The organism is Paenibacillus amylolyticus (assembly GCF_001570725.1).
Lineage (GTDB): Bacteria > Bacillota > Bacilli > Paenibacillales > Paenibacillaceae > Paenibacillus > Paenibacillus amylolyticus_A.
The window spans coordinates 57,672-115,342 of the sequence record NZ_BCNV01000008.1; the positions used below are offsets into that span (position 1 = coordinate 57,672).

The 57,671-nt window shown below is 47.5% G+C and carries 54 protein-coding genes and 1 riboswitch (1 of these 55 only partly in view); of the genes, 9 read left to right on the forward strand and 45 right to left on the reverse strand.

Annotation, left to right across the window (positions count from 1 at the left end; genetic code table 11):
• The first annotated feature begins 78 nt into the window (after window positions 1-78).
• Window positions 79-855, forward strand: coding sequence for a hypothetical protein (locus tag PAHA3_RS31020; RefSeq protein ID WP_062837622.1), 777 nt, complete (start codon window positions 79-81; stop codon window positions 853-855).
• Between the two features lie 366 nt (window positions 856-1,221).
• On the opposite strand, the gene thiC is transcribed toward PAHA3_RS31020, so the two are convergent.
• Window positions 1,222-3,006 (reverse strand): phosphomethylpyrimidine synthase ThiC, encoded by a 1,785-nt coding sequence (gene thiC, locus PAHA3_RS26240; protein WP_082763019.1) that lies wholly within the window; start codon window positions 3,004-3,006, stop codon window positions 1,222-1,224.
• A gap of 421 nt (window positions 3,007-3,427) precedes the next feature.
• Window positions 3,428-3,541, reverse strand: a riboswitch (TPP riboswitch).
• A 149-nt stretch (window positions 3,542-3,690) separates the two neighbouring features.
• On the reverse strand, window positions 3,691-4,434 hold the full coding sequence (locus tag PAHA3_RS26245; protein ID WP_062837623.1) for an IclR family transcriptional regulator: 744 nt from the start codon (window positions 4,432-4,434) through the stop codon (window positions 3,691-3,693).
• Window positions 4,435-4,793: 359 nt separating this feature from the next.
• Between PAHA3_RS26245 and PAHA3_RS26250 the strand changes: the two genes are divergently transcribed.
• Together PAHA3_RS26250 and PAHA3_RS26255 are read left to right on the forward strand one after the other, a co-directional pair.
• Window positions 4,794-5,819, forward strand: coding sequence for an alpha/beta hydrolase (locus PAHA3_RS26250; protein ID WP_062837624.1), 1,026 nt, complete (start codon window positions 4,794-4,796; stop codon window positions 5,817-5,819).
• Window positions 5,820-6,023: 204 nt separating this feature from the next.
• Window positions 6,024-7,304, forward strand: a complete 1,281-nt coding sequence (locus tag PAHA3_RS26255; protein WP_062837625.1) for a Fe-Mn family superoxide dismutase — start codon at window positions 6,024-6,026, stop codon at window positions 7,302-7,304.
• A gap of 88 nt (window positions 7,305-7,392) precedes the next feature.
• Here PAHA3_RS26255 and PAHA3_RS26260 read toward each other — a convergent pair whose 3' ends face one another.
• The 9 genes from PAHA3_RS26260 to PAHA3_RS26300 form a co-directional block, all read right to left on the reverse strand.
• Window positions 7,393-11,007: an S-layer homology domain-containing protein gene (locus PAHA3_RS26260; RefSeq protein ID WP_062837626.1), complete on the reverse strand. Its 3,615-nt coding sequence runs from the start codon at window positions 11,005-11,007 to the stop codon at window positions 7,393-7,395.
• Window positions 11,008-11,213: 206 nt separating this feature from the next.
• Window positions 11,214-11,438: a hypothetical protein gene (locus PAHA3_RS26265; protein WP_036614132.1), complete on the reverse strand. Its 225-nt coding sequence runs from the start codon at window positions 11,436-11,438 to the stop codon at window positions 11,214-11,216.
• A 70-nt stretch (window positions 11,439-11,508) separates the two neighbouring features.
• A complete protein-coding gene (locus PAHA3_RS26270) occupies window positions 11,509-12,363 on the reverse strand; it encodes a lipoate--protein ligase family protein (protein WP_082763015.1) in 855 nt (284 codons plus the stop codon).
• 193 nt (window positions 12,364-12,556) lie between these two features.
• Window positions 12,557-13,150 carry a GTP cyclohydrolase I FolE gene (folE, locus tag PAHA3_RS26275; protein ID WP_062837627.1) on the reverse strand — a complete coding sequence of 198 codons (594 nt, stop codon included), beginning with the start codon at window positions 13,148-13,150 and terminating at the stop codon, window positions 12,557-12,559.
• A gap of 57 nt (window positions 13,151-13,207) precedes the next feature.
• Entirely contained in the window at window positions 13,208-13,471 is a 264-nt protein-coding gene (locus PAHA3_RS26280) for a YneF family protein (RefSeq protein ID WP_062837628.1), read from the reverse strand.
• A gap of 165 nt (window positions 13,472-13,636) precedes the next feature.
• Window positions 13,637-14,668 (reverse strand): HD-GYP domain-containing protein, encoded by a 1,032-nt coding sequence (locus tag PAHA3_RS26285; RefSeq protein WP_062837629.1) that lies wholly within the window; start codon window positions 14,666-14,668, stop codon window positions 13,637-13,639.
• Between the two features lie 15 nt (window positions 14,669-14,683).
• Window positions 14,684-16,567, reverse strand: a complete 1,884-nt coding sequence (gene queG, locus PAHA3_RS26290; RefSeq protein ID WP_062837630.1) for a tRNA epoxyqueuosine(34) reductase QueG — start codon at window positions 16,565-16,567, stop codon at window positions 14,684-14,686.
• A gap of 170 nt (window positions 16,568-16,737) precedes the next feature.
• Window positions 16,738-17,322, reverse strand: coding sequence for a signal peptidase I (gene lepB / locus PAHA3_RS26295; protein WP_062837672.1), 585 nt, complete (start codon window positions 17,320-17,322; stop codon window positions 16,738-16,740).
• A gap of 314 nt (window positions 17,323-17,636) precedes the next feature.
• Window positions 17,637-18,062 carry a GNAT family N-acetyltransferase gene (locus PAHA3_RS26300; protein WP_017690782.1) on the reverse strand — a complete coding sequence of 142 codons (426 nt, stop codon included), beginning with the start codon at window positions 18,060-18,062 and terminating at the stop codon, window positions 17,637-17,639.
• A 416-nt stretch (window positions 18,063-18,478) separates the two neighbouring features.
• On the opposite strand from PAHA3_RS26300, the gene PAHA3_RS26305 reads away from it, so the two are divergent.
• Window positions 18,479-19,090 (forward strand): superoxide dismutase, encoded by a 612-nt coding sequence (locus PAHA3_RS26305; RefSeq protein ID WP_036614138.1) that lies wholly within the window; start codon window positions 18,479-18,481, stop codon window positions 19,088-19,090.
• 260 nt (window positions 19,091-19,350) lie between these two features.
• On the opposite strand, the gene mutY is transcribed toward PAHA3_RS26305, so the two are convergent.
• Both mutY and acpS read right to left on the reverse strand, forming a co-directional pair.
• On the reverse strand, window positions 19,351-20,727 hold the full coding sequence (mutY, locus tag PAHA3_RS26310) for an A/G-specific adenine glycosylase (protein ID WP_062837631.1): 1,377 nt from the start codon (window positions 20,725-20,727) through the stop codon (window positions 19,351-19,353).
• Between the two features lie 29 nt (window positions 20,728-20,756).
• Window positions 20,757-21,155, reverse strand: a complete 399-nt coding sequence (gene acpS / locus PAHA3_RS26315) for a holo-ACP synthase (protein ID WP_062837632.1) — start codon at window positions 21,153-21,155, stop codon at window positions 20,757-20,759.
• A 185-nt stretch (window positions 21,156-21,340) separates the two neighbouring features.
• On the opposite strand from acpS, the gene PAHA3_RS26320 reads away from it, so the two are divergent.
• Entirely contained in the window at window positions 21,341-22,156 is an 816-nt protein-coding gene (locus PAHA3_RS26320) for an alpha/beta hydrolase family protein (RefSeq protein ID WP_062837633.1), read from the forward strand.
• A 124-nt stretch (window positions 22,157-22,280) separates the two neighbouring features.
• Here the strand turns inward: PAHA3_RS26320 and nadE are convergent, their stop codons facing one another.
• From nadE to PAHA3_RS26335, 3 genes are all read right to left on the reverse strand, one after another.
• Complete coding sequence (gene nadE / locus PAHA3_RS26325; protein WP_062837634.1) at window positions 22,281-23,090, reverse strand: ammonia-dependent NAD(+) synthetase; 810 nt, start codon at window positions 23,088-23,090, stop codon at window positions 22,281-22,283.
• 138 nt (window positions 23,091-23,228) lie between these two features.
• Window positions 23,229-23,663: a BrxA/BrxB family bacilliredoxin gene (locus PAHA3_RS26330; RefSeq protein WP_062837635.1), complete on the reverse strand. Its 435-nt coding sequence runs from the start codon at window positions 23,661-23,663 to the stop codon at window positions 23,229-23,231.
• Between the two features lie 221 nt (window positions 23,664-23,884).
• Window positions 23,885-25,579 carry a two-component system sensor histidine kinase NtrB gene (locus PAHA3_RS26335; protein ID WP_167350953.1) on the reverse strand — a complete coding sequence of 565 codons (1,695 nt, stop codon included), beginning with the start codon at window positions 25,577-25,579 and terminating at the stop codon, window positions 23,885-23,887.
• Window positions 25,580-25,774: 195 nt separating this feature from the next.
• Here PAHA3_RS26335 and PAHA3_RS26340 point away from each other — a divergent pair, with 195 nt between their 5' ends.
• A complete protein-coding gene (locus PAHA3_RS26340) occupies window positions 25,775-27,043 on the forward strand; it encodes an NAD(P)/FAD-dependent oxidoreductase (RefSeq protein WP_062837636.1) in 1,269 nt (422 codons plus the stop codon).
• A gap of 146 nt (window positions 27,044-27,189) precedes the next feature.
• Here the strand turns inward: PAHA3_RS26340 and PAHA3_RS26345 are convergent, their stop codons facing one another.
• From PAHA3_RS26345 to PAHA3_RS26380, 8 genes are all read right to left on the reverse strand, one after another.
• Window positions 27,190-27,573 carry a hypothetical protein gene (locus PAHA3_RS26345; RefSeq protein ID WP_062837637.1) on the reverse strand — a complete coding sequence of 128 codons (384 nt, stop codon included), beginning with the start codon at window positions 27,571-27,573 and terminating at the stop codon, window positions 27,190-27,192.
• Between the two features lie 275 nt (window positions 27,574-27,848).
• Window positions 27,849-29,096 (reverse strand): ABC transporter permease, encoded by a 1,248-nt coding sequence (locus tag PAHA3_RS26350; RefSeq protein ID WP_062837638.1) that lies wholly within the window; start codon window positions 29,094-29,096, stop codon window positions 27,849-27,851.
• Between the two features lie 21 nt (window positions 29,097-29,117).
• Entirely contained in the window at window positions 29,118-29,849 is a 732-nt protein-coding gene (locus PAHA3_RS26355; protein WP_062837639.1) for an ABC transporter ATP-binding protein, read from the reverse strand.
• Window positions 29,850-30,008: 159 nt separating this feature from the next.
• Complete coding sequence (locus tag PAHA3_RS26360) at window positions 30,009-30,416, reverse strand: type II toxin-antitoxin system death-on-curing family toxin (RefSeq protein ID WP_062837640.1); 408 nt, start codon at window positions 30,414-30,416, stop codon at window positions 30,009-30,011.
• The gene (locus tag PAHA3_RS26365; protein ID WP_062837641.1) at window positions 30,413-30,676 is read right to left on the reverse strand and encodes an AbrB/MazE/SpoVT family DNA-binding domain-containing protein; all 264 of its coding nucleotides are present in this window, start codon (window positions 30,674-30,676) and stop codon (window positions 30,413-30,415) included. The genes PAHA3_RS26360 and PAHA3_RS26365 overlap by 4 nt, the downstream gene beginning before the upstream one ends.
• Window positions 30,677-30,828: 152 nt before the next feature.
• Window positions 30,829-32,259 carry a hypothetical protein gene (locus tag PAHA3_RS26370; protein WP_062837642.1) on the reverse strand — a complete coding sequence of 477 codons (1,431 nt, stop codon included), beginning with the start codon at window positions 32,257-32,259 and terminating at the stop codon, window positions 30,829-30,831.
• A gap of 49 nt (window positions 32,260-32,308) precedes the next feature.
• A complete protein-coding gene (locus PAHA3_RS26375) occupies window positions 32,309-33,637 on the reverse strand; it encodes a hypothetical protein (protein ID WP_062837643.1) in 1,329 nt (442 codons plus the stop codon).
• Between the two features lie 207 nt (window positions 33,638-33,844).
• Window positions 33,845-35,176 carry an MFS transporter gene (locus tag PAHA3_RS26380; RefSeq protein WP_062837644.1) on the reverse strand — a complete coding sequence of 444 codons (1,332 nt, stop codon included), beginning with the start codon at window positions 35,174-35,176 and terminating at the stop codon, window positions 33,845-33,847.
• A 348-nt stretch (window positions 35,177-35,524) separates the two neighbouring features.
• Here PAHA3_RS26380 and PAHA3_RS26385 point away from each other — a divergent pair, with 348 nt between their 5' ends.
• Window positions 35,525-35,986, forward strand: coding sequence for a MarR family winged helix-turn-helix transcriptional regulator (locus PAHA3_RS26385; protein ID WP_062837645.1), 462 nt, complete (start codon window positions 35,525-35,527; stop codon window positions 35,984-35,986).
• Window positions 35,987-36,068: 82 nt separating this feature from the next.
• Here the strand turns inward: PAHA3_RS26385 and PAHA3_RS26390 are convergent, their stop codons facing one another.
• The 3 genes from PAHA3_RS26390 to PAHA3_RS26400 form a co-directional block, all read right to left on the reverse strand.
• Window positions 36,069-37,574: an MDR family MFS transporter gene (locus PAHA3_RS26390; RefSeq protein WP_082763020.1), complete on the reverse strand. Its 1,506-nt coding sequence runs from the start codon at window positions 37,572-37,574 to the stop codon at window positions 36,069-36,071.
• Window positions 37,575-37,696: 122 nt separating this feature from the next.
• A complete protein-coding gene (locus PAHA3_RS26395) occupies window positions 37,697-38,239 on the reverse strand; it encodes a GNAT family N-acetyltransferase (RefSeq protein WP_235599573.1) in 543 nt (180 codons plus the stop codon).
• A gap of 229 nt (window positions 38,240-38,468) precedes the next feature.
• Window positions 38,469-38,765 carry a hypothetical protein gene (locus tag PAHA3_RS26400; protein ID WP_036614170.1) on the reverse strand — a complete coding sequence of 99 codons (297 nt, stop codon included), beginning with the start codon at window positions 38,763-38,765 and terminating at the stop codon, window positions 38,469-38,471.
• Between the two features lie 185 nt (window positions 38,766-38,950).
• Here PAHA3_RS26400 and PAHA3_RS26405 point away from each other — a divergent pair, with 185 nt between their 5' ends.
• Window positions 38,951-39,430, forward strand: a complete 480-nt coding sequence (locus PAHA3_RS26405; protein WP_062837648.1) for a GAF domain-containing protein — start codon at window positions 38,951-38,953, stop codon at window positions 39,428-39,430.
• A 110-nt stretch (window positions 39,431-39,540) separates the two neighbouring features.
• Here the strand turns inward: PAHA3_RS26405 and PAHA3_RS26410 are convergent, their stop codons facing one another.
• The 7 genes from PAHA3_RS26410 to PAHA3_RS26440 form a co-directional block, all read right to left on the reverse strand.
• Entirely contained in the window at window positions 39,541-40,353 is an 813-nt protein-coding gene (locus PAHA3_RS26410; RefSeq protein ID WP_062837649.1) for a MerR family transcriptional regulator, read from the reverse strand.
• 370 nt (window positions 40,354-40,723) lie between these two features.
• On the reverse strand, window positions 40,724-42,148 hold the full coding sequence (locus PAHA3_RS26415) for an aldehyde dehydrogenase family protein (RefSeq protein ID WP_062837650.1): 1,425 nt from the start codon (window positions 42,146-42,148) through the stop codon (window positions 40,724-40,726).
• A 246-nt stretch (window positions 42,149-42,394) separates the two neighbouring features.
• Window positions 42,395-42,817 carry a universal stress protein gene (locus PAHA3_RS26420; protein ID WP_082763017.1) on the reverse strand — a complete coding sequence of 141 codons (423 nt, stop codon included), beginning with the start codon at window positions 42,815-42,817 and terminating at the stop codon, window positions 42,395-42,397.
• 18 nt (window positions 42,818-42,835) lie between these two features.
• Window positions 42,836-44,056 (reverse strand): MFS transporter, encoded by a 1,221-nt coding sequence (locus PAHA3_RS26425; protein WP_062837652.1) that lies wholly within the window; start codon window positions 44,054-44,056, stop codon window positions 42,836-42,838.
• Between the two features lie 230 nt (window positions 44,057-44,286).
• Window positions 44,287-44,739 carry a MerR family transcriptional regulator gene (locus PAHA3_RS26430; protein WP_062837653.1) on the reverse strand — a complete coding sequence of 151 codons (453 nt, stop codon included), beginning with the start codon at window positions 44,737-44,739 and terminating at the stop codon, window positions 44,287-44,289.
• 198 nt (window positions 44,740-44,937) lie between these two features.
• On the reverse strand, window positions 44,938-45,294 hold the full coding sequence (locus tag PAHA3_RS26435; protein WP_062837654.1) for an SdpI family protein: 357 nt from the start codon (window positions 45,292-45,294) through the stop codon (window positions 44,938-44,940).
• Window positions 45,295-45,560: 266 nt separating this feature from the next.
• The gene (locus tag PAHA3_RS26440; protein ID WP_062837655.1) at window positions 45,561-47,909 is read right to left on the reverse strand and encodes a heavy metal translocating P-type ATPase; all 2,349 of its coding nucleotides are present in this window, start codon (window positions 47,907-47,909) and stop codon (window positions 45,561-45,563) included.
• Between the two features lie 227 nt (window positions 47,910-48,136).
• Here PAHA3_RS26440 and PAHA3_RS26445 point away from each other — a divergent pair, with 227 nt between their 5' ends.
• Entirely contained in the window at window positions 48,137-48,508 is a 372-nt protein-coding gene (locus tag PAHA3_RS26445; RefSeq protein ID WP_036614212.1) for an ArsR/SmtB family transcription factor, read from the forward strand.
• Between the two features lie 153 nt (window positions 48,509-48,661).
• On the opposite strand, the gene PAHA3_RS26450 is transcribed toward PAHA3_RS26445, so the two are convergent.
• The 11 genes from PAHA3_RS26450 to PAHA3_RS26500 all read right to left on the reverse strand — a co-directional run.
• Window positions 48,662-49,822 carry an AI-2E family transporter gene (locus tag PAHA3_RS26450; protein ID WP_062837656.1) on the reverse strand — a complete coding sequence of 387 codons (1,161 nt, stop codon included), beginning with the start codon at window positions 49,820-49,822 and terminating at the stop codon, window positions 48,662-48,664.
• 315 nt (window positions 49,823-50,137) lie between these two features.
• Entirely contained in the window at window positions 50,138-51,172 is a 1,035-nt protein-coding gene (locus tag PAHA3_RS26455; protein ID WP_153028316.1) for an LLM class flavin-dependent oxidoreductase, read from the reverse strand.
• 156 nt (window positions 51,173-51,328) lie between these two features.
• Entirely contained in the window at window positions 51,329-51,640 is a 312-nt protein-coding gene (locus PAHA3_RS26460; protein WP_062837657.1) for an ArsR/SmtB family transcription factor, read from the reverse strand.
• A gap of 113 nt (window positions 51,641-51,753) precedes the next feature.
• Window positions 51,754-52,335: an NAD(P)H-dependent oxidoreductase gene (locus PAHA3_RS26465; protein ID WP_062837658.1), complete on the reverse strand. Its 582-nt coding sequence runs from the start codon at window positions 52,333-52,335 to the stop codon at window positions 51,754-51,756.
• Window positions 52,336-52,501: 166 nt separating this feature from the next.
• Entirely contained in the window at window positions 52,502-52,924 is a 423-nt protein-coding gene (locus PAHA3_RS26470) for a MarR family winged helix-turn-helix transcriptional regulator (RefSeq protein ID WP_062837659.1), read from the reverse strand.
• A gap of 182 nt (window positions 52,925-53,106) precedes the next feature.
• Complete coding sequence (locus PAHA3_RS26475; RefSeq protein ID WP_062837660.1) at window positions 53,107-53,784, reverse strand: NAD(P)H-dependent oxidoreductase; 678 nt, start codon at window positions 53,782-53,784, stop codon at window positions 53,107-53,109.
• A gap of 233 nt (window positions 53,785-54,017) precedes the next feature.
• Window positions 54,018-54,536 (reverse strand): dimethylsulfonioproprionate lyase family protein, encoded by a 519-nt coding sequence (locus PAHA3_RS26480; protein ID WP_167350954.1) that lies wholly within the window; start codon window positions 54,534-54,536, stop codon window positions 54,018-54,020.
• 224 nt (window positions 54,537-54,760) lie between these two features.
• Complete coding sequence (locus PAHA3_RS26485) at window positions 54,761-55,219, reverse strand: DUF523 domain-containing protein (RefSeq protein WP_062837662.1); 459 nt, start codon at window positions 55,217-55,219, stop codon at window positions 54,761-54,763.
• A gap of 59 nt (window positions 55,220-55,278) precedes the next feature.
• Window positions 55,279-56,556, reverse strand: coding sequence for a hypothetical protein (locus tag PAHA3_RS26490; protein WP_062837663.1), 1,278 nt, complete (start codon window positions 56,554-56,556; stop codon window positions 55,279-55,281).
• Complete coding sequence (locus tag PAHA3_RS26495; protein ID WP_062837664.1) at window positions 56,553-57,119, reverse strand: RNA polymerase sigma factor; 567 nt, start codon at window positions 57,117-57,119, stop codon at window positions 56,553-56,555. The genes PAHA3_RS26490 and PAHA3_RS26495 overlap by 4 nt, the downstream gene beginning before the upstream one ends.
• Window positions 57,120-57,352: 233 nt before the next feature.
• Window positions 57,353-57,671, reverse strand: partial view of a class I SAM-dependent methyltransferase gene (locus PAHA3_RS26500; RefSeq protein ID WP_062837665.1) — the 3' end only. It continues 416 nt past the right edge of the window; the window shows 319 of its 735 coding nt (coding positions 417-735); the start codon falls outside the window, past its right edge — the gene reads right to left on this strand; the stop codon is at window positions 57,353-57,355.

Below are 57,671 nucleotides of genomic sequence, written 5' to 3' on the forward strand. Positions count from 1 at the left end.
AGGTGTACAAACCTAGGGTTATATGATAAATTTAGATTGTTATAATTTAACAAATTACTCAGAGGGTGAGGTTTTACATTGAAATTATTGCGTTTATCGAAGTTACTGTTGGTTTGCTGTCTATGCCTATTACTTATTCCTACCAGTGCTTTCGCTTCTGCAGAGAATAAAACTGTGAAATTGGATATAACTTTATTAAAGCAGGGTATTCCTTATGAAGTAATAGAATCCTGGAGCCCTGAGTTTAAGAAAAGTCTTTCGAAAGAAGATGGATCAATTGAAGTAGTGACTCATGAAAAAGCCTCAGCACCTGAATTCAACGGAGAGGTTGGACCACTCGGAAATATCAAGGATGATCAATTTGACTATTATATAACCATAGTTCGAACTGATAATGTTAATAATCGTGAGCGGTTTATGGTTGCATTAACAGGAAAGTGGAAATCAATGCCTTTTTGGCGCTTATCTGATGCTTATGGCGCTTCTTTTGATAAAGAAATTTGGAGAACAGTTCCAGGTTCTGGGTATTATGAAGATAAAGTCAAGTATAGCGGAAACTCTACGTTTACAACTTTAGGAAGTGGACGTAATTTCTCATATACTGGTGAGAATGGTGTTGGATTCAATGCTGATCTCAAAGGGGGCATTATTATAACAGAACAGGTTGCCTCTGCCGTCTTTACAATAGAACATAAAAAGCAAGGAAATCAAAGTGGTCTATCTCAAATACAATCCAATTACTACCACATTAAAGGTACGGGCAGTGTAGGATTGAGTTTTGGAGCTCTAGAGGTTAGCTTCTCAGGCTCTGCTGATAATGATTCCAGAGGTACACTTAAAAATTTTAATTATTAATGAAGTCTTTGTTAAATATGTTTATGTAATATAAGGTAGAATAAATAAAGTTAAATTCAAAAAAGAGAACGATATAAAAATCGTTCTCTTTTACACATTTCACTCAACAAGAGAGGTGAATAAATTAATGCGATTTTTATATATTCTTATCTTGTTCCTAGTCGGTATGGGTTCTTCCGCACTTCTACATGCTAGTAATCTTAAACTTTCTGATGGCGTGCTGTTTGTCATCGCAGGCATCCTATTTCAGATTTGGCGTAAGTTGGATTGAATCCAAAAGTTACGGTGAAGCGGGTTTGGCCTTGTCCAAACATTAATCAATATTTATAATTTAAAGCTTCAAAAAACCTTCATCACCTGGCTCCCTTAGGAACGTGTTCGATACTCCTCTGCCTTTTCCTGCATGCCCGCTGCTACAGCCTCATGATCAGACAATCCTTTGTCCGCTGCAAAGGCACGAATGTCCTGCGTAATGCGCATGCTACAAAACTTCGGTCCGCACATGGAGCAGAAATGAGCTTCTTTGGCCCCTTCTGCCGGCAGCGTCTCATCATGGTAGGATAATGCCCGTTCCGGGTCCAGAGACAGATTGAATTGGTCCCTCCAGCGGAACTCGAAGCGCGCCTTGGACAATGCATCATCTCGGCGTTGAGCACGTGGATGGCCTTTCGCCAGATCGGCGGCATGAGCAGCGATCTTGTAGGCGATAACCCCTTCGCGCACATCATCCTTGTTGGGTAGGCCCAGATGTTCTTTAGGCGTAACATAACAGAGCATGGACGTGCCGAACCAGCCAATCATGGCCGCGCCAATGGCGGATGTGATGTGGTCGTAACCCGGGGCAATATCGGTCGTCAGCGGCCCAAGTGTGTAGAACGGTGCTTCTTTGCAGATCTCCATCTGCAAGTCCACATTCTCCTTGATCTTATGCATCGGCACATGCCCCGGACCTTCGATCATCACCTGCACATCATGCTTCCACGCGATCTGCGTCAGCTCCCCGAGCGTAGCCAGTTCCGCCATCTGCGCTTCATCGTTGGCATCGTAGATACTGCCTGGACGAAGTCCATCTCCCAGTGAGAACGCCACATCATATCTTTTCATAATCTCGCAGATTTCTTCAAAATGGGTGTACAAAAAATTCTCCTGATGATGCGCAAGGCACCATGCTGCCATAATGGACCCGCCTCGAGACACAATGCCTGTCATCCGCTTGGCGGTCATGGGGATATAACGCAGCAGTACACCTGCATGAATCGTAAAATAGTCCACGCCCTGCTCTGCCTGCTCAATGAGCGTGTCACGGTACAACTCCCAGGTCAGCGCTTCCGCTTCGCCATTCACCTTCTCCAGCGCCTGATAGAGCGGCACCGTGCCAATCGGCACTGGTGAATTGCGGATGATCCATTCCCGGGTCGTATGAATGTCTTTGCCTGTGGACAGATCCATCACGGTATCCGATCCCCAACGTACCGCCCAAGTCATCTTCTCCACCTCTTCCTCGATGGAAGAGGATACGGCAGAATTACCAATGTTGGCATTGATCTTCACGTGAAAATGACGACCGATCAACATCGGCTCACTCTCCGGGTGATTGATGTTGGATGGCAGAATGGCCCGTCCACTCGCCAGCTCCTGCCGTACAAATTCCGGTTCCACGCCCTCACGAATGGCGGCGAATTCCATCTCTGCCGTAACGACTCCCTGCCTCGCATAGTGCATCTGAGTCACACAGCGTCCTGGCTGTGCCCGTAGCGGTTTTCCGCGCAATCCAGGGTACTCTTCGGCTCCAGCTCTCTTTCCTCCGGGCTTCAGTCCGTTATCCTCCGGTTTAACCGTGCGTCCCTGATAAGCTTCTACATCGCCACGCTCTGTGATCCAACGGGTGCGCAGGGCTGGCAGACCTGTGCGGATATCCGCGTGAAATGCGGGATCAGTCATGGGGCCGCTCGTATCGTAGACACGCAGCGGTTCGTTATGCTCCACCCCTTGGGGAGTATTCGTGTCATGAAGGGCTATCTCACGCTCCGGAACAGCAATGTCCGGCCGTGAGCCCTGAATGTAGACTTTGCGGCTACCCGGAAAGGGCTGAACCCGTCCGGCCGTCCCTGTTTCCTTTTCCACCTGCTGATCGTTATGTTCCTGTTCCATCGCTTGATGTTCCGTTTGATTTCCTGTACTCATGTTCCCTTGTCTCCTCCTTAGTGTTCATTCGCTTGGTTTGGTTGGTATCATCATTAGCTTGGTTACGTACCTGTCCCAAATCATGCGCAATGCAGAGAAGAAAGAGCGATCCTACGCCAGACCAGAGGAGACATCATTCATGTACAGTTAACAACAGAACGGAGGTTACCACAGATCATGGATCTATGGTGACCTCTCTCTTCAGCCTGATCTACTTTCGCAGGTTACTGAAAAAGAAGTCCGCGGGGTGCACACGATATCGCCCGTTCACTGTATATAAAAAAGCCGGTCCCCGAAGGAACCGACTTTTAATGTCCATCACCAATAATGCACCTTCATGCAGCTCCTCAACGGAGACTACAAGGGTCACATCATGTGGTGTTTGTGGTCATATCGCCGATTACTTCCCTACGCTGGAATGATCCAGATCAGGTGCAAAGGGTCCGGAATCTCATGCGATTCCGTCTCAGTCCGGACAATTCGGACTCCCCCAGTAACGTTAACAAGTTACGGCATACACACGCCGCAATTCATATTCAATGAAGCTGGCCCCGATGGGCCGTCCATAACAGATTAGCGCAACCGGAACATAAAAACAACCTTTATATTCCAAAAGATCAAACTCCATTGGAGACGAACCTTACATCAACATCAGGATAACATGAGCCCCATCTGCGTAGCCGATTCCTTTAATACAGGTGCATATTCATGCAAAGTCTCCTGTGAAAGTCGACTGACAGGTCCCGATACCGAGAGGGCAGCAGCAATATTGCCTCTGCGATCCATAATCGGTACCGATACCGCGGCAGCCCCCGGCTCACGTTCCTCATAACTTGTGGCATATCCGTTATCCCGGATGTCTCCCATCTGCGCCAAATACACCGCCGGATCAATAAACACCGGCCATTCCGGTCCATTCATCAGTTCTTCACGATCCTCGTCCGTGGCAAAAGCCATCAGGACTTTGCTGGAAGCCCCCACAGACAACGGGAGTCTAACGCCAACAGGAGCGACACGGCGGATCGCCTGATCACTTTGCACCGCCTGAATCCGAATCCGTTCACTGCCATCACGCAGATACAGACTTACCGTCTCCCCCAATCGATCTCTCAGTCGCTCCATCGCAGGCAGCAATAGAATAGCCGGATCATCACTGCGGGACATATGAGCTGACAGCTCCCAGATTCGGATGCCAAGTCGGTACTTCTCCGTTGCCGCATCCCGGATGACAAACCCTCGATCCTCCAGCGTAGCCATCAGGCGATGCACTGTACTTTTGTGCAAACCAATCTGGCTGGCAATTTCGGTGAGTCCCAGATCACTGCGTGTGGTAAAACATAATAATATATCCAGCGCCCGTTCCACAGCCCGGACGGTTAACTTACGATCTTCCATGGCATAATGCCCTCCTCATGTTTCATCACATGAAACTTGGTTACATAAATTATATGAGAAACGGTCTCATCTGTAAACTAAAAAGAGCCAAATTTAGATCAGGCCAAAGTGTAAAATTTTCCTTTTTATAAGACTTAATCCCCTGTAATTTGCACACTAAGGTAATGTTACCCATATATCTTAAGAACTATATAACAATTGCGTAACAAATGCCCTCAATCAATTGACTTTGACTATATTGGAACATACGATAAAGATATATTACATTAAGATATCGCTCTGAAGCAGGCTCTGAAATAGACGCAATTCTCTTTTCATGTCGTTGTTATCTTCAACTGAACTTCAAAGGAGGGGCATTCATGTATCCAACATCCCAGAGCGAAGCCCCGCTGCAAACAAAAGTGTCCGATCTGCCCTCTTCGCTATCACCGAGGCTGATTCGGTTCAAACATATTATCGTAGCGTTGCTGCTCTCCGTTGTATTTTTTCTACTGTTTTGTTTTATTGCACTGCATGGTTATATCGCATGGGTATTATCCAATCCAACGGTAGCGCCAGTCTTCTCCAATCCGATGCAAGCCAAGAACATGAAGTACGAAGATATCACGTTCCCGGCAGCAGATGGCAGCCGCACGATGCAGGGATGGTATATCCCGGCTGACAATGCCGCGAGCAAAACGATTATCTTCAGTCACGGCTACGGTGCCAACCGGGAGGAAACATGGGTACCTATGTATGATCTCGCACACTATGCCCATCAACTCGGATTCAACGTGGTGATGTTCGATTATGGCTTCGCCTCCCAGGTCAACAAAGCTGTAGCTACAGGTGGCAAAGCCGAGTCACAGCAATTGCTGGGCGCGATCCAGTTTGCCAAGCAGCGCGGTGCACAGGAACTGGTTGTCTGGGGCTTCTCCATGGGTGCCGGTACGGCGCTACAAACCGGACTGATTACGCAGGAAGTGGATGCGATGATTCTGGACAGTGCGTTCCTGCTGGAGCCAGATACGCTGTATCACAACATTCACAACCAGATCGATCTCCCGCGTCAGCCTACACTGGAGATCATGAAGCTGTTGTTCCCTGTTCTGAATGGTACCGGATTGCAACAGATCCCTTATCAGGAAGTGAAAAAAGAGGACTATCCGTTCCCAATTTTCTTCATTCATGGTACGGAAGACGAGAAGGCGCCTTACCCGATTGCAGAGCAACTCGCCGCCAACCAGACTAATCCGTACTCGGATGTATGGATTGTCCAGGACGCGCATCATGAACTTATTTTCCGGGAGCATCCGAAAGAATACCTGCGCCGTGTCTCAACTTTCCTGAGTCATGTAACGAAGACAAGCAGTGACGATGTGCAAAACACCAATAGTGGACAATAACCAAATTTCATTCCTCGATCTTTTCGTTCATTCCAGAGCCCTCAGGGGCTCTTTTTTTTTGCACTCATAGGACAACAGGCTCGCGGAATATACTCTTCTGACGCATGAACAGACGGTCTGAACGCATAGATCATTGGTCGGATTAGGTTACCTGTATGAACTATTTTGCATTTTTGAATTTCATCTGGAGGAGGTCTCGCGTATATGAACTGGTATGAATATGGTCACCTGCTGCCTCTGCGGATATTGGAAGAAATTCGTTTCTGGAAGGAGCAGGAGAAGGAACATACGCTCGTTATTCGTGCACTGGTTCCTGATCTGGAGCCCGCATACGTCAAGGTATTGGAGGAATGGGAGGCTATCTTTGCAAACAGCGAGCGAGTAGCGAATCAGATTTTAAAACAACTATTACCCGCAACCCATCCACCTGCTCCGTACATCATTCGTTGTATCGATCAACTTGTGGCGGCAGCTCGTCAGCAATCGAGGGAGTTCATCAAACAACTGTATGTTCTTCTGGAGCAAAGTGCTGCTGTGCAAGCTGTTCCGCTTGCCAAAGTACTCATTCTGCATTTTATTCGCGAATCGGAGTACTTTCTGGGTGTATTGGATACACTCGGTCAACCTGGCATCTTGCGAGAAACGGATTCGGAACCGTCACTTTATCTAGAAAACGCCTTGCATACGTCAGGGTCTGGAAGTGTCCATCGCCAAGCCTCAGAAGCTCCAACTTCCCCAGAGGGAAATGAAAATGCACCTGTTGCTTCAGCACAGATCCAATCCGCAGCACTTCAGCCTTCCCCCAGCGGAAGTGCTGCGAGCCAGCCTGTCTCTACCTCACCTCAGGTCAAAGAAAAGCCAGTGCCCATTGGTGGGCACACACTCCCGCCCCTCCCCTATGCGTACAATGCGCTGGAGCCGCATATTGATGAGCTGACGATGCGTATCCATCATGACAAACACCATCAATCCTACGTGGACGGATTAAATGTAGCGGAGAAGAAGCTGGCGGAATCACGAAAAAAGAATAACTTTGAACTCATCAAGCACTGGGAACGTGAACTCGCCTTTAACGGGGCAGGCCACTACCTGCACACGATCTTCTGGACGATTATGAACCCTGCTGGCGGCGGCAAACCTTCCGGCATGCTCGCAGAGCAGATTAAGCGGGATTTCGGCAGTTATGAAGCGTTTAAGAATCAATTCACGGAAGCCGCAAACAAAGTGGAAGGCAGTGGCTGGGCGATGCTGGTCTGGAGCCCGAGAGCACACCGTTTGGAGATTTTGCAGGCGGAAAAACACCAGAACCTGTCCCAGTCCGACATCGTTCCTCTCCTGCCACTGGATGTGTGGGAACACGCCTACTATCTGAAGCATCAGAACGAACGCAAAAAGTATATTGAAGACTGGTGGAATGTGGTCTACTGGCCGGCTGTAGCCGAGCGGTACGAAACTGCACGCAAGCTATTGTGGCCGCCTTATTAAGCTTTGGATTAGATGGATAGAAAAAAGAGATATCTCCAGCTGAATGACTGAAAGATATCTCTTTTGGGTTGATACTAGTATATCAGTATTACTGACTAATCGATGCCGCTTCAATTGCTTTATAAGCCCAATGTGTATTAGGCACATCCGACCACTGTCTTACTGCATTCGTTGCAGGATCAAGACCGATCAGTTTGTTGAGCATCGTGACGGCTTCAGCGCGAGTTACAGGCTGACTTGGACGGAAGGTACCATCCTCATACCCTGTAACTACTCCTGCCGCGTTCAATCGAGCTATCGCTTGCTGAGCCCAATGATCGTTCACATCATTAAATGTATTCGCTTCATCAGCTGTCTGTTCAGTGTTCAACAAGTGCTGTAACACGCTGGCTAATTCGGCACGAGTCATTGCTTGATCTGGCTTAAAGCTGCCATCTGTGTAGCCTTTAACGTAACCGGATTGGGCAGCAGCCGCAATGGCCAATTCTGCCCAGTGAGTAGGTTTCACATCTTTAAACGTGTGATTCCCTTCCGTTGTTGACGTGCCCAGAACACGAGTAATCAGCGTAGCCATCTCCGCACGAGTTACGGAGCGTTCGGGTCTGAAACTGCCATCAGCATACCCTTGAATATAAGGCTGTGCTTTCAAGGTGTTGTCTGTCCAGTCTTTCACTTTCACAATGGAGAACGTACTGAAATGGTCTACTTCAATCTCGACTCCTTGTTCATTATCACTATTCAGTGTGACCAGTTTGCCGTGTACAAGCTCCTTGGTCCCGTCACTGTGCTCAATATACACACCCAGCTCTTCAGAATTCACACCTGCAAGCTGGTTAGCTATAACCGGCAATACGAGCGTTACAGGACGACTCTGCAAATTGGTTTCGATAGTCATTGGACGGCCGAGAATCTGGATATCCTTTGTACCTGCGAATTGTATAATTGACTCATTAGATTGTGCTCTCGTTTGAATATCTGCACGTTCAGTCTCTTTTTTGACGGGTACGAGGCGGAAGTAGATATCGTCTGTACGATCTTTTAAAGAGCTGGCTGGAATCGTGATACGAACGTTAGGGTTAGAAATAACCAAGTTCACACCTTGCTCAGCCAACAGCGCAGACGATCCTGAAGAGAGATCCAGGTCCCATTGCGTTACTTCGTCCTTCACATCCGGAATAAGAATAACTGCTGTACTGGAACCCGTCTGCTTCAACTGATCAATGATTGACTGTGCTTTACTTTGGCTGAGCTGAAGTTCGTCTTTTACTGTACCATCCGTTCCCCGAGTACGACTGATTTCCAATGATGCAACGGTAGCAGCTTGATCTCCATTCTCTACGTTCACCTTAATAACTTCCTTTTGCGGTGCCGGAGTTACTGAAGGTGCTGATGTTGATGGAGAAGGCGTTGGTGTCGGATTCGGTGATGGTCCTGGTGTAGGTGTTCCGCCACCTTCATTTCCTGATCCTTTAGGTGTTACAGGACCGGACACCTTATAGTCGGATAGCCCATTCTCATTCGATGATCTTATTGCAAATACATAAGGAAGGCCATTCGTTAAATCATCAACGGTATACGATGCGGCTTCAATACCACTTTTCACCTTGATCCAATCATGCTTATCTTGGGGTGCTTGGGTTCCTTGATATTTATAGAGTACAAATTGATTTACATTGATTACTCCAGCCCAATAAACAGTAGCTTTTCCATCTCCAGCTTGTGCAACAATAGTTTCAGGTGCATCAGGTAGCACTGGCGTCCCAGCTGCTTGTGGTGTAACCACATTGGAAGGGATGAATTCCGATACACTACCATCCTCGATATAATATGCTTTGACAGCAAAGACATAAGATATACCGTTCGTCAGCCCTGTAACAAGCTGCTCATTAGTCGTGAAGTTAGTAATATCAATCCATGCATCGGGGTCTTCTGGCGCTGTCGTTCCCTCATACATATACACGGAAAATGTTACATTCGGATCAGAAGACCATGTGACTTTGGCCTGTCCATCGCCCGCCGTAGCCGTAACATTACTCGGTGAAACTGGTGAAGCTAAGAGTGTTTGAAAAATCATCTGTCCCGGTTGAGGCATCAATTGACCATTCGTATCCTCGGCTACAACATATACATTATAATTTGTACCCGGAGTCAAGTTTTTCACGATAAATGATTTTTCTTCCCCCAGAGCAATATCAACAAAAGCTTGTTTATTGATTGCTTGTGATCTCGCCATTTCGCTTGTCAATTGCGGAACGGTCCAATCGAACGGTTGATCGGCAAAATAGACTCTTCCTGGCTGATTAAGCTTCACCGTAATTTTTGATGTTGTCGGTGTACGGGCGCCCTGCTTGGGATACCCGGGCTCAAACGTAATGTCTGTAGTGGACACAGGTGGTTCACTCGCAATATACGGACGTAACACTGGATATCCATTATTAACTCCAAGTTGGAAATCCCAAATGTTAGTGAAGTCCCACGTGGCATAATTCCATTCCGAATGCATAGATTGCGTTGTTTGACCTGAAGCATACTGACTCTGATTATCAGCAAAATTTGGAACCATATCCATATCCCAATAATTATTTTGAAAGATAATAGAACTATCGGACACAGGTGAACCGATAAATGACCCTGCTGTTGTTGGATCTGCAGCTCCAGCATAAATTGATCCGGAGTAATAGTTGTTTTTTATAAATAGAGTAGCGGGTACATCTTCTTCTGTTTCTACATTTAAGTTACCAATAAAACCGCCAATGAATGCCGCACCATAGGAATTGTCATCCCACTGTCCTTCACCGTTTGTAAATACAGAACCTGTAGCGTAATTGTTATCAATAGAATGATCTAAACTATATTCCATTTCTCCAATAAATCCACCAATACTGAGGTTTCCCTCTACATTACCTGTTGCTGAATTACGCGAAGTCACGCTATCGTTTAATTGCCCAATAAATCCACCGATGGATTCGGAACTGTCTTTGGCTAATACATTTCCTGTAGCGGTATTTCCGATTAACACATCTTCTGTACTTCTGCCAATAAATCCTCCATAATCTTGTCCTTCATCATTCAAAGCAGCAACCGTTACATTAGCTTTGTTGTTCGTGTACTGCGTTTCCTCTGAACGACCTACTAATCCACCGACTCTGGAATCACCTTGAACTTGACCGCTTACGTATACATGTTCAATCTGGGAGGCTTCAGAACGCCCCGCCAAAGCACCTACATATCGTTGAGCAGTAAAAGATACCCCGTTCAAATTCAGGTTTTTAATGACTGCCCCATCCAATCGGGCGAACAATCCCATGTATTCCAAACCTTCATCCGAAGCATTTAGCCCATCAATGCTATGACCTGCTCCATCCAAAACACCTGTAAAATAGTTCACCTCATCACCAATAGGTACCCAGCCTAATGTTGCTGAATTACTTATAAAATCTACCATGTCTATCGCACTTATATCTTTTGTTAGCTTGTAATTTCCATTCAGGTTTTCCCCTATGCAACTCAACTCATGGGCATTCCCAATCAGGTACCACGTAACTCCGTTGGAGTCCGGTGCCGTCTCTTCTAAACAACTCCCGGCCTGGGCGCTTCCCTGTCCCATTATGCCGGGCACTGTACCCGATACGAGTACAACAGCCAGTAAGAACATGATGGTCTGTCTCAGAATGCTACGCCTTTTTTGAATCCTCTTCCCCATTATAATCTGTCCCTTCTCTTTCTGTTTATGAAGAGGATTATAACTGTTAGCTCTGAACCGATTCTGAACATTACTCGACATTTACCATGTAAAAAGGCTATTTTTCGCATCCCCTCACAAAATTTGTATACAAAAAAGCAAGCCTCCTTTAAAAAGAGACTTGCTTGTATTTTGAGAGACTTCCTATCCTATTTCTAAATGCTCACTTAAGAAGCACAGCCCTCGCACGCAACATAGTTGTCGCCAACCTGTTTGCTAATGGAGATCAGATCGCCAAGCTTGATATCAGACTCATCTGTAAACTCCAGATCAGCTATACGTGCAACGATCAGTGCAGCAGCCTCTTCCTTGCTTGTTGCCATTTGGCTGAACTCGGATTTTTCGCCTGTTGATACAACCTCATATAAATACGTATATCTCAATGTGTCCATCCTAACACTCTCCTTCCGAAATCACATCATATCATCTCTATTAACCAATTCCAAGCCCTAGTAAAAAATGCTAATCGTAGCGCAGCTTCATCTGCTCAGCTGTCAGGCGTACTTCTTCAGATCCAACACTAAGCACCCTGCTGGTCTCCGCCTGCGGATAGCGATCGCGCAGTGTTCGAACCAAAGCCGCAGTATATGCCGCAGCAGAAGGTACACCTGCCAACTCTTTCAGACTTGCCATCGTGCCAGGCTGAACATCGGGATATCCTTCACTCGCCCCACCTGCCGCATGCTGATAAAATCGACGCACATCTGCTGCCAATTGATCTCCCAGACCTTCCACGATGATAAAAGCAGTAATAATATACGCCTTGGCCTGCCTGCGCTGGGCAATACCACAGAATTTCAATCCACCTACACTGACATCATAATCTCCCGGGCAAAAAGCACCCTGAACCTCGCCTGTCTGCGCCTGATTCGACCACGGTGTTAGCGACTTGGCAATAATCGAAGCCATCTCCCGGAAATCATCATGAATATTGATGGCATGTCCTGGATTAGGCAGGATCATTGACACATTGACCACCCCTGGATTCAGGGGTACGGCCGCTCCACCAGAAGGACGAACACAGACCGCTGTACCTTGGCTTCTGATCTGTTCCATCGCTTCTACAGCCTGTGGCAACCTGCGGTCGCGCAGACCCGCCACAAAGGCATCTGGGTGTCTCCATATATGTGCAACAGGCAGATGCCCTGCTCCAACCCGCCGGCACATGACTTCCTCCCATGCGAAAGCTTCAAGCACACTGCTGCCTTGTCGCATGAGCGGTGTCTCCCAGATTTGCAGACGCAATGTAGCATGTTGATCTGCTTGTGGTCCCTTTTCCGGCTGAACCGGTTGATCTGATTGGGAAGGTACACTCATCGTTCCATTACCTCCGGCTTAACGAATTCGTATGTATTCAGTATATATAGGAATGACAACGCCATATATAAATAAGCCGGTTCCCCAGGGAACACGGCTTATTTATATCACATCCAATGGCTCAGTAACTGCTGCTTCCAAAACCAAAGGGACCTGCTCATCTGGCTTGTCCAACGAGTAGACATACCTGATTTTAATCTTTCACCAAAGACAAGAACTCGGCACGTTGTGCCGGATTCTCACGGAAAGAACCACGTACAGCAGACGTTACCGTCTTGCTTCCCGGTTTTTTCACGCCGCGGGAACACATGCACAAGTGCTCGCCTTCCACGACGACCATAACTCCGTGAGGCTCAACGGCCTCTGTCAGAATGTCAGCGATCTGTGAAGTAATACGTTCCTGAACCTGCAGGCGACGTGTTACCGCTTCGACCAGACGAGCCATTTTGCTCAGACCGACGATCTTGCCACTTGGAACATACCCAATGTGCACCTTGCCGAAGAACGGCGCCATATGGTGCTCACATTGACTGTAGTAGACAATATCCTTAACGATAACCAGCTCTTCATGATTCTCGTCAAACGTGACACCGAGCACATCGCGCGGGTCTACTTCATATCCGCCAAAAATTTCTTCATACATTCGGGTCACACGTGCAGGCGTTTCAAGCAGCCCTTCACGTGTACTATCTTCTCCGATCAACTTCAGGATCTGCTCTACATGATACTCGATCTTCTCCCGATTGTCGGATACTTTTGAATTCATATAATCTTTAACGCCAGCCACTGCCGAACGCCTCCTTTCGAACCACAATAAGGTAAGCAGTAATTCACTTCACTGCTATTATTTTCGGCGGCCCGAACTTTTACGCGCAGGATGTTGTTGCGGCTGAGGCATTTTCGCTCCTGGCTGCTGGTTCTTCATCATCTGCTGGGCACGCTGCATTTGCTTGCCATTCAGGTTGTAGCCCATTTGCTTCGCCATTTTCTGAAGCATGTCCGGATTGCTTTGCATTTTCTCAAGTTGTTTACGCAAGTAGAACACCCCGATGAAAAATCCCCCGACCAGACCAACAACCAATGTAATAATCGGTATTACAATATCCATCTCTTAGACACCTCTGTATGCATTCTAAAAAGCCTGATAATCCGTGTCACTCCATGATGTTCAACGCACACGTTGCAAACCTGACACAGACCGGATTTCCTGAAAGTATCATAGCATTTCCGCACGCCTTGAGCAAACGGATTTTCCAGTTTAGCCGCCTGCAAGCTAACTCATGACGGCTTCAATGAAAACGGTTGTATGCTGAGCCAGATCAATTTCAACCACATCCAGAGAATAACGCGTACTGCCCCGCGCCACTCGGATTACAGGTCGGCCTGGCAATCCCCGATGCTGACGCACGATGACTCCAGTCTCTTTGGTAGACAGTCGTACCGCTGTGCCATTGGGATACACGGATACACTCTTGTTAAACTCAATCAGAATGTCCCGATCCAGCTTGGTACCAGACAATGCCATCATCTCTTCACAAGCTTCATGTGGCAGCAGGCTGTCTCTCGATAACCCATTAATGAGATTATCATAGATGTTAGCCGCACTAACGATTCTTGCAAACAGATGGATATCGTTTCCCTTGATACCCCTAGGCATGCCTGTACCGTCCACGTGCTCATGATGTTGCAGCGCTGTATGAGCAACCAACAGACTGAACTCCCGTTTGTTCTTAATCACTTCGAATCCACGCCACGTGTGATGCAGCGAAGAATTGGTGGCAGAACTACTGCCGGGAGGTTCCCCCACTTTGCCAATATCATGTAACAGTGCTCCCACAGCAAGATCCTTCAGTTGATTGTAGTTGAGTCCCATATTCATTCCAATGACCGAAGACAGCAAACACACATTCATCGCATGAACGTACTGCGCATTGTCTTTCGTACGAATATCGGTGAGCTGCACCAGCAGTTCACGCCCGTTCAGTACATCGTTCAACAACTTATCTATACTGAGGGCGACCTTTCTGGGACTCCAATCCTTCCCGGAACGCACCGCTTCGAGTGTAACACTCATTTCGTTAATTATTGCCCGTTTCGTGGTTTCATCCAGAATGTCTTCTGTATCCACATCTTTGTACGCTTCATCCTGGATGTATAGCATGGTCACGCCAATACGTTTCAGCGTATTGACCATATATACGGTGAGCTGGACTCCGGCAGATAACAGTACCGTACCGTTACTGGAATATACCGTCTTGCCCAGAAGCTCCCCCGCTTCCACGCTCTCCACGTTTACATACTTCATGAACGTCCCCCGCTCTTACGATTGCTGCTCCAATGCGAGCAATTGCTCCTTGGTTTGCAGACCGCCTACATAACCCACCAGGGTACCGTCTTTACCGCTAATGCGGTGACAGGGAATAATAATCGGAATCGGATTCTTGCTAATGGCGTCCAGAACTGCACGAACAGCCTTGGGCCTGCCGATGATTTCCGCAACCTGTTGGTGTGATGAGGCCTCTCCATAAGATATATCGGACAGAACTTGCCATACTTGTAGCTGGAATGGTGTTCCAAGCCGATCAAGCTGCAAGTCGAACGTTTTTCTCTCCCCTGCAAAATACTGCTGTAACTGCTTTGCAGCTTCGCTGAGCTTCTCTTCATTCTTCTCATATCGATACTCGCCGATCCAGGTACGGGCCCATTGTTGCAGGTGGGCTTCGCGTACGTGAAAGGCGCCAAAATCAATGTGACACAGCCCTTCATCGGTAGCGCATAACGTGAGTGTACCAATCGGTGTCAGTACCTCATCGTAGTACACAGGCTTGCCATGAAGCCCCGTAACTGCTGAAGGTTTCCACGCTGCGGCTTCCGGTTTGACAGATTGTCCAGACTGCTCATTCCCCGGTTCGTTCGCTGCTTCCATTTTCAAATCCTGCTGTAACGCCTGTAAAGAATTATGCTCATTGTTCTTCTGTTCCTCTGGCTGCTTCTCATTCACTTGCCCAGCCTGTGGCTGTTTGGGTAAGGTCTCGGACGAACTCAGTCGCTCCTCGGCCTTCTGCAGCATGCTTAGTACGTTCCCATCTTGTTCGTTAGCGGCAGCTTCCCCAATTGCTCTCATGGCGTCTTCTCCTCCAATTCTGCTTAACGCCCAGGCTGCGGTTCCCCGCAGCTCGGGGCGCGGATCACGTTTTAGTACTTCTGTAAGTTTGGGTACAGCACTTTTGTCTTTGAAATTGCCCAGGGCAATAACGGCGTTGCGTTGAATCGGCTTCTTGCCACGCCAGGCGGCGGAACTTTGACCGAAACGTTCCTTGAATTCCCGGTTACCGATGTCCAGAAGTGGTAGCAGCAGCGGCTTCACAATCTCCGGATCAGGATGAAACTCGGGATGGTGATCCCAGTTCTTGCCCCGGTTCTTCGGACAAACAATCTGACACGTATCACAACCGTATAGACGGTTGCCAATTTTCAGCATAAATTCTTCATCCACGAACCCTTTGGTCTGGGTTACAAACGAAATACACCGCTGTGAATTCAACTGTCCAGGCCCCACTAATGCTCCTGTTGGACAGGCATCGATACATTTCGTACATTCACCGCAGTCCTCGGTCACAGGGGTGTCCGGCTGAAACGGAATATTCGTCACCAGTTCTCCGAGGAAAATCCATGATCCGAATTTGGGTGAGATAATCGCACAGTTTTTGGCGCTAAAACCAATCCCCGCACGCTGGGATACCGCACGATCCACCAACGCACCTGTGTCTACCATGCTTTCGATCATCGCTTCAGGTACGCGTTCCTTTATGAAATTAACCAACTTGTCCATCGCTGTACGCAGAACCTGATGATAATCCTGACCCCACGCGGAGCGGGCAAAAATCCCCCGGTAGGCTCCCGGCTCCGACTTCGGCGGATTCACCATCTTCGATGGATAGGCCACAGCTATCGCTATGAGTGAAGCAGGCTCACCATCCTTCAACTCGGGACGAACCCTTTTCTCAAGATCAGGCTCTTCGAATCCGGACTCGTACCCTTTAGCCCGATGCTGTTCCAGTATGGATTTTAGCGTTACGAAGGGCTCTGCCGAAGCAAATCCGATATCATCAATGCCCAGTCCGGGGCCAGCTGCCTTGATCTCCTGCTTTAACTTTTCCCATACGGAGGCTGCATGTGCTGCCCCGGTCTGTACGCTCGTCATTTCTCTTTCCTCTCTTCTTCCGACACTTATTCCGTAAATAGTGAACGCCCGCCTCACGTAAGAGGACAGGCGTTAATTTCTATATATGCCTTGCATAATTGAATTCAAACGGAACGAGTCTATATGTTTTAACGCAAAATGCGCTCTGAAGTTGTTGTGCTGTAATCATTTTACAATTTCTTTAATTCAGAGAATGGCCAGAAAATAAATTCAGCCTTGCCTACAATTTCATCAGATGTAATACTGCCAAATACTCGGCTATCCTTACTTTTGCCTTCATGACGATTATCCCCCATCACGAAGAAATGATCCGGCTCCAGTGTAATTGGGCCAAAATCCGGGTCTTGCACTTCAATATCAGTATACGTTTCCGCTTGCTGCTCGCCGTTCACATATAGATGATGATCCCTAACTTCAATTGTATCTCCCGGAAGCCCAACGATCCGTTTCACCAGAAAATCCTTCTTCTCTACACCTTCACTTGGATCACGAAGTACGATCACATCCGATCGGGAAGGAGTACCCAGATGGTATACAATTTTGTTAACGAAAAGGCGATCTCGCTCAACCAGTGTCGGTTGCATAGACTGTCCCTTAACCATCGACAGGTTGAACACAAACAGGTTCAGGAGCATCATGATCACAAAAGCAACAACTATCGTTTTGACCCAATCCCATAGCTCGGCTACCCAGGATTTCCCCGGTTGATCAGGCTTTGGCGGTTCATTACGTTCCTCGGAAGTCACATGTTCCATTGAAAGATTATTGGAATTCAAAGGGACACCTCGTTTATCGATTAGTTGAATTAAACGTGTAGAATGGATGTTCATACTCCCTTTCAGTCTACTTCATTTGGGAGAGTGAAACAATTGGTTATGAGCACCAATACCTTGAATATCGTGAATATAGCCGGGTTAGCCGCAGTAATCTAATCCAATTCGGAGACACCGAATATTACGTGAAGAACGCTCATATAAATAGAAAGGCACATCCCTCACGTTCTTACACGTTAAGAGATATGCCTAATATGAAATGAAAATCTTTTTTTATTTCTTTTTAAACATGCAAACTAAGCTTTGGACAAAATACTAAGAGTCTGGAAAGCGCTCATAATCTGATTGGCACCGTAACCCATTGCTTCATATAGAGGCATGGCTACTTTGTTGTGCTCATCACCCGCCACCCATACTTGGCTGACTTTACGCTGCTGGAACCGTTGTTCCATGGCTTCGACAAGTGTTTTGCCGACTCCGCGGCGACGATAGTCTGGATGGACCGCAATACGATAGATGCAACCCTGATTGTGATCAATCGTACCGATCAAAGCGCCGACGAGGTCTCCCTCTTCTTCCGCAACCATGATCAGGTCAGAATCCCATGACAATTGACGGGCAAACGGGCCCATCGTGTTCTCATAACACTCTTCCGATAGTGCAACCTGGAGAAGCTCCGTCATCTGGCTTGCATCACTCAACTGAAAGGAACGAACGTGCATGTCTTAAATCTCCCTTTTCGTTAGCTTAGATGAGGTTTTTTACAAAAAGGAATTCCCTTTTACCAAAAACCCAATGTTCATATAATGACAAAAAACGAGAAAATACCGCTTCTCCGTCAATTAAACCATACTTTACTCCATAAAACACGCATTTTCTTTTGAAAGCGCTTAATTGTAACCGTTTACATCACAGAACGTCATATTTTTGCTTTTATTTCTATTAATTTCACATAAAAATATTCATAAAGGGTAAAATATGTTTGTTATCTCTGGCCCTTCATTAGATCAACGCCCCGGGGGACTTAATAAACAAAAATGTTGCTTAATTAGCCCGAATGCGGTTTAATATTAGTGGCAAGGGTATTATTACATATGTACCTGTTCAAAAAACTTAAAATCTCAGGAGGTATTTCATTATGACTTTTCAATTACCAGCACTTCCTTACGCTAACGACGCACTGGAACCACATATCGATGCAAAAACGATGGAAATCCACCACGATCGCCATCACAATACTTATGTAACCAACTTGAACGCAGCTCTGGAAAGCGCTCCTGAACTGCAAGAAAAAAGCTTGGAAGATCTGATTGCTAACCTTGACAGCGTACCTGAAGGCATCCGCACAGCGGTTCGCAACAATGGTGGTGGACATGCTAACCACAGCTTGTTCTGGGAAATCATCGGACCTAACGGCGGCGGCGCTCCTACAGGCGATATCGCAGCAGCTATCGATAGCGAACTGGGTGGCTTTGACAAATTCAAAGAAGATTTCGCTAAAGCAGCTACAACTCGTTTCGGTTCTGGCTGGGCTTGGCTCGTAGTTGGTAAAGATGGCAAGTTGTCCATCACTAGCACACCTAACCAAGACAGCCCTCTCTTCGAAGGTCTGACTCCGGTTCTGGGTCTGGATGTATGGGAGCACGCTTACTACCTGAACTACCAAAACAAACGTCCTGACTACATCGCCGCTTTCTGGAATGTAATCAACTGGGATGAAGTGAACAAACGTTACGCTTCTGCAAAATAAGATTATTAACATGCAACAGTTAACATAAAAAGAGAGCCTGATTCGGTCATATGACCGTGATCAGGCTCTCTTTTTGCTATAGTTATCGTTAATGGGTGTTTTGTTTCTGACGAACTCAGGGAACGCTATTGCTCCATATTTCATCGTATCGCGAACCTAACGAATCTCATAGTAGCTATTTCCCAAAATACGGGCTTTGATGCGCACTTTTGGGTTGATTTGGCTATGATAACGTCACTCAGGTTCGTTAGCTCCCCCATTTAATCATTCACTTGATCGTACGCTCCGGCAAAATAACTGCTGATCAGCTTAAGGAAGATATTCGGGAATGCCATTTTATCCATATCTTCCGGACCGATCCAGCGGTAGGTCAAGCCATCGCCTTTACCTGTCAGTGTCGTAGTACTCAGTGCTAGGTCACTAACGTCAGATGATGACATCAACATCTCTCCATCGTTAAGTGATGTTGCGATGTTCTGCGCATTAGCCGTGCCTGGCTCCGATGAATGCATTGTGTCTGACTCAGGTGACCCAGATGACTCAGCTGATGCTGAGGCTGTGTCCTCCCTTGTTGCCGCCTGTGCATCGTAGGCGGCTCTGGCTTCCGCTGCGATCAGCGGAAGCTCACTGCTCTGGTCCTGCTCGGTACACTTGTACACCTGCAGGCTCCAGACAATGTGGCTGAACACATGCTCCGCATGGGTAGCCAGCCCTTCCGGGCGGGCAGCGAAGCCTTCCGCCCACAGACTGCCGGCCAGCAATGCCATGGCCGGCTCATCCGCCAGCGGCGCCGCCTTCTTGCTCGCTGCGGCGGGCGCCGCGAGCACATGCGGCAGCTCCCACATGCGGGCCAATAGGCCCGTGTCTGGGCGCTGGCGCACAAGCACTTGGCCGCGATGAGCACCGCGGCCCTCCACAATCGCGACCAGCCGCTGCTCAGGGCGCGGCGGCTTCGCCTTGGTCTTGACCGGCAGCGTAAGCTCTCTTCCGGCGATGCGGCCGGAACATTGCTCCATGACCGGACAAGTCAGGCAATGCGGCGCTTTGGGCGTGCATACCAACGCACCAAGCTCCATCAGCGCCTGATTGAAATCACGCGCCCGCCCTTCCGGAATGAGCTCTCCTGCGAGCTCTTCCATCAACACCCGGGTGCTGCCCTTCATAATGTCCTCATCGATGAGGAAGTATCGGGACAGTACCCGCATGACATTGCCATCTACCGCAGGCTGCGGCTGGTTGAAGGCAATGCTGAGAATGGCCCCGGCAGTATACGGGCCCACCCCTTTTAACGCGAAGACGGCCTGCTTGTCCTGCGGCATCTCGCCTCCATGCAGCTCCATGACTTGTCTCGCAGCCGCCTGAAGATTACGGGCACGGGAGTAATAACCGAGTCCCTCCCAATTTTTCAAGACGTCCTCTTCGGGTGCTTCCGCCAACGCCTGCACGGTCGGGAAATTCCCGATAAAACGATTGAAATACGGAATTACCGTATCGACCCGAGTCTGCTGAAGCATAATCTCCGATACCCATGTGAAATACGGATTGTTGTGGCGACGCCACGGCAAATCCCGTCGGTTGATCATATACCAGTCCAGCAAATTGACGCTGAAATGTCGTTTCTGTTCCATTAAACCCATATTTCCGTCCTCTCCTATTGCCAAGCTAATTACTTTTCCAACTGCTCTACGATCGCAAAGGCCGCCGCCAGTTCCGTCTGATGCGTAATGCTCAAATGAATGTCATATTGTTTGTCGTATGGCAACTGCAGTCGTTCCCAAGCCTGGCTGGACAGCGATGCCACCGGACGTCCTGTCTCATCAGGCAGCACTTCAATGTCAGTGAAGCCCATGATGCCACCAATCCCGCAGCCAAATGCCTTGGACACCGCTTCTTTCGCTGCAAATCGACCGGATACAAACTCCGTCATCCGCTTTCCCCGCTCTGCCGCGATCTCCCGCTCTGCTGGCGTTAAAATTCGTTTTATAAAAGCTTCCGCATGGCGACCAGACAGCAGCTTGCGCATACGTCCAATCTCCAGCACATCATTGCCAATGCCATATATCATCAACGCTTCACCCGCTTAATCTTTTATACTGTAAAAGATCTCCATTCAATCACATGATCCGTAACTCTCCGAACACGTATTCTATTGTAGCAGGAGGGGCGCCCAGAAGCGAGTACCTATCCGCATTCCCATTTATGCTAAAATATGAATCAGGAATCGTTTGAAACTCTTAGGAGGTCTGAATAATGCCCATCACTTTTGAATTGCCCACTGACGTAGATGCTATCATTCGCGGGGACTTCTTCCCTGCACAACAACCCGCTCAAGGGGTCATCATTCTGGCTCACGGATACAAAGGCTTCAAAGACTGGGGCATGTTCCCCTATGCAGCTTCACAGCTAAGCAAGACACATCATGTGCTGACCTTCAATTTCTCTCACAACGGTATCGGCGAATATCTGGAGCAATTCTCTGAACTTGAAAAGTTCGCAGTGAATACGTACAGCCGGGAGCTTGCTGATCTGGCCCTAGTGCTTGAGTATGTAGCTTCACAACCTGAACTCGCTGGACTTCCTGTATACCTGATTGGACATAGCCGCGGTGCGGGTGTAAGTATCGTTTATGCACTGGATCATCCCGAGCAGGTGGCAGGTGTAATCTCCTGGAATGGGGTAACCAATCTGGATCTCTTCTCAGCGGAGCAAAAAGAAGAAATGCGCACGCATGGCCGCAGCCATGTCGTTAACGGACGTACAGGCCAGCAGATGCCACTGGACGTCTCTATTCTGGAGGACCTGGACAAGCATCACGAACGTTACGCGATCATTGACCGTTTGGCTTCTTCAACGTTGCACGTCGCACTCATTCAGGGAACAGAAGATCCCCAGCGTCTGCGGGACGGTTCTGCCGCATTAGTTCAAGCCCGCCCTGATATTCCATGGCACCAGATACCTGAAGGGAACCACACCTTTAATACGGTACATCCTTTTAAGGAAACCACTCCGCAACTGGAGCAAGCCATCACCCAAACCCTGCAACAGATCAAGACATGGAGTAACTAACTCATCTTTAATATAGTAGTCATCTGGATTTTGTTTTTCATCAATCCACACTAAAAAGAGTCACTGCCTGAGCAGTGACTCTTTTTCGTATTCCCAATATAACGTGCGTGCGCATCCACCCGTATTAGATACCAGGAATGGCATTACGTTTGTGATGTGTGCGCGTATAGAACGCTTCGAGGCGCTCTTGTGCAGCCGGATCGATCTGCTTGCCTTCAAGATAGTCGCTGTTGGCTTCATACGAAATTCCCAGCTCATCTTCGTCCGTCTGACCTTCCCATAATCCTGCAGATGGTGCCTTATCCAAAATAGCTTGTGGCACGTTCAGATATGCTGCCAGCTGGCGTACCTGACGTTTGTTCAAGGTGCTCAGTGGCGTGATATCTACAGCGCCATCGCCCCATTTGGTATAGAAACCCGTGATAGCTTCGGACGCGTGATCCGTACCTACAACGAGCAGGTTTTCTTCAAACGAAAGCGCATATTGCATAACCATACGAGTTCTCGCCTTAACATTCCCTTTGCCTTGGTGAGTCATATGGCGTGGACTGCCCAAGGATTTGAAGCCTTGTTCCACTTCGAGTGCAATCTCGTTAACGGCATCTTCGATATTGGTTTCCACGACATGCTTCAAATCGTATGCTTTCGCTACAGCGTAGCTGTGGTCGATATCGGCTTGTTCACCGTAAGGTTGGAATACACCGAGAGTTTTGTACTCTTGATTGTTTTCTTGTGTAAGCTCGTCCGTCGCTTTTTTGCAAAGCGCCGTAGCTACTGCACTATCAATACCGCCGCTGATCGCAATCAGCAAGCCTTTGGCACCTGCATTTTTCACATACGTCTTCAGAAAATCAACACGCTTGCGAACTTCCTCTTCTTCGTTAATGCTTGGTTTAACCTTCAATTCAGCGATGATCTGTTGTTGCAAACTCATCGTTCACACACCCCGTTTCTAAATTAATGAAATTTGATGTCCATCTTGAAAGGTCCGAATGGTTCAATAACCTTATCTATCCAAAATGAAACGCCCCGGCATCGGTTATCCGAAGGGCGGGGCGTTCTATGGAGCGAATTAACGGCAGTAACGTTCAAATGCACTAGTGAGATCAGCCGCAATTTCCTCTGCAGAACGGTCTTCCACTTGATGACGCTCAATAAAGTGAACGAGTTCTCCGTCTTTCATCAAGGCGATGGACGGTGAAGATGGAGGATACGGTGCAAAGAATTCACGTGCTTTTGCAGTTGCTTCCTTATCCTGACCAGCAAATACAGTGTACAGGTGATCCGGTGTAATATCGTTCTGAAGGGCTTGAGATACACCTGGGCGACATTGACCTGCGGCACATCCGCAGACTGAGTTAATGACGATCAGCGCTGTTCCTTTTGCATCCGGCAGACTTGCTTCCACTTCTTCAGGAGTACGCAACTCCTGAATGCCAAGACGAGTTAGCTCATCCCGCATAGGTTGAACCATATCTTTCATGTATTGATCAAATGACATTGACATTCGGTTTCACTCCTTATAAATGGTTGTTCTATAATCTCGTTAGAATTAGAGGCGAATAGCTATCCAAAACAACGTTACATTCATATCGAAAATTATGGATGTAATGATGTGCTATTCCTATTATACATCCATAAGCAATGAAAGCAAGATTCAGAAACCGCCTGCGGAAAGGCTTCTTCCATATTATTATGTCTCATTGTCTGGCAAAATATGCTGAATGCCTATTGTTCAAATGCCACTTTGAAGGTGGTCCCCTGACCTTCCTCCGATTCCACGGTAATGGTTCCATTATGTCGTTCCACAATACTCAGGCACATGGACAATCCGAGCCCGGTTCCCTTGGCTTTGGTCGTATAGAAAGGTTCAAACAGCTTCTCCTTCTTCACCCTCGGTATACCCGGTCCTGTGTCCCGTACACACAGCTCCACCCTGTCGTCTACCATCCGCGTCTCCAGCGTAAGCACGCCTTTCTCATTCATGGCTTCCATCCCGTTACGGGCCAGGTTCAATACCACCTGTTTGATTTCCTTTGAATTGAGATTCAGCTTCGGCACATCATGTGCGAGCAGGAGTTCAATGCTCTGACCACGCAGATTCGCATCCGCCCATAACAATGGACTGAGTTCATGAATGATATCATGCAGCTGGGATTCTTCTTTCTCCGCAATGCGATTCTGAGCCAGAGACAAGAAATCATTAATGATACTATTCGCCCGGTCCAGCTCTTCCAGGACGATCCGGTAATAGTGATCCAGGGATTCCGGACTTTTTTCCTGCATGAGTTGAAGAAAGCCACGCACAACAGCCATTGGATTGCGCACTTCATGCGTAATGCTCGCAGCCATCTGGCCCACCAGACTGAGACGGTCCACATTATCCAGCTCACTTCGTAGCATCTCTAGCTCCGTGATATCCTGAATAATTAGCATAGCCCCTGTAACTTCTCTGGCAGGCTCTGTTGAAAAGGCATAGATTGGCACGGTTCGGGACTGAAATACGTGAGCACCGTAACGAACGGTCAATCCACTAATCTCACCGTGAATGACGGCTCTGCGAATGCTTTTATCCATCTTGTCCGCCTGACCTTGTTCAACAAATTGACTGGCAGGCTGTCCAATGAGATCAGGCGTGGAGGTACAAGGTAACTGCTCTCTCGCTGTTTGCTCCATCATCTCATTGACGAACATGACCGTGCCTTCTTTATCTACAGTGGCAATGGAGAGGGGAATTGCATTCAGAATCTGATGAAGTTTCTCCGTTTCGGTTATGTATCGGTGGTGAACTTCGGAGAGATGCTGCTCCAGCCCACGATAATGTTTCATCCGTTCCAGCCATAGCAGACTCAGACTGCCCGCAACAATGCCACCAGCAGTATATCCAAGTGCTGTAAGTATCATGTAGGTTGCAGAGTATGTGGAGTCATTCTGGTGGGATGTGATCCACAACAGGCTCGTTACAATTAGTTCCATTGCAATCAGGGAGATCAGGATCGCCATTTTGCGCGAAGACGTATTATGCTTGAATCGTTTGGCAGACAACCATACAATAGGATAGAGAAGAATGCCCGTATGAAGGAGAAATCCGTACAGATCATAGGGATGCGCAAAAAGAAAATAGAAGAGAATATGTAGAATGGACAGCGTTAAGCCTATAGCGGACTTACAATACAAAATAACAAGTATCACAGGTACGATGCTTAATGATATGGGTACGGCCACTGGACTCGCAAAAAGCGCAAACAGCAAACACAGCAGCATGCTCGCGACACTTGTCACAGCTAAACTGGGTTGTACTGTTCCGGCATGTTCCATTTTGGCAATAGCCCGCCTGGAGAGCCCCAGATGGAATAAGGGAATCAGGAATACCGCCGACCCTGCCAGCAGTACTTGTAAAAGAATGTCCTTTAACGCAACCACAATGCCATCTCCTCCTCTGCCTGCACATTCCCTCATGTATTTCTGATTAAAACATAGGCGACAGTATATTACAATATATCCCTTAAGACTGCATAATAGAACTTCTCCTAACTCCATTATATTTCAGAAAAAGGCAGGAGTAGACACGTTTTACGTAAAACAGACAAAATCAATGAAAAAAGAGGGTAATAACGTATGTATGATGTCATTGTAATTGGTGGTGGATCTGCGGGCCTGATGGCTTGCGTTGCAGCTGCCGAGCATGGAGCCTCTGTGCTTCTGCTGGATAAAGGAGATCAACTGGGTCGTAAACTCGGCATCTCTGGCGGAGGTCGGTGCAATGTAACCAATGCCAAGGAAACAGATGAACTCATCCGGCATATTCCGGGTAATGGCCGCTTTTTATATAGTTCGTTTCAGAATCTGGACAACCAGGGGATCATGCGTTTTTTTGAGAATCTCGGAATTGCCCTGAAAGAAGAAGATAACGGCAGAATGTTCCCCGTAACCGATAAAGCGAAAACAGTCGTGGATGCATTGGTAGGCAAAATCGTCTCCCTCGGCGTTGAGATTCGCACCAAAGAACCGGTTAAGGAACTCATTCAGAACGGTCAGCAGGTACAGGGTGTTAAATTGCTCTCAGGTAAAACCATCCTTGGACGCTCTGTCATTATCGCTACTGGCGGCAAATCCGTGCCTCAAACTGGATCAACCGGAGATGGTTATCCTTGGGCCGAAGCTGCCGGTCATACGATTACAGAGTTATATCCAACTGAAGTGCCTATTGTGTCTGGGGAGAGTTGGATTCAGTCCAAGGAACTGCAAGGTTTATCTTTGAGAGATATCGGTCTATCTGTTATAGATGCCAAAGGAAAACCCGTCATCTCCCATCGCGGGGATATGATTTTCACGCATTTTGGTGTGTCGGGACCGGTCGCACTGCGTTGCAGCCAATTTATCCGCAAGGTTCAGATGAAGTCTGGAAACCCACAGGTTATTATGAGCATTGATCTGTTCCCGGAGCTGTCCCTAGGTGCATTGGAAACACAAGTCCAACAGGTATTGGAACAAGAATCACGCAAGGCTGTCAAAAACATACTGAAAACATGGGTTCCGGAACGCATGATTCCATTAATGATGAAACGTGCGGAGATCAGCGATGACCTCACGTTCCACCATTTCCCCAAAGGCATGTTAAGCAATTTGTGCGGGCTAATGAAGGCTTTTACCTTCCGTGCAGACGGAACAAGATCGCTTAAAGAAGCCTTCGTTACTGGGGGAGGAATCCACTTAAAGGAGATATACCCAAAAACAATGGAATCCAAGCTGCTGCCTGGACTATTCTTTTGCGGTGAAGTTTTGGATATTCACGGCTACACTGGGGGGTATAATATCACCGCTGCTTTCTCCACAGGATATACGGCTGGTATGCATGCGGCTGAATATAAACACGCCACATCATAATAGGTATTACACACTTCATACCCATGCTGAATTGCTTCAGATGTCAAAAACCCCGATGTCCACTATCCGTGGAGTATCGGGGTTTTCAGCATTGTTCCATTTTAGAAAGGTGGATCGAACCACTCTTCGCCTGTGATTTTTGCCTTCTAGGCTTTGACACTGCCCGAGAATCCATCAGCCGAATCATCGTATGCCGGGTCCTCGCTATAGTTATGTGCACCTTGCTCAGCCTGGCTCCCCTGGTTTCCGCTCGTATAACCATCGTTCCAATCCTCATTCACGAGATGAGCCGGAATCGATATATTCTGAAACTGATCCAGTTCTTCCGTTTGCGAGGCAAATACGGCACTTCCTCCATGAGATTGTACAATCTCCACGGCAGACTGAGGATCCTGGCGATCTGTGGGAATGTACAATTCCAGCGGGCCGGACTGATACGGCTTATATCCCAATTCCTCCAAGGTTGCCCTGGCGGCATTCAACGCCGAACCGTCTGCGAAATGCACCTGTAGTTCGCTATTATCCATCATCGTCTCTTCCTCCTTGCTACAGCTAATCTCTCATCATCCGTTGATGAGATTCTTCTTCTATAGCATGGGCAGATATAGCGCACGATATGCTTTGACTTAGAAAGGAATTCCTTCAGGGCGTGTCTGAAAACTCCGAAGGAAGCAGATTTTGCCGAATTTTCGTTCCAAGCAAGGAAGTTTTCCGCAGGCGTGCCGGGGCACGTCAAGGGAAAGTGACACAGCATGGGGCGAAAAGGCGGTAAAAGATGAACTTCAGCGAGTTTTTGAGACACGTCCTAGGCCCGGGTCTGCCGAACCCATCCGGCAATTGATAACACACAGAGTCCAAAGGCCACCGCACCTGCGGCTGTCAGAATACCGACGATCCACCCGAGCCAGGCCAGTCCCAGCGTGAATCCCATAAGAATACCAATCGGGACGAACAACATCCGAACCATCATCGAACCTGCACGATGCAGCGCCTCCGAGTCATACGTTATGAGCTGAACATAGTCGGACGTGGCAAAAACATCCCAGGAACGATAAAACATTACCGTCAACATGATGATTAATAACGCACACACGATGACATTGACCGGAAAAGGTGGCAAGGCAACTGCTGCGATGGATAGTCCGCCAAGCTGCAAATACAATTTCATCGTAGCTGAGTTTCGGAAAAATGCCTTGAACGCAATCTCCGCTGTCCGGTTCGCGATGGAACGATTGCGCAGCAGTTTACGCGGTTTGCGGAAGATGATGGACCTTGTTCGTGGGGCTTTCGGCTTGCTCACCGCCCGGCTTAACATTAGTGCTGTAAGCTGCAGCCTGCTCCGCAGATCCTCCCGTACATCCCCTTCAAACGTTCCCTTCATCAAGAGCCTCATCTGTCCGACTGTAATCAGAAGAAGCATGATCACCCCGATACCAAAACTGATTTTCCACGTCTGCCCATGCATCCATGATGTCGCATGAATGGTCATATAACCTATGCCGATGACGAGAGGGATCATCTGAATCCAGCGTCGCCATCCTATAAGTCGAACCTTCGTCATATGTAGTGTTATTGCCTGGAATGAAGCTACTGCACCGAACCAGACAGCCATAAGTGCAATCTGGAGATTCGACATCTCATAGACACGGGACCACAGGGGTGCGGTCAGCGCTGTAATCAGGATCATTTTGCCCAGATGTTGCAGACAGGACAGGTAGAGCCCTTGCCTCATTAACGTGCGCATCCACAACGGCCTTGATTTCAGAAACAATACATCCGCTTCCTCCACAAATATCAACACACCCCCGGTAAGCATAACCACGTCAATCAACCCGGTCAGTACAGGAAGCGGTAATCCTGTCGCCCATGCAGGCAGCGGTTTGGTCCACAGACTCGTGTACCATCCAATCAGATAGAGCAGACCCGGAACAAGCAGGTATACCCACACCGTCCAATCCACGACGAGTCTAAGATTTTTCATTTGTTCCCTGAAATGCTCTTTACGTCTTCGTCTGTACAAACGAAGTGGTGTATAACGCTGGGAAGTTTCCATTCTCTCTCACCCTCTCTCTATCTAAGACGTCAGTACATCGAAACAGTCAAACAAAGAGGCTTCCGGCAATCCTGCCACTTCACGGATTTCATCCAGTGTTCCCTCGGCAGCCGATCTGCCGGAAGCAATCAGAATAAACCGATCGCAGATTCGTTCAGCGGTATCCAGTACATGCGTAGACATGAGCACACCCGCGCCGCGGCGACGTTCATCATCCAGCAATTTTAGAAAATCCTTGGTTGCACGAGGGTCCAGTCCGATGAACGGCTCGTCCACAATATAGATATCCGGTGAAGACAGAAATCCGATCATCAGCATCATTTTCTGCCGCATGCCCTTCGAGAAGCTGGCTGGAAGATCATTTCGAACGTGGTCCATGCCGAAACGAACCAACAGTTCCTCCGCTCTGGCAACAAAAGCTTCTTCCTCCATTTCATATGCCGCTGCCGCCAGGTCCAGATGTTCCCAGAAGGTCATATATTCGTAAAAAACCGGTTGCTCCGGGATATAGGCATAGCGACCCTCTCCCCCAATCGTCACTTCATAGTTCGCATGTTCCAGCAGACCCAGCAGTGTTTTGATCGTGGTACTTTTGCCCGCACCATTCGGTCCGATAATACCTACCAGCTCTCCCCGCGCCACATTCATTCGAATATTGCGTATGGTCGATTGTCCCGGCTCGTATCCTGCCTCGGTAATATGTACGTCCAATATGGACTCCTGTATTTCCGTGCTTTTATATTCCGTTCCCATATCATTCACTCCCTGTTCTAATCAGGCGTTTATTTCATTCTTTAGTTTTATTGTAATCGAGTTACGGGCTGTTTGTTTGATCATTTTGAGCATTTCTATATAGATGGCAAATAAACAAAGCAATAAATCATAGTAATGTATGATTTATTGCTTTGTTTATTATTCTTCGTTTTCAGTAACACAGTATGTTCGAATAATCGAGACTAGTTCTTCAAATGTGTACTTGTGGTTCACCATATCAACAGTAAAGTCCTCAGCAAAAGTTTGATCCATTTTAAGATACACATTGTTATAACGCAGAAAGATCACTAATGCGGTAAAAGCCGTTCTTTTATTAGCATTATGAAAAGGATGGTTTTGGCCCAAAGATTGAAAGATCGCAGCAGATTTTTCATATATAGATGGGTAGGCTTCGTTACCAAAAACTGATGATTGTGCTCTTACAACCGCAGATTCAAGCAGACCAGAATCTTTAACTCCAATCTGCTCTCCAGGACTGTAACGCTTAATCATAGCGACGTTGATCGCAATAACCTCTTGAATACTCAAATACCGGGTCATGCTCATCTATCCTTAAGACCTTTCAGGGTTTGATCATATTCACCCATCACATCAGCCAATGTATCCATAAAATCACTACTGATTCCGTTAGGCAAATTAACTTTTGCAGACTTTTTAATAATAATCTCCCCGGTGGACTGATTTACCTCGATTTGAACCATATCGCCTTGCTCAAGACCAACCTGTTTGAAGGCATCCGTCATTGTTAATCCAAGACTATTACCGAATTTCGTTACTTTTCGTTCCATCTCACTCACCCTATTCATTCATTTCTCCCCCTTAGTTATACTATTCAACTGTTATAACAATTATACTAATTTTTTTATCCAATTGCATATTATTTCGAATTGTGAAATGCAAAAAAAGAAGCAGGGGTTCCGGAGCCCCTGCTTCTTCATATTACAATGAAAAGCTCATATTACCGATTTGTCTCCACCACAGATGTAGTTTCACTCTCTGCATCTGCGTCTACGTTCAGACCCAGATCCAGTGCTCCGCGGCTTTCGTTTGCGTAGCTGTTGCTCACGTTACGCTCACGGTCGTTCACGCTATTGCTGCGTTCGGATTGAGCCATCGTTGCACTCTCTCCCTCCGCTTTCGCGTTCAGACCCAGATCCAGCACTCCACGACTTTCAGTTGCGTAGCTGTTGCTCACGTTACGCTCACGGTCGTTCACGCTATTGCTGCGTTCGGATTGAGCCATCGTTGCACTCTCTCCCTCCGCTTTCGCGTTCAGACCCAGATCCAGCGCTCCGCGGCTTTCGTTTGCGTAGCTGTTGCTCACGTTACGCTCACGGTCGTTAACGCTGTTGCTACGTTCGGATTGAGCCATCGTTGCACTCTCTCCTTCGGCTTTCGCGTTCAGACCCAGATCCAGTGCGCCGCGGCTTTCGCTCGCATAGCTACTGTTTACGTTACGCTCGCTGTCTTTCACGCTGTTGTTGCGTTCAGATTGAGTCCATGTCGCACTCTCTCCTTCTGCTTTTGCGTTCAGACCCAGATCCAGTGCTCCACGACTTTCGCTTGCATAGCTGCTGTTTACGTTACGCTCACGGTCATTCACGCTGTTGTTGCGTTCGGATTGAGCCATCGTTGCACCCTTTCCTTCCGCTTTCACGTTCAGACCGAGACCCAGTGCTCCACGGCTTTCACTCGCATAGCTGCTGTTTACGTCACGCTCGCTGTCTTTCACGTTGTTGTTGCGTTCAGATTGAGCCATCGTTGCACTCTCTCCCTCCGCTTTCGCGTTCAGACCCAGATCCAGCGCTCCACGACTTTCGCTCGCAGTGCTGCTGTTTACGTTACGCTCACGGTCATTCACGCTATTGTTGCGTTCAGATTGAGTCCATGTCGCACTCTCACCCTCGGCATTCACGTTCAGACCGAGACCCAGTGCTCCACGGCTTTCGCTCGCATAGCTGCTGTTCACGTTCCGATGGTCGCCGCCTCGTGAATAATCGCTCATCGTTGTACCTTCTCCCGACACATTGGCGTTCAAGCCAAGGCCCAGCTTGCCAGAACTGCTACGCTCAGCAGTGTGATCGGAAGAACGATCATTGTATCGGTTCGTGCTCTCTGAGGATAAGCCGGCATTGAGTCCAAGATCCAAATTCAATGCTCCACTTGCACTGGATGAACCTCCGTAGCTACCATTGTGCCCGTAACCTGTGTCACGGTGTCCTGACAGAAGAGATCCCAACTCCAGACGCAAACCTGCATTCAGATCCAGATTGCCACTGCTGTTATTGCTATAGCTATCTGCGTAAGTTGCCTGCGAAGCTCCCAGCAATCCAGCCACCAACGTACCCGACAATACCGACAATTTTACCCAACGATTCACTTTTTTCATGATGATATACACTCCTTCTCAATTTTGGTTGAATTAACGCCATTGTTGCCTAAGAGAAAGAGGTATATTGCGGCGGCCGCCCCGGCGGTGCCTGTGACCATTGACTGAACCCATCGAGCCGTTCCATTCGGAAAGCAAAATCGTAATCTGGCGTAACCAGCCCCGTTGTTGCTCCTGGAAGTGCAGCGGCTGGAGCCGTTGCTCCACCTCCAGTTACACCGGACGAACCGGAGCTTGTCCCTGCGGAAGCATTAGCTGCTCCGGGAGAAGTTGCTGCAACAGACCAACTATTGGGTCGTTCTGTGCGAGGCTGCAATGGAGATGCTGCATCAGTATCATCTTGTTTCAGAATGGCTTCCTGGTTACTATGCACTTGTTCAGTGACAGATGGTTCAGCAGATGGCTGATCTACGAGGAATAACTCGTTATCTGGCAATCCTGCATTGACATCGGAATCCTGCGTCAGATCGGTTCCTTCCACAGGCAATGCCTGCGGAACAACAGGTTGTTCTGGACGTAATACTGGTTCCGAGGTGATCTCAATCACTTTCCCTGTAACCTGTACTGCGTCCAGTCCTTCCTCGTTGTTCTGAGATGAAGAAGGATCTGTGAGCGCACTCGTATTGGAAGTTTCACCATTCGGTGTTTTGACGACTACAGGCCGTTCCGGCTTCACACTTGGAATCTCCACCTTTTCCTGATCAGGATTGAGTTCAGCGGATACGTCTACAACTGGAGCTTCTGCTTTCACAGAAGGCAACTGTACATTTCCCTTAGTCAGATCCACACGGGATGAGGAGATATTGACCGAAGTAACTTCAGGTACATCCACCTTCACGGAAGGCAATTCAACCTTACCCTGCCGAAGGTCTGTTTTCACAGCAGACGTCTCTGCCTTGATCACCTCGGGTACCTCTGCGGTAAGCCCGGGCAAGGAAGCTGTACCTTCGTTCAGGTTTACCTGACTGCTTGATACATCGGCTTTGATCACCAGTGTATCCGCCTTTACAGACGGCAGTTCGACGGTTCCCTTCTTCGCATCAATCCCAATCTCTGATGTTCCGGCCGATCCAAGCGGTGTATCTACGTTCAGCTCGGATACACTCAGCTTACCTGTGGATTCATTCGCTTTGATCGACGGAACTTCAACATCCAGTAGTGGTGTGGATACCGATACCGATGGAGTCAGATTCAACCCGCCATCCGAATCGCGTGAAAACAGATTTAGCGACAATCCGCTGGACGGTTTTTCAGAAGATACCTGAGCATCATCCGCATATACATGCGACGATCCAAACCCCAGCATCAAAGTCCCTGCAAGTATTGCCAGTGGTATGCTTCCAAGACGTACAATCGATTTTGGTAACTTTACGTTCAAGTTGCTTCACCCCCTTTCCGCTAATGCATTGGTGGGACAAGGCATATGAGTTTTCCCCTATGAATAATTAGAATACAGGGATTTCTGCCTGTTCCTCATTAAACGTGAAGGCGTTTACTCAAACGCTTTTTCATCAAAAACTTAAAATTTGAAGTAAATTCAAACCTTCATTTCAACTGTTCTAACCTGAGCGGGTCCGGCATGTTTTCAGTCGCCCGCAGTCATGCTCTTTGGCGCAATGGAGTCATTCATATCGACTTTTTTCCCGTTACGTTTCATCAAATAAATCAACCCAAGCAAGGTCAGCAAAATGCCTGAACAGACAAAAGCCGGTACGACACCGAACGAGGTGACCATGAATCCACCGACTACCGGACCCATAATATTACTGGCTGTCATCACGCTGCCTACCGTTCCAAACACCCTGCCTGTCATCGCCTCAGGTGTCTGTTCCTGCAACAGGATCTGGAAGGGTACCACTGCAAACCCGATTCCGATTCCCGCCAGGGCAAACAAGGTTATAAGCAGCAGGTGCGCACTAAGTCCAGCAGATGGCCAGGCCACGACAATGATTCCGGCTGTACCAATGACCAGACCCGTGAGCGAGGTTCCCAGACCCATTTTCAAAACATGCCCTGCTTGCCTCCACTTCCGCACACTCATCGCTGCAATTAATGTTCCTACACCACTGGCCGCCACGCACCATCCCAGCAGATCACTTGAAATTCCGGGAAGCTGTCTAAATAACACCACAGTCTGTGAATCGGCAAATTGCAAAAATAGTATGGCTGAAGCAAGCAAGATCAGAGACGTTCCTACGTGGGGAAGAGTAGCGAGCATGCGGATGCCCTCCAATGTTTCTTTCCAAAAAGAGTTTTTTCGGCGGTTGTTAACATCCCCAGCTGTCTCTTCCTCTAATTCTGTTACGTTATGAATGGCGGTTTGGATCACCCGAGTTCCAGGAATCCACAATAAAATGATGCCGGAGATTAGAAAAGACGCTGAATCGAGAACAAAACACCAGGTGATGCCAAAAGCAGCTACCAGCAGTCCACCAAGCGCTGGACCAATAATTTTGGACATCTGTTCGATCACTGAGCTGATGGACACCGCTTGCGCAAGCTGTTCATGCGGTACAATTTCCTTTAGCTTTCCGTTTTTGGCAGGAGAAAAGATGACATCAAATAGCGATTTGAGGACAAGCAGTATGTAGACGTGCCAGATCTGGTCGGCAAAAATCAACGCACCCACGATGACGATTCGCGCGCCATCAGCAGCAATCATCAACCATTTGCGATTCATCCGATCCGCGAGCGCTCCAGCAAACGGCCCCGTCACCAACATGGGTAATGCTGCGGACAACATGACAAACGTAATCTCCCACGGCGTTGCATTCCAGCGGATACCTACGAGTGTCAGGATCGCCAGCAGATGCAGCCAGTCCCCCAGATTGGAGATGGCCTGTGCCACCATCAATGTTACAAAAGATCGGTTATTCTTCAGCGGTCGTTGTGCTTCAAATGTTAACTCACTTGTCATCCTGCTTCTCCTCCAGTACCTTCCGTATTCATAATATGAACTCATTATAAGAGAGCATGGCTTGACTCAACCTCCGGCCAGAGGCGGAGAAGAAGCGACATCTGAAGGATGATTTTCCTGCAAGATGAATGATCAAATTTTAAATGCTAAAAATGCAGATCTTGTGACATATCGCATGTTTTTCGTGGAAACAGAGGTTTACAATAAGAGCATGGCGACAACCTGAATCGTCAAACATAACTAACCAACTCCTATAAGTTGAAATATCTTTTACATTAACAGCATAAGGAAGAGGACCACTCTTCATCATTTCAACTTATAAAACTAATCTGAAAAGGCGGGATCAGCATGCTGGAATTACAAGAAATTGGAGCCGAACGTTCACTTCATCTGTACCGCACCTTGGCCCAGACATTCAAGAGCGTGAATGAACACGCTGTATCCGGAAGCAAAGTGCATGGCTTCAACCCCACCGCATACGGGGTGCTCGAAGTGTTATATATGAAAGGAGCTCAGCCGATTCAACAGGTTGGTGCACAGCTTCTGCTGCAAAGTGGAAATGTGACCTATGTGATTGATAAGCTGGAGCAAAAAGGACTGTTACTCCGTAAGCATTGTCCGCAAGACAGACGTATCATTTTTGTGGAATTGACCGAAGAAGGCCAACGCACCATGGATGACATCTATCCAGGCTATGCGGTGAAGATCGACCGTGCTGTCAGTGGACTGAGCGAGGAAGATAAGGAACTGCTGTCCGAACTTTTGGGAAGGCTTGCACATTCTGCAGATCGTTTATCAGCAAGCAGTTAGAACATTCATGGCGCAAGTGCCAACAAAAATAACCGGATTTGCCTGACATCGGCGAATCCGGTTTTTCGTATATATCTTCTTTTTACTTTGAGCCTTGTGGTTGCGGTGGAGCATCTGCATCTTCGGGTACAATTAAACGTTTGCGTAGAGCCAGCGTCGTTACCCACGAGACCAATGCAATGACAAACATAATGACAAACAGGGAATGCAAACTTCCTTCCAGCACGTTACGCAGCAGCGCCCATTTGTCATCCGACAGAGCAGCATCCGTATGTGGTGCGAGCAGTTCATTCAGATCATTTTCCGAAATTCCGGCCTCCGCTAGATTCTGTTCATTCGATAACGTGGAGATCCGATAGTTCAACCAGGTACCAAAAGCCGCTGCACCAATCGTCTGTCCCAACGTACGCATGAACGTATGCAGTGCCGTAGAGGAGCCACGCTCCTTATACCCTACGGAGGACTGCGCAATAATGGTGAAGATCGTAAATGCAAATCCGAAGCCGAGACCATAAATAAAGGTCAATATGAAGAGCACGGCCTGCGGGGATGTCCCGCCCACCAGAAAGAGTCCACCCGATCCAATCGCAATGCCGGTTAATCCAATCAATGCGGTCATACGTGATCCAATTTTCATCAACAGGCGGCCTGCCAACACACTACCAATGAGCCAGCCCACCGACATCGGCGCGAGCAGCAGCCCGGATTCCGTCGCATTACCTCCCCGAACCCCCTGCACCCAGAGCGGCAAATAACTGGTTAGACCGATCATCAGAGTGCTGGTTAGCAATCCCGCGATATTCGCCACACGGATGTCCCGAATTCGGAACAGATGTAGAGGAACCATTGGGGCCTGAGCTCTTTTTTCCACCACGAAAAATAAAATGATAAACAGAGCGGCAATCACACTCAGTCCTACAATCAACGGAGAACTCCAGGCATAATACTGTCCACCCGCCGACAGGACGAAGAGCAATGCCGTAATGCCTACCGTGAAAGTCAACGCACCGACATAGTCAATTTTGGCTGTACGCGGAGAGATATCTTCCTTCAGATAACGAAATACAAACCACATCGCGAGCAGACCAAATGGCACATTAAAACCAAAGATCCACTGCCAGCCCAGATTATCTACAAAATAACCACCAAGCAACGGACCCGCCAGAGAGGAAATACCCCACACGGAGCTGATCCAGCCCTGAATTTTGCCACGTTCTTCAATGGCGTAGATGTCTCCGATAATCGTAAAAGTAACAGGAACTACCGCACCCGCACCGATCCCTTGAATGGCACGAAAAATAATCAATTGCTCCATGTTCTGCGACAGACAGCACAGGAGTGAACCCAATAAAAATAAGGCACAGCCAATCAGGAATACAGGCTTTCGTCCATACAAGTCACTGATTTTGCCGAAAATGGGCGTACTCACAGCCATCGTCAGCAGATATGCGGTGAAAATCCAGCTAAGCAGCTGTACACTCCCCAGTTCACTGACAATGGTTGGTCCCGCTGGGCCAATCACGGTGCCTTCTATCGCTGACAGAAATGTCGCGAGCAACAGCCCCGTCAAGATGAAACTGCGCTTCAAACCTCCGATTGCATTCACACAAACCCTTCTCTCTTCGTTTCTCTAGATAATTGGTGCTTCTCCAGCTTTGTTCTGTTTCTTCGTTGAAGTGTAACTATAAAAACAATTATATATTGTCTCTTTTATTTACCTTTCTTACGAAGGAACTCATCATACAACATGGAATACATCACCATATCCTTGTATCCGGTGGACGTATGCTGCACCTGTCGCAGCAACCCTTCTCGTGTGAAGCCGCGGTTCGTCAGGAACTCGCCGGAAGCCAGATTACGCGGATCAACCAGCGCTTCAATCCGATTAAGTCCCATGGTCTCATATCCGAAGGGTAGCAATGCCGAGAAAGCCTCCGTCATATAACCGTGGCGCCAGTAATCACGTCCAAGCTCATATCCGATCTCACCCCGGAATGCGCCTTCAAGCTGCCATGTGTTAAATCCACAGCTGCCGATGAGTTTGCCTGTTTCTTTGAGCTCGATCCCCCACCGTATCGCATCCTCTTCCCCTGCCATTTGGTTGAGCAGTGCAATCATGTCCGCCGCTTCGCTTGTCCCAATCATGGGTGCAAGATTCATATAACGGGTTACCTCGCGATCCGACCAGCATGCGAACATCTGAGCCGCATCCCGGCGACGCATTTTACGCAGACGAAGCCGCGCAGTCTCCATTTCGGGAATTCTCCCTTTGCATTTATACATATAAGACACTCCGATCCGATCCATCTCTGCAGACCATAAGATTCACTAGTCATCTAATCATAACCTGCGCCGAATGGCAACTATTCAGTCATGGACACACGTCAAAAAACCGGGCCAATATCGCTCCCGGTCTTGTTGTACGTATGGATCAATTCGAGTTTGAGTAAATTATGGAATCATGGCTTGTCCAAATGAATTTTTAAGCTTTGGACGTTTTCTTGCCCTTCCCCAGTAATTCATCGCTAACCCGGCCAAACACAGCCGTGATTTCCTTGAATTCTTCAATGCCAGTCCCGGTTAGGCTCCATTGGTCCCCGTGGGCGGTCAGGAAGTTTTCCTGAGTCAGGTGTTCAAGCTCCTGCTTGATCTCCCGCTCTCCAACGCGATAGCCCCGTTCTTCCAATAAGGGCAGCGCCTCGCTAACGTTCAAATCCTGATTTTGCGCGAAATATAGTAGATGTATCCGTACAAAAAGATTCTGTACCTCTGCATGCATAAGCCAAGCTCCTTCCCGGGTTATAGCCCTCCGTGGTTGCTAAGTAATTACCCCACGCAAGAAGCTGAGAAACAGGAGGATTCTTCAGGTATTCCCTTCCCTTTCCGAAATCCTCCGCTTGACTAACCGCATCCTCTGCACTATCTTGAAAATAAGTACCATTTTGCTCGGGAGGGTGATTTACCATGTTTCAAGCTGTTTCCTATGAAGGAACACGAAGTGAGCAGCACACCGCCGTCCTGGGACAGTTAAGTGCTCTGATCCGCGATGAACCTAGTGCGATTGCCAATCTGGCGAACGCTGCTGCGCTGCTCAATGTATTTATGACCGACACCAATTGGGTCGGCTTCTATCTGTATGATGGAAAAGAACTGGTCCTCGGGCCATTCCAAGGACTGCCTGCCTGTATCCGAATTCCATTGGGACGTGGCGTATGCGGTACATCTGCTGCGGAAAAACGTACCATGGTCGTTGACGACGTTCATGCTTTCCCAGGCCACATTGCCTGTGATGCAGCATCGAACAGTGAGATCGTCGTACCGATTATCAAAAACGGCGAACTTTACGGGGTGCTGGATATCGACAGCCCGATCAAAAACCGGTTTGACGACGAAGACCGCGTCTTCCTGGAGAAAGCCGTAAGCCTGCTCACAGAGCAGTTGTAAGCAAAGAACCCGTAATAACAAAGAGCGCAGTCCTCTCAGAGGACTGCGCTCTTTGTTATCCATTATCGTTTCACACCCATGTTCTTGCTCGCCCATGTTACTTTATGCATCTAGGATAAATCCTGTTCCGCTTTAATCATCATCCCGTCGCGCAGGAATTCAGCCAGCCTCGGGTGATAACCATCGTACATTTTGCGGAAATCTCGATGCTCGACGTACAGATTGGCCAGATCCCGATAGATCTCAGCGGTGGGTGTATAATAACCCTTGATCCATTCAAGATGCCTGCCAATAATCCGTTGTACTTTCGCACTCCCCGGTTCCAATCCATCCTCAATGGCCTGTTGCAAGTCGAGATGAACCAGATCAATTTTTGCCTGGGAATCGAGATAATCTTCCTTTGACTTCAGTTCCTGGTTTTCAGACAATGCGGACGAATGGGAAGATTGGATGTCGGACCTCTGAACGTCCTCCGTCGGCACTTGATTCATATCATTATTGACCACATGGTTAGAACTCCCTTCATTCAGCAGCTGGTGACGTCCCTTATTTACAAAACCGATATATAACTCATGTTCATCCAGTTCCTGTTCACCTTGCAAATGAGAAATCGTTTTGTCCAGTGTCTGAATCAATCCATGCAGACGGAGTGCCTTCTCCAGAATCTCAATGCGATGCTGCTGCATGATGCGAATGACGTCCTGAGGATTATCGCGGAGCATCGATCCAATCTCATTCTCCTCCATGCCTACTTCCTTACAGAAGAGAATTTGCTGGAGTCTCAACAGTTCTTGCTTTTCATAATAGGTATCCTCATCCAAACCACCAAAGGCCGGATTCAGGAGACCTGTCTCCGCATACTGGCTCAGCTCGTTCAGACTCACGCCTGACATTCCGGATACGTCAACCATGGAATATGCCATTTGAATACACCTCCTGCCTGTCCTGCAACTACAGAGTTCAGGCTTAATTCATACTGCATTTTATTTGAATAATGAGAGAATATAAGACTTTCGGCAATGCTGTACCGCTTCATTCCGCTCGTGCTCTGGATGGGTACATCATGCTTCGGTGATATGAGCGGCGTATGGTCAGTTATGTTGCGGTATGTTAACTATGTTATACCCGTCTCATCAGATGTGAACCCGCAGTCAGTGAAGAATCACTATGTATTTTTGAAACTATTTTCCACGATTTTTTTATAAAAAAATCCTGCGCCATTATCGTGGCACAGGATCATATCATTATGTTTTCATTGGCATACGGTATATTGAGTAAAAGAATGGAAGAGAATCAACCTTTGTTAAACATGACAAACTTCAATTCCGTCATTTCCTCTACAGCATATTTAACACCTTCACGTCCAATACCGCTCTGTTTCACACCACCATAAGGCATGTGATCGACGCGGAACGTTGGAATGTCATTAATCATAACTCCGCCTGCCTCGATCTGATCGACGGCATGGAGAGCCGTATGAATGTCGTTCGTGAATACACCAGCCTGAAGTCCATAGATGGAATCGTTGACATGTTCAATGCCCTCTTCAACCGAATCCACGGTATTAATCACCACGATGGGAGCAAACACTTCCTGACAGGATACCTTGGCATCACGGGGAACGTTAACCAGCACGGTTGGACGCAGAACGCCTCCTTCAGCTTGACCGCCTGCTGCTACTTCAGCCCCGGCCTGTTTGGCTTCTTCAATCCAATCGAGCGTGCGCTCCACATCTTTAGACGTAATCAGCGCAGAGACTACCGTATCCGGCTCGAGAGGGTCTCCGACCACCACTTGTTTCGCCGCTTCAGCAAAACGCCGGATGAATTCTTCCGAGATGTCACGATGTACGTAAATCCGCTGTAGAGAGATACATACCTGTCCCTGATACGTGAAAGCTCCCGTCACACATCGAGGAATCACTTTGTCCAGATCTGCGTCCTTATCCACGATCACCGCTGCATTCGACCCAAGCTCCAGTGTCACGCGTTTCAGTCCTGCTTTGCTACGAATGCTCGTCCCTACCGCTGGACTGCCTGTAAACGTAATGTGAGCAACATGGGGGTGCTCGACAAGCACATCACCAATCGTTTTACCATCACCGCTCACCACGTTCAGTGCACCATCCGGCAATCCGGCTTCCTGAAGCAGATTAGCAATGTAATAGGAAGACAGCGGCGTCTGCTCCGCAGGTTTGAGAACAATCGTATTGCCCGCTGCCAGCGCTGGACCTACCTTGTGAGCTACCAGGTTCATGGGGAAATTAAACGGCGTGATTGCGCCAATGACGCCTAGAGGTTGCCGCATCGTATAGCCGATGCGCCCTTCTCCACCTTTGGCTGCATCCATCGGAACCGTCTCTCCGGTCAGTCGCTTGGCTTCTTCGGCGGCAAAACGATACGTCTCCACCGTACGATCAACCTCGGCCAGTGCTGCGGTAATCGGCTTCGCTGCCTCAAGCGCAATGATTCGCGCTGCTTCTTCTTTGCGTTCTTCAAGCATGGAGGACAACTTGTACAGAATATCTGCACGCTGATGTGCAGGCATCTGGCGCATTGCCTTCCCAGCTTGAACCGCAGCTGCAACAGCAGCCTCCGCTTCCTCTGCTGAAGCCGAAGAGACTTCTGCCAGCGTTTCCCCGGAGTATGGTGCTTGAAGTGTTTTATAATCTACGGATTCGGTGGGTTTGCCACCGATAAACAGATGTTGTTTTTTCATATGCTGCATCCTCCATCCTTTTAGAACCTATTGAACTAAAGAAAAGAATATTACACTGCCCCTTCGATGACAGAACAACCATACAATCGCTGTCTCATGTAAAAGTTCAGCTCAATTTATATAATCTATTTATACACTATTTCCATGCCATCAACCCACTACAGTGTTCGGCAATCATAGCTTGTAACGTGCCTGATGAGCCATTGTAGCGATCATGAGCTATTGCATTATAAAGGATTTCATAACCTATTTAACCGTCAGGACGGGGCATTCTGCATGTTTTAACACGCCATGACTGACACTGCCCACGATCATCTCTGCCAGCATGCCTTTCCCACCTGTACCCATCACAATCATTCCACAATCTCGTTCACGCGCCACACGGCAGATCTCATTAACAGGATCACCCGCAATCAGCAGCGTTTCATACGCAACATTCCGTCCGGACAACTGTCTGGTCACTGGTTCTATAATATGTTGCCCTTCTTCGGCAATCCGAGCTTCCAGATCAACACCCAATGCAGGTTCATTCATAGAAATGGCAGGATTAACATGTACGATCAACAGATTTGCGGAATGTTTCATATTCTCAGCCAGAATCAGGGCTTGCTCCAAAGCCTTATGCGCATGATCCGAACCATCAACAGCAACTAATATACGTTTCAGCATTGCAATTCCTCCTGTGAATTAGTGAGATGTAATGGCGGAATCGATATCCCGCAGATGATGACGGCGTACCAGCAGTACCACGACACCAATCAGAACCATTAATGCGCCAAAATAAAACGGCGTTTCCGGCAGGAACCACTCGGATAATTTACCCGCAAGCCATGGAGCAAGCGCACCACCCAGGAAGCGAACAAAGCTGTATGCAGCGGAAGCAACAGAACGCTCCACAGGTGCAGCTTCCATAACAGCCGTTGTAATCAACGTGTTGTTAATCCCAAGGAAGATCCCTGCCACAATAACTGCAACAATAACGGTAGTTGGTGAACCCATCACAGTACCTACTGCCATAACAACCAGATCAATCGCAAACAGCGTAAGCATGACACTCATGGACGGCACCGATCCGAATCGGCGTTGTAATCTTGGAGCCACAAATACCGACGTAATCGCAAGCATCAGTCCCCAGCCAAAGAATACATAACCCAAGCCGTGCTCATCCAGATTCATGACATAGGGTGAATAAGCCATCAAGGTAAAGAAACCAAAGTTATACAGGAAGGCGGTAATCGCCAATGTTTTCAATGAAGGATAACTCAATGCTTTGAACGGATCGGACAAAGAACTGCGTGTTTTCGGTTTTGCCATCTTGGGCAACATAAATGTAATACTGATAAAGGCAATCGCCATCAGGACAGCCACCCCATAGAACGGGCCACGCCAAGAGATGGAACCCAGCTCACCGCCAAGCAGCGGACCAACCGCAATCCCGAGACCAAGTGCTGCTTCGTACAAAATAATCGCTTTGGCTGTCCCCGATGTGGACAGTCCCACAATGGCAGATAACGCCGTTGCGATGAACAAGGCATTCCCAAGTCCCCAACCGCCACGGTAACCGACCAGTGCACCTACCGTGTCTGAGGTACCGCCGAGGAACGAGAAAATAATAATCAGCAATATACCGCTGAGCAGCGTCCACTTCACACCAATCCGGCTGGATACCACACCTGTAATCAGCATCGCTACCCCGGTTACAGCGTTATAACTGGTAAATAGCAGTGACACCTGGCTTTTCGAAGCATGCAGCTGATCTGCAATTGCGGGCAGAATCGGGTCAACCAGACCCAGACCCATAAAAGATATGATACATGCAAAGGCGACCGCCCATACCGCTCGTGGCTGGGATAGCAGACCTCCACGTGATGACGGCAATTCGTCTGGTAATGATGGCTCTCTTTTCATACGTAATTCCTCCTGTGAATAATTTATGTGGTTAATCTTTATATTTGAAAATGTCCGTGAAAACGATGAAAACATTGCGTCTATTTTCATGAATAGAGGTAACAAAACGGCACAAATGACACCGGAACATCCGGTGCTTGTACAGGATCGCCACAGGTACTATGGTACTCACTCCATGTAGCGATTATGTGTATACAGTTTTGTTTATTAAACATTAGATGCTAACTCAGTTAGCCGTCTTCATCACCCTGCGGATCATGTGCCTGTAATTTTTGAATACCGCTCCGAACACGTTCACGCAGCTCTTCCAGTTCAGTCTGTACGGCATGTATGCTCTGAAGTTTCTGCTCAATCAGTTGCAGCTGACCATCCAGCGTTGTTTCCATCGTGGTGAGCTTCTCGATCCGTTCTCTCACTTCAGTTGTCTGCTGGTAGTCAAAACGTTGTTCGTTCAAGGCATCTGCCGTTGCCACATAGGTATGTAACTCCTGAAGGGAGAATCCAAGTACCTCTTTGGCGCGAACCACCTTTTTCAGATAATCAATATCATCCCGAGTGTACAACCGCGTCCCGCCATCTGTCCGCTGAGGTGAAGGCATGACACCAATCTCTTCATAATACCGAATGGTTCGCTTGGTCAAACCACATTCCTTGGCTACGTCGTCGATTTTATATAAACTCATTTCCCTCACCTCTTTCATATGTCTATAATGTTATGTACATAATTATATATAATATTAACGTTAACGTCAACGTCAACGTTAGATTTTATATATGAAATCTTGGCGAGATAAACATCGCCTTTCGTTCCCTATCTCCAACACAAAAAGACCCGCTTCACGCGCGAGTCCTCTTCTCTAACCCTATTCACTAATCTTACCTTAAGCGTTCTGCTCATTCTGTTGCTGTTGTGCACGCTGCATTTGCTTCAGACGGCCTTCCACTCTGGTAAACAGTCTAAACGTATAGAATCCTGTAGCAACCAGACTTAGAACCAACGCTCGTACATCTGTAAGCCAGAAACCGATAATGCCGAATATCGTAATAATCACACCGAACTGCATCATCAGATTGGCACTATATTTTTGCGCTTCGTCCCATAGCTCGGGATTACTCATTGCACGCGGGGTCCGGTAACCATATATTCCGTTAATCATTTTCGGTGGTTTTTTGAACACCATTAACCCCAGAATGAAATAGCACACTCCAATAATGATCCCAACTACTGCTCCTGTCAAAACGTTCTCCCCTTCACTATTGTCTTCCATGGACCTGCTTACACTGACACTCCGATGACAGAATAACCTTCCGATCACTGTTACCCCCAGATTTTTTTGATTCCCTATTGAAAGGGGAAAATCCGGGGATAAAGGTGAACGCTCGCTTCTTCATGTTATTTCTGTCCTCTCCGCTTTCGTGTAAATGTCTAGTAAGACTTATCTACATAAAAATATAAAAACGGCTCTACGTATATACGAAGAGCCGCCTGAATCGTTTCGTAAACTTAGATATTCTTCACACGAAGTACACGCATGGCGTTCAGGACAGCCAGCACCGTGACACCCACATCGGAGAATACCGCTTCCCACATGGTGGCAATACCGAACACACCCAGTAGCAGGAAAATCGCCTTAACACCTAGGGCAAACGCGATATTTTGCCACACGATCATTCGTGTACGCTTTGCAATGCGGATTGCGCTCGCCAGTTTCGACGGTTCATCGGTCATGATGACCACATCAGCCGCTTCAATGGCGGCATCTGAACCGAGTCCACCCATCGCTACGCCAACATCGGCGCGTGCCAGTACTGGTGTATCGTTGATACCATCACCGACAAACACCATTTTTTCCTTCGGAGACTTGGCAGCTTCCAGTTGCTCCAGACGTTCGACTTTGTCCTGTGGCAGCAATTCAGCATAGACCTCATCCACACCCAGCTCGCGTCCTACCGCTTCACCCACGGCTTTCGCATCGCCTGTCAGCATGACCGTTTTGCGGATTCCGAGCTTCTTCAGCGCCTGAATGGCAGCAGCTGCATCGTCCTTCACTTCATCGGCAATGATCAGATGACCAACATACGTGCCTGCTTCAGCAACGTGGACTATCGTTCCTGCCGTCTCTGGTGTGCTATACGATATACCCGCCTGCTCCATTAATTTAGCATTGCCTACCAGCACTTCCTGACCATCGACGCTCACTTTGATCCCGTGTCCGGCAACTTCATCATAGCCTTCCACACCTTGCGTAGGAATATCTTTGGCCCAAGCTGCACGAATGGATTCGGCAATCGGATGATTGGAATTCGCTTCGGCAGTGGCTGCCAGCTTCATCAATTCTTCTTCCGTGCGTCCGCCTACGGGACGAATGGCTGTTACTTTGAATACACCTTTGGTTAGTGTACCCGTTTTATCAAAAACAACGACTTTCACATCATTCAACGCTTCAAGGTAGTTACTGCCTTTGACGAGAATACCGTTACGTGAAGCCGCTCCGATGCCACCGAAGAATCCAAGTGGAATAGAAACGACCAGCGCACAAGGACATGAGATAACCAGGAAGACCAATGCACGATAAATCCAATCAGCAAATGTTGCACCACTAAGTATCAACGGCGGAACAAATGCAATCAAGGCTGCAAGGATAACAACAACCGGTGTGTAATAACGAGCGAATTTACTAATGAAATGTTCTGTTTTCGCTTTTCGGCTGCTCGCGTTCTGCACCAGTTCCAAAATCTTGGATACCGTTGATTCACCAAACGTTTTGGTTACTTCAATCGTCAACATGCCGTTCTTGTTCACAAATCCACTCAGTACATCACTTCCGGGCTCCAGCTCACGAGGTACCGATTCACCTGTCAGAGCAGAAGTGTCCACCATGGAACGCCCCATTCTTACGATACCGTCCAGCGGTACTCGCTCGCCTGCTTTAACCACTATTCGATCACCAATCTGTACTTCTTCCGGAGATACACGACGCGTCTCGCCACCCGAACCCGTCAGGATATTCGCGTAATCCGGGCGAATATCCATGAGCGCCTGAATCGATTTGCGTGACCGATTAACCGCCATGCCCTGAAACAGCTCCCCGAGCTGATAGAAGAGCATGACCGCTACCCCTTCCGGATACTCTCCAATGGCAAAAGCACCCAAGGTAGCGACCGACATCAGGAAGTATTCATCGAACACCTGACCGCGGATAATGTTTTTGGACGCCTGGAGCACGATATCTCCCCCGGCAATCAGATACGCGAGGGCATATAGAGTAAACTGAGCCCAGCCGTCCAGCGGCGACCAGATCGCGGCTGCGAGCAACACAGAACCAGCAGCAAGACGAGCGAGCAATACTTTCGTCTGTCCTGCACCATGTTCATGCGAATGACCTGCATGTGCATCATGATCATGGGTATGGCTGTGATCATGCCCAGCATGACTTCCGTGGTCGTGTGTATGATCATGTGCGTGACCATGTTGATGTTGGTCATGATTATGTGAGTGTTTGCCATGTGAATGGGAATGTCCATGATTATGTCCGGCATGATCATGACTGTGGTTATGCGCACCAGCTGCACTCCCTGTATGGGTGTGCACATGTCCGTTCACGGGTTTTCCTTTTTCTGAGATGCGAATATGCGGCTCCAGCCGAAGCACTTTGCGTTTCGTTTCTTCCACTACCTGCTCATCCATGTCGGAAGTGGTGTGTAGTGATAATGTTTTGGTAACAAAATTGACAGAGCATTCGTTAATGCCCTTAATTTTTTTGACGCCATTTTCAATCTTCAATGCGCAGTTCGCACAATCCAGTCCATCAAGCAGCAGTTCCCTTTTCACCTGTTCCTGTCCGGTTCCCATGTGAATTCTCCCCTTTGCAGTACGAAAACGATGTTATCATTGAATTACTTTCAATATATGAGCAATCATTCATATGTTTGGTTACCCCTATTATATGCACGCCTAAACATGAGTGTCAACAATCGTTGTTGATTTTTCATACAGATTATGCTAATAGTAATCATTTCGCTTTAGACGTTTTTTGGATATAATAGAGCTATAGTTGTTAACATAGGCGGTGATAGGAAATGGAACAACCGGTTAAAGCACCAAGCGAATGTGATGCGGCCTGCTCAGGTACTGAAGCCGACGTGCAGACGATTCGCACTTCACTCATAGATCGGGAGACCTCTTCCGAGATGGCGGATTGGTTCAAGGCATTCAGTGACCCCACACGTCTACGTATTATTGATGCGCTGTTACAGAAGGAATTATGTGTTCATGACCTGACGGTTCTGCTGGATATGGGTCAGTCGGCCATTTCACACCAGCTGCGTTCACTCCGCAACATGCGGATCGTCAAGCGGCGCAAGGAAGGCAAGACCGTGTACTACTCTCTGGATGATGCTCATATTGAGCAGATTTTCCTGCAAACGCTCCAGCATATTAAACACAGCTAGGCAGCAGCCAAGCATGTTCATGAAGAAGAACCCCGCCTCTCGGCTATACGCCGATGGGCGGGGGTTCTTCTTGGTAAGGGTACCGTTTTATACAGGATACATATAAAGTAACTACTCCTTCTGATTACCTATCCTTAGGAGCTTGTCACTCCGTTACAAAAGATTGTTCTTGTTCGGATCATACAGGCCGGATCTGTCCTTGAACCAGTTGAAGATATGCGATACACATACTTTCAGCACCGCGTATCCTGGAACAGCAAGCAGAATGCCCACAACTCCAAACAGATTACCCGAAGTCAGAATGACAAAGATAATCGTGATCGGATGAATCTTCAGCGTTTTACCCATGATCTGTGGCGAGATGAATTTACCTTCGATTAACTGCACGATTGTCCATACAGCAACCATTTTCAGTAGCATCACCGGTGAAGTAACGAGAGCCACGATCAACGCAGGGGTAATCGCAATTGCAGGTCCAAGATACGGAACAACACTCGTGAACGATGCAATGATTGCAAGAATCAGCGCGTAATCCAGACCAATGATCATATAACCGATGTAGAGCAGAATACCGATGCAGAAGCTGACGATAATCTGTCCACGAATGAATGAACTGATCTGGTGATTGATGTCTTCCAGCACATGCATTGCACCCGTACGGCTCTTAATCGGCAAGAAAGACAGGATTTTCGACGGCAGCTTCTTGCCGTCTTTCAGCAGATAGAACAGAATAAATGGAACTGTCACAATCGAGAGTACGATTTCAGTGAAAGCTCCAAGGAACCCACCCAATGTGCTCCAGGTTGAATCAAGAATTTCCGCGGCCTTCTGGGAAGCTGTTCTCCACAGGTCCTGCCAGTTCATGTTGAGTGTTTCCTGGACCTGACCGAACAGCTGACTACCCGTCAATTCCTCAAATTGCTGTCTTACGGTCTCACTGTACGTTGGGAAATTCGCGATAAGCCCCATAATCTGATTGCGAAGCACTGGAATGACTGCCAGCACGACGACGGTCAGAATGCCTCCTATTGCAAGATACAGAATCAGAATGGACCAGCCTCGCTTGATTTTCCACCTTTCCATCACATCCACAATCGGATTCAACAGGTAGTAGAGTATGCCTGACAGAATAATAGGTAGCACAATCGTCTTGATAAGTACTGCGAGCGGATGAAGAACAAAGGATACTTTGGTCAGAACCATCACGTTCAGTCCCACCAACAGCAAAATTAGCAGAAATAGGACAAACTTGTTGTTAAGAAAAAATCGCTTGAACCGCTCAGGCCAAACGCGGGGTTGCTCAGGTTGCTCCATAGGCGTGTCTTCCTCTCTCATGTAACCTTAATCACAATTAAACTATAAATCTAGATAAATGCCCCTTGCCTGTAAAAAATAAAGTACCTTGTACAAGCCAACATATGTATAACACTCTGGATTTATACGTATGGTGCTGTTTAACCGTTTCAAATTAAACCGGTAAAGTCATTTTACCCCAAAATGAGTCTTCTGCCCCACACCAACCATTTGCAAATTCTCCCTATTCAAAAACGGCTCGCCTCACTGGGAGACGAACCGTTAATTTGTAGCTATAGCTTACCATCAAGCCAGCTTTTACGCTGAAAATGAAGATTAAGCTTTTCCCGCCAATTGTGCGATTAACTCATAGGAATGCAGACGTGCCTTATGATCATAGATCATCGACGTAATAATCAGTTCATCTGCCTGTGTCTGCCGAATGAAGGATTCCAGCTGTCCACGTACCGTTTCTGGTGAACCGTTAACAGCTGCTTTCAGCGTCTGCTCAACGCCCGCCTTCTCGCGGTCCGTCCATTTGCCTTCCATCTCTGCCGGAGGCTGTACCAATCCCGTTGTGCCACGAATAATGTTCAGGAACTGCTGTTGCATCGTTGTACCCAGCCATGCTGCTTCTTCATCTGTATCCGCAACAACAGCGTTAACACCCACAATCACATGCGGCTCCTTCAAGCTATCAGATGGTTGGAAGTTGTTTCGATACGTTTCCAGTGCAATTCGGGTGTAATCGGGCGAGAAGTGGCTAGCAAAAGCAAACGGCAATCCCAGCTGACCTGCCAGACGTGCACTGAAATCACTGGACCCCAGCAGGTAGATTGGAATATTCAGTCCTTCACCCGGTACAGCTCGAACAGGCGCGTGATAAGATGTCGCCGAAGCATCAAAGTATGCTCTGAGCTCTGCCAACAGTTCCGGGAAATCTTCCCCGCTGTTCAGATCTTTGCGTAGCGCGAGCGATGTACGGCGGTCACTGCCGGGTGCACGACCCAGTCCCAGATCGATTCTGCTTGGATACAGGGACTCTAATGTACCGAACTGCTCAGCGATGACAAGCGGTGCATGGTTAGGCAACATGATGCCGCCTGAACCTAGGCGAATCGTCTTGGTTCCACCAGCCAGATATCCAATAACGACCGAAGTTGCGGAAGAGGCAATACCCGGCATATTGTGATGTTCAGCTACCCAGTAACGGTGATATCCCCACCGCTCTGCATGTTGGGCCAGATCCAAACTGTTGCGCAACGCATCAGCGGGTGTTGCACCCACAACGACGGGAGCCAGATCCAGGATGGAAAGCTTAACGTCATGAATATGTTCTTTATGGGATGGAGCCATATTTTCTGTAGTCATTATTGTTTAATCTCCTTGATGATTATATTTTTGTATATCCAGATATATAGATTTATTATACCGTAATTGGACACGATGTGATACTGAACTAGCCGTTTACATCCGGACGGAATCCTTGCCTGCATGTGCATCCTAGCTTCCGTTCCGGCATCCGGCTTATAACTCGTTCTGCACGTACTCAGCAAACTGACGGATTGTCTCTTCATTGCGCCGATAATAAGTCCATTGTCCTCTTCGCTCGGAGAGCAGCAACCCTGCTTTGAGCATGGTCAGCAGATAACTGGATATGACCGACTGAGCCAGCCCAGCCTTCATTTGAATCGTGCCGACACAGATTCCGTTCTTGCCACCATCCGGATGCTGAGATAGTTCAAGAGGTGGAAAGTGTTGCTCCGGGTTTTTGAGCCACAACAGGATTTGTCTACGTGTCTCGTTAGATAACGCTTTGAATATAAGTATAGGTTCCATGGGTACGATTATACCCCCTTTCATCCATTTTGCAAACACATGAACAAACAAACCGACTCGTGATCGAGTCGGTCTGGTATCATATGGAATCCTATAGAGATTCCACAACTATATTAGAATTTGGTCGTTACCGTCTGCTTAACCTGATCCAACATCGCTTGATATGCTGGTGCATCTAGGTAACCAATACTACCGAAGAGCAGATGATCTACGGCTTCAATGCCTACAAAGTTGAAGATACCTACGTCTGAGGTTACTTTCAACCCAGCAGTCATACCAATCTGATCGTAGATTTCACTTGGTGTACCATGTGTGTTGATGATGAGTCCTTTTTTGCCTGTCAGCAATTTCTCGATTCCCGCTTCACCCGCCGCATAAGCAAAACCATAAGCGAATACACGGTCAACATATCCTTTCAAAATGGCGGGAAGACCTGTCCACCAGATCGGATAGATGAATGTGATGGCTTCTGCATCCGTAACAAACTGTTGCTCTGTTGCAATATCCTGTGGTGTCTCTCCTGCACGCATGGAAGCTGTATCGGCTTCAGTCAGTACGGGTTGGAATCCAAGCTTGTACAAATCACGAACAACTACTTCGTGGCCTTGAGCTTCAAGAGCTTCTACAGCAGTATTGAGGATTGCGTTATTGAAGCTGTCTGTGTGTGGGTGAGCATATACGATAAGATGTTTCATAGTGTTAATCCCTCCAGGTTTGGTTTGAGTTAGATTGTGAAAATTGGTTTAAACTAATACGGTCCATATCCATAGATATCTATGGATGTGGACAAAAAAATATTTGGGCTCCTCTGCCTCCAGCGCATTCAAATCAGGAAGGGTTGCAGGCAGAAGAGTTCATTCACTATAATGTTCGGACAATGGTGGACAACAAGCTCTCCAATTGCTCCGACTGTTCATCGGACAGACCACTATAGATGAGGTCATTAATCTGTTCTGACACCTGATCGAATATCGGTTCGAGTTGCTTCCCCTGTTCGGTAAGGCGAATCATCGTCACTCGGCTATCTTCGGCACTCTTGCTGCGTTCAACATATCCAAGCTTCTCCAGCTTGTTGACCAGTACAGTTACTGTTGGTTGCGTACGTTGAACACGTTCTGCCAGCATCTTGATCGACAGTGTCTCTTCCCGGTACAAGAACATTAATACATCCCCATGTGAAGGTACAATGCCTGTCACTTCATGCTGTTCCAATTCGTGAACAATACGTTTGTTGACATGATCTCTGATTCTTGCAATTAATGCAATTGCGTTGTATTTTGGCATGACCTCATTATACATAGATATCTATGTATTTTCAAGTGCTTATTTTTTAATAAGAAAAACAGCCCTTTCCACCTGTAAAGCATGAGGAAAATATCGGGCTGTTTCGATCCTGCTTTAATGCTGTTCTATAATGTTAGATCTTAGATCATCATTTTTGGATTCATGTTGAATTCTTGTTGAATTCAGTTAATCCACTGAGTAATTCTTTCAATAGATTGTCGGGATTTCTCACGCGTGGGCTCCTCAGCACGATAACCGAAGGCTGCCATCACCGAGACGTCCCATGCGCCATTCTCCAGCAAGCCCTCTTCTTCCAACAGCCCATGGACATTCTCACGGCTGAAACCTTCAATCGGGCAGGAATCAATCTCGATCTGAGCTGCCGCCGTCATCATGTTACCGAGTGCAATGTACGTTTGTTTGGAAGCCCAGTCGAATAATGATCGTGGATTGTCCAGAATTCTCTGGTTATTTTGAAACTTTCCATAAGCCTCACTTGTTAACTTAAATACATCATCCGGCATTCCCTTTGTTTCCTTCAGCATGTACTCCGCATAGGGAGAATTATAACTAGCATCTGACCGGGCCAAAATAACAACAAAATGGCTTGCTGTCGCCAATTGCTTTTGAGCGCCGGAAGAGACTTCGGACAGACGTTTACGCAGGTCCGGATTTTGTACAATCAGAAACTTCCACGGTTCAAGACCAATGGAACTTGGAGATAATCTGCCTGTTTCCAATATAAATTGGAAATCCTCATCTGAGATTTTGCGAGTATCATCAAATACCTTTGTTGCATGCCGGAAATGATATGCCTTCAAAATGTCTTCCTTTTTCTTTGCCTGTGTTGTATCTTCCATGAAACTCCACGTCCTTTTTATATTTTTTATGTTGAAGCATCAGTCTCCAGTTTTGATTTGCTTAAGTATTAGTTTAGAATCTATATCCAAAAATGAAAAGTACGCACAATATTGTTTCTTAGTTTATAAAAGTAAGTATTGTATTCTGACAACATAAATAGCCACATTAGGAATCCCCTTCTGTGAATATCCACGAATGATATTAACACCAATCACTTGCAACGAGTATCCTATTATTCAGTTAACTTTTCTTGGTCCGTTATGAATTTTGATGACGTTATAAGGTCGCCTCGCCAGATGTAGAGGGCTAAGACGGGGTCTTCCCTCGATTCAGTTGTATGGATGACCCCACTTGGATGCAGAATAACAGACCCAGGTTCTCTTGGTAAAGGCTCTTCGCTACCTTTGGTCCATATTCCTGTACCACCAAGGGGGATGTATAATTCATTTGCAGGATGCACATGTGGTGGATAATACGTTTTTGGAGCTAATAAGGTAAGGCCCATAAGCAAGTGATCAGCCGTTCCCAGATCCTCCGGTCCGATAAATTGCGTAAAAGTTACTTGTGATTCTAGGTTAGGATACAGCGGATGTGGTGGATAACCAAAGGTCCAGTCAAGGAAAGGTGCCAAAGGTCTGATCGCTGCAATCAGGCTTGATTCGGCGCCTGTGTGACCAAGCTTTATAGCAGCATCCAGATATTTGGTGACAGTGGATTCTGATGGGCGAGGAAGTTTTCCAGAACTCGGCACCTCAGGCCACACCTGTAAAATCCTGCTTATCTCGTCGAGTACGTCGGAATCACTAGTGTCACAACATTCGAGACGTCTGTATAATTGGTTTAAGAATGCGTCGACAAGCCTGTTCAATTCTTCCATGGTAATATTCAACCTCCAAACACAACAACTCTAATTTTTTTCTGTCTGTTCCCCATGAATTCGGCAATAAAATAATCGTGAAGATATACTAATCACGCCTATAATTGTTCCATGAATTCTTCTTCCGAAATAACGGTGTATCCTTCTTGCCGAAGCAGTGCGGAGGTAACACCTTCACCTTGTACCTTGTGATTGGTAAAGTTTCCATCATAAATGGTTTTCGTACCACAGGACGGACTGAACTCTTTCAACACAACACAAGACACATTCAATTTTTTAGCCCATTCCAATGTCTGATAGGCTCCCTTGATATACAGCTCTGTGACGTCCTTGCCACTTTTCTCGATCACTTTCGCAGTACCTGCCAATACGTCTTTGCCCGTACCACCGATGATCTCAGCTGGTTCACGGGGTGTGGAGAATCCACCGAGCAACTCCGGACACACCATATTCGCCTGCTCCTGCTCCACAAGTTCCTGAATCTTCTCATCCAGGCTCGCTGTTCCATTGTAACGGCAGGCTACCCCCGCCAGACATGAACTCACCAAATATTTCATCGTTATCTCCTTATGCCCATTCCATCTATGAAGTAAATTGTAACATATAAGATCAAGCCCTATAGCTCACCTCTGGTAATCATCGTAATTTTTACATCTTCATTGTAACGAACCTGTATAACATCCTTCGTCGACTCTAGTTCAAATGTGGCCATTCCCGGATTGTCAACTTCCCTATGAAGACTGTATTCTTGGAGGTTAATGTTAAATACTTCTTTAATCATCGGCCCTACCTTGTCCCTAAGGAGGGATTCCTTCACATCATAAATCTTCTGATGGTAAGCCTCTACTTCATCCCAATTGCTAAAATCATTTCGATAAGAATTCTCCCCAATAATAGAGTAAACCTTATTATCTTCTGCTACTGTCATTTGAACTAAGTAATGATCATTGAAACTAAGATTAATTATATCTCTCCCAATTTCATCATCTTTGCTACGACTTACGCCCCTAAGTTTTAGAGATGTTTCACCGAATACTGCCTTAACAGCATCCTCGGCATCTGCCAATACTGAATGAGATACCTGATCAGGACTAAGATCACCTGAAATGGATACGGCTTGCTCCTGCTGCCATGCAATCTCTCCATAATTATTCTCATTCACTAATGTTAATGTCGTATGCGATATCGGCTCCAATTCCCCCTGCTTCATGCTTACATAACGTTGAACTGATACAGGTTTAAGTGTTGGAGTGCTGCCTATACTTTGCAAAAGCGATGGGACTTGGCGCAGATAACGGTGCTCCAGCTCGCTCGCCAGCATCTCACCTCTCATCTGTACTTCACGCAGATTGCCTGTTGCCGCATCAAGCCATATCTGCGCATACTCCTTCTCACTTTCTTTTCCAGCCTCTACATATATTCTGCCGGACACAGGCAAGTCTTCCACTTTCGTAATCTTCAGCTGTTTACCCAGATCGTCTCGCATAGTGACTGCAACATTCCTTTTCATCTTATCCGTTAGCAGATTCGTGCTTAGATCATCAGATAACTGTAACACTGCCGTCGGATAGACCTGCTCGATCACGGGCTTCACCAGCTGTCCATCATCCCAGATCCATAGAAGTAATCCAGCAGCAATAACCAACGTACCCGTACCAGCAACAAGAGGCCGTCTTTTAGAGCGACGCTTGTGTGACGCGTTGTTCACTTGCGGTCTAAACGGCCTGGATGGCCCAGAACTGCCTTCTGACCAATCTCCCTTGCTTCCCACTTCCGACTTCTTCATCCACTCCACCTGTTGAAGCACCTTTCGCTTGTGATCCTCTGTAAAAGGAGACGACGCAAACGGCCCCTTCCGGATTTCCTTTTCCCACTGCTTATCCTCGTGTGTCATTCGCTTCGCTCCTCCCATTGTTTCCGTACCTTATCCTTACCTCTCGATAGTCTGGATTTTACTGTGCCTAAGCTGATTTTCAACATCTCTGCAATCTCACTCGTCGTGAGCTCATACCTCAGATTCAGCAAAAGAATCTCCCGGAATTTCTTCGGCAACGCCAGAACAATATCCCAGATTTCATGGACATGCTCCTTGCGCATCACTTCCATCTCAGCCGAAGGATGTGCAGACTGAGATGGAACCATTACGCTCCGGCCCGAAAGCTCACGCTCTGTCTCAATGGGTAGTATCTCTCCCCATAAGCTGCTACGAAAGAATCTGGATTTTCGATATGTAAAAGTGGTGTTTCTAGTAATCGTCAGTAGCCACGTCTTCAGTGAGCACTCTCCCCGATACTGGGCAATCCCCGAGTACGCTCGGATGAACAAGTCATCTGCCTGTTCGGCACTTTTGGTCAGAAAATAAGCGTAATTCCACACGTCATTTCCGTAGTCATCCATCATGCTGCTAAGTGTGTAATTGTCGATCGTCTGAGCCTGTGCCAGAAATTGATAATCCAACTGTTGTTCACCTCACTTAATATGACTGAGTTTAATGTGGTTTAGTTCCCTATTTTGGACATTATTTCTTATTATTGTAGCAAAATAAAAAAAATAGCATGTTCAACATCGCTGAACACACTGATTTCTTCAAGCATTTACGTAGCTAGTAATCTCAATCAGAAAGCTTTTAGGCGAACGCTCCACTTCAACAGTTTCTTTCTGCCCTCTGGTCTAACGTATCATTTTCATCGTTATACTTTAACCGCAGCAATCATCAGAAACATCGGTCTCCGGTTCTCGTGTCTCATGCCTGGAACCTGTTCGATCATCTCCAGCGATGGTTTGGATTCAGCCACCTTTTGAATAGCAAACCCCGCCTTAATCAGTTCATTGAGATGTGTTGCCAGTGTGCGATGATATTTAACCACATCCTGATTCAGAAATTTCGCCACACGCTTCCCTTCATCTTGGTAATTATCCACGGGCCAGTGCAGGATTTCACCTTCAGGTCCGTAATGCCAATCCTGCGCAGCGCAAGCGGTGAAGATGGGATGTTCGGAAGATAGTACA

What these genes read in the sequence shown, in the direction of transcription:
- PAHA3_RS26350 (WP_062837638.1), bottom strand. Translation starts at nt 29,096, where the DNA reads ATGGAAACTTCCCAGCGTTATACACCACTTCGTTTGTACAGACGAAGA.
- PAHA3_RS26280 (WP_062837628.1), bottom strand. Translation starts at nt 13,471, where the DNA reads ATGGATATTGTAATACCGATTATTACATTGGTTGTTGGTCTGGTCGGG.
- PAHA3_RS26340 (WP_062837636.1), top strand. Translation starts at nt 25,775, where the DNA reads ATGTATGATGTCATTGTAATTGGTGGTGGATCTGCGGGCCTGATGGCT.
- PAHA3_RS26255 (WP_062837625.1), top strand. Translation starts at nt 6,024, where the DNA reads ATGAACTGGTATGAATATGGTCACCTGCTGCCTCTGCGGATATTGGAA.
- PAHA3_RS26440 (WP_062837655.1), bottom strand. Translation starts at nt 47,909, where the DNA reads ATGGGAACCGGACAGGAACAGGTGAAAAGGGAACTGCTGCTTGATGGA.
- PAHA3_RS26250 (WP_062837624.1), top strand. Translation starts at nt 4,794, where the DNA reads ATGTATCCAACATCCCAGAGCGAAGCCCCGCTGCAAACAAAAGTGTCC.
- PAHA3_RS26475 (WP_062837660.1), bottom strand. Translation starts at nt 53,784, where the DNA reads ATGGAAGATACAACACAGGCAAAGAAAAAGGAAGACATTTTGAAGGCA.
- PAHA3_RS26355 (WP_062837639.1), bottom strand. Translation starts at nt 29,849, where the DNA reads ATGGGAACGGAATATAAAAGCACGGAAATACAGGAGTCCATATTGGAC.
- PAHA3_RS26405 (WP_062837648.1), top strand. Translation starts at nt 38,951, where the DNA reads ATGTTTCAAGCTGTTTCCTATGAAGGAACACGAAGTGAGCAGCACACC.
- PAHA3_RS26470 (WP_062837659.1), bottom strand. Translation starts at nt 52,924, where the DNA reads ATGCCAAAATACAACGCAATTGCATTAATTGCAAGAATCAGAGATCAT.
- queG (WP_062837630.1), bottom strand. Translation starts at nt 16,567, where the DNA reads ATGACGAGCGTACAGACCGGGGCAGCACATGCAGCCTCCGTATGGGAA.
- PAHA3_RS26415 (WP_062837650.1), bottom strand. Translation starts at nt 42,148, where the DNA reads ATGAAAAAACAACATCTGTTTATCGGTGGCAAACCCACCGAATCCGTA.
- PAHA3_RS26320 (WP_062837633.1), top strand. Translation starts at nt 21,341, where the DNA reads ATGCCCATCACTTTTGAATTGCCCACTGACGTAGATGCTATCATTCGC.
- PAHA3_RS26420 (WP_082763017.1), bottom strand. Translation starts at nt 42,817, where the DNA reads ATGCTGAAACGTATATTAGTTGCTGTTGATGGTTCGGATCATGCGCAT.
- PAHA3_RS26345 (WP_062837637.1), bottom strand. Translation starts at nt 27,573, where the DNA reads ATGATGGATAATAGCGAACTACAGGTGCATTTCGCAGACGGTTCGGCG.
- PAHA3_RS26445 (WP_036614212.1), top strand. Translation starts at nt 48,137, where the DNA reads ATGGAACAACCGGTTAAAGCACCAAGCGAATGTGATGCGGCCTGCTCA.
- PAHA3_RS26385 (WP_062837645.1), top strand. Translation starts at nt 35,525, where the DNA reads ATGCTGGAATTACAAGAAATTGGAGCCGAACGTTCACTTCATCTGTAC.
- PAHA3_RS26395 (WP_235599573.1), bottom strand. Translation starts at nt 38,239, where the DNA reads ATGGAGACTGCGCGGCTTCGTCTGCGTAAAATGCGTCGCCGGGATGCG.
- PAHA3_RS26425 (WP_062837652.1), bottom strand. Translation starts at nt 44,056, where the DNA reads ATGAAAAGAGAGCCATCATTACCAGACGAATTGCCGTCATCACGTGGA.
- PAHA3_RS26300 (WP_017690782.1), bottom strand. Translation starts at nt 18,062, where the DNA reads ATGCACGTTCGTTCCTTTCAGTTGAGTGATGCAAGCCAGATGACGGAG.
- mutY (WP_062837631.1), bottom strand. Translation starts at nt 20,727, where the DNA reads ATGGGTTTAATGGAACAGAAACGACATTTCAGCGTCAATTTGCTGGAC.
- PAHA3_RS26460 (WP_062837657.1), bottom strand. Translation starts at nt 51,640, where the DNA reads ATGGAACCTATACTTATATTCAAAGCGTTATCTAACGAGACACGTAGA.
- PAHA3_RS26245 (WP_062837623.1), bottom strand. Translation starts at nt 4,434, where the DNA reads ATGGAAGATCGTAAGTTAACCGTCCGGGCTGTGGAACGGGCGCTGGAT.
- PAHA3_RS26260 (WP_062837626.1), bottom strand. Translation starts at nt 11,007, where the DNA reads ATGGGGAAGAGGATTCAAAAAAGGCGTAGCATTCTGAGACAGACCATC.
- PAHA3_RS26485 (WP_062837662.1), bottom strand. Translation starts at nt 55,219, where the DNA reads ATGAAATATTTGGTGAGTTCATGTCTGGCGGGGGTAGCCTGCCGTTAC.
- nadE (WP_062837634.1), bottom strand. Translation starts at nt 23,090, where the DNA reads ATGAGTTTGCAACAACAGATCATCGCTGAATTGAAGGTTAAACCAAGC.
- thiC (WP_082763019.1), bottom strand. Translation starts at nt 3,006, where the DNA reads ATGGAACAGGAACATAACGATCAGCAGGTGGAAAAGGAAACAGGGACG.
- PAHA3_RS26305 (WP_036614138.1), top strand. Translation starts at nt 18,479, where the DNA reads ATGACTTTTCAATTACCAGCACTTCCTTACGCTAACGACGCACTGGAA.
- PAHA3_RS26410 (WP_062837649.1), bottom strand. Translation starts at nt 40,353, where the DNA reads ATGGCATATTCCATGGTTGACGTATCCGGAATGTCAGGCGTGAGTCTG.
- PAHA3_RS26380 (WP_062837644.1), bottom strand. Translation starts at nt 35,176, where the DNA reads ATGACAAGTGAGTTAACATTTGAAGCACAACGACCGCTGAAGAATAAC.
- PAHA3_RS26365 (WP_062837641.1), bottom strand. Translation starts at nt 30,676, where the DNA reads ATGAATAGGGTGAGTGAGATGGAACGAAAAGTAACGAAATTCGGTAAT.
- PAHA3_RS26330 (WP_062837635.1), bottom strand. Translation starts at nt 23,663, where the DNA reads ATGTCAATGTCATTTGATCAATACATGAAAGATATGGTTCAACCTATG.
- PAHA3_RS26455 (WP_153028316.1), bottom strand. Translation starts at nt 51,172, where the DNA reads ATGACTACAGAAAATATGGCTCCATCCCATAAAGAACATATTCATGAC.
- PAHA3_RS26465 (WP_062837658.1), bottom strand. Translation starts at nt 52,335, where the DNA reads ATGAAACATCTTATCGTATATGCTCACCCACACACAGACAGCTTCAAT.
- PAHA3_RS26270 (WP_082763015.1), bottom strand. Translation starts at nt 12,363, where the DNA reads ATGAGTGTACCTTCCCAATCAGATCAACCGGTTCAGCCGGAAAAGGGA.
- PAHA3_RS26285 (WP_062837629.1), bottom strand. Translation starts at nt 14,668, where the DNA reads ATGAAGTATGTAAACGTGGAGAGCGTGGAAGCGGGGGAGCTTCTGGGC.
- lepB (WP_062837672.1), bottom strand. Translation starts at nt 17,322, where the DNA reads ATGGAACATGTGACTTCCGAGGAACGTAATGAACCGCCAAAGCCTGAT.
- acpS (WP_062837632.1), bottom strand. Translation starts at nt 21,155, where the DNA reads ATGATATATGGCATTGGCAATGATGTGCTGGAGATTGGACGTATGCGC.
- PAHA3_RS26450 (WP_062837656.1), bottom strand. Translation starts at nt 49,822, where the DNA reads ATGGAGCAACCTGAGCAACCCCGCGTTTGGCCTGAGCGGTTCAAGCGA.
- PAHA3_RS26360 (WP_062837640.1), bottom strand. Translation starts at nt 30,416, where the DNA reads ATGAGCATGACCCGGTATTTGAGTATTCAAGAGGTTATTGCGATCAAC.
- PAHA3_RS26430 (WP_062837653.1), bottom strand. Translation starts at nt 44,739, where the DNA reads ATGAGTTTATATAAAATCGACGACGTAGCCAAGGAATGTGGTTTGACC.
- PAHA3_RS26265 (WP_036614132.1), bottom strand. Translation starts at nt 11,438, where the DNA reads ATGGACACATTGAGATATACGTATTTATATGAGGTTGTATCAACAGGC.
- PAHA3_RS26490 (WP_062837663.1), bottom strand. Translation starts at nt 56,556, where the DNA reads ATGACACACGAGGATAAGCAGTGGGAAAAGGAAATCCGGAAGGGGCCG.
- PAHA3_RS26370 (WP_062837642.1), bottom strand. Translation starts at nt 32,259, where the DNA reads ATGAAAAAAGTGAATCGTTGGGTAAAATTGTCGGTATTGTCGGGTACG.
- PAHA3_RS26400 (WP_036614170.1), bottom strand. Translation starts at nt 38,765, where the DNA reads ATGCATGCAGAGGTACAGAATCTTTTTGTACGGATACATCTACTATAT.